Annotated in this window: 59 protein-coding genes and 1 pseudogene (1 of these 60 running past the window's edge); 27 read left to right on the forward strand and 33 right to left on the reverse strand. The window is 61.2% G+C overall.

Annotated features, from left to right (window positions below; genetic code table 11):
• Positions 1 to 191: 191 nt before the first annotated feature.
• The 12 genes and pseudogenes from GGD53_RS32430 to GGD53_RS27580 all read right to left on the reverse strand — a co-directional run.
• Positions 192 to 486 (reverse strand): annotated as a pseudogene (locus GGD53_RS32430) (type II toxin-antitoxin system RelE/ParE family toxin); the annotation flags it as partial.
• Positions 486 to 713 carry a ribbon-helix-helix domain-containing protein gene (locus tag GGD53_RS27530; protein ID WP_184459889.1) on the reverse strand — a complete coding sequence of 76 codons (228 nt, stop codon included), beginning with the start codon at positions 711 to 713 and terminating at the stop codon, positions 486 to 488. The gene GGD53_RS27530 and the pseudogene GGD53_RS32430, both read right to left, overlap by 1 nt.
• A gap of 92 nt (positions 714 to 805) precedes the next feature.
• Positions 806 to 1,789: a sugar kinase gene (locus GGD53_RS27535; RefSeq protein WP_184459890.1), complete on the reverse strand. Its 984-nt coding sequence runs from the start codon at positions 1,787 to 1,789 to the stop codon at positions 806 to 808.
• A gap of 19 nt (positions 1,790 to 1,808) precedes the next feature.
• Positions 1,809 to 2,624, reverse strand: coding sequence for a carbohydrate ABC transporter permease (locus tag GGD53_RS27540; RefSeq protein WP_184459891.1), 816 nt, complete (start codon positions 2,622 to 2,624; stop codon positions 1,809 to 1,811).
• The gene (locus GGD53_RS27545) at positions 2,624 to 3,562 is read right to left on the reverse strand and encodes a carbohydrate ABC transporter permease (RefSeq protein WP_184459892.1); all 939 of its coding nucleotides are present in this window, start codon (positions 3,560 to 3,562) and stop codon (positions 2,624 to 2,626) included. Before GGD53_RS27545 ends, GGD53_RS27540 begins: the two co-directional genes overlap by 1 nt.
• Positions 3,562 to 4,890, reverse strand: coding sequence for an ABC transporter substrate-binding protein (locus GGD53_RS27550; RefSeq protein WP_184459893.1), 1,329 nt, complete (start codon positions 4,888 to 4,890; stop codon positions 3,562 to 3,564). The genes GGD53_RS27545 and GGD53_RS27550 overlap by 1 nt, the downstream gene beginning before the upstream one ends.
• A 54-nt stretch (positions 4,891 to 4,944) precedes the next feature.
• Positions 4,945 to 5,622 carry a GntR family transcriptional regulator gene (locus GGD53_RS27555; protein ID WP_184459894.1) on the reverse strand — a complete coding sequence of 226 codons (678 nt, stop codon included), beginning with the start codon at positions 5,620 to 5,622 and terminating at the stop codon, positions 4,945 to 4,947.
• 7 nt (positions 5,623 to 5,629) lie between these two features.
• A complete protein-coding gene (locus GGD53_RS27560; protein ID WP_184459895.1) occupies positions 5,630 to 6,514 on the reverse strand; it encodes a dihydrodipicolinate synthase family protein in 885 nt (294 codons plus the stop codon).
• Between the two features lie 355 nt (positions 6,515 to 6,869).
• Entirely contained in the window at positions 6,870 to 7,715 is an 846-nt protein-coding gene (locus GGD53_RS27565; protein WP_184459896.1) for a metal ABC transporter permease, read from the reverse strand.
• Entirely contained in the window at positions 7,712 to 8,572 is an 861-nt protein-coding gene (locus GGD53_RS27570; protein WP_184459897.1) for a metal ABC transporter permease, read from the reverse strand. Before GGD53_RS27570 ends, GGD53_RS27565 begins: the two co-directional genes overlap by 4 nt.
• Entirely contained in the window at positions 8,569 to 9,474 is a 906-nt protein-coding gene (locus GGD53_RS27575; RefSeq protein ID WP_184459898.1) for a manganese/iron ABC transporter ATP-binding protein, read from the reverse strand. Before GGD53_RS27575 ends, GGD53_RS27570 begins: the two co-directional genes overlap by 4 nt.
• Before the next feature lie 62 nt (positions 9,475 to 9,536).
• On the reverse strand, positions 9,537 to 10,451 hold the full coding sequence (locus tag GGD53_RS27580; protein WP_184459899.1) for a metal ABC transporter substrate-binding protein: 915 nt from the start codon (positions 10,449 to 10,451) through the stop codon (positions 9,537 to 9,539).
• 345 nt (positions 10,452 to 10,796) lie between these two features.
• On the opposite strand from GGD53_RS27580, the gene GGD53_RS27585 reads away from it, so the two are divergent.
• Together GGD53_RS27585 and GGD53_RS27590 are read left to right on the forward strand one after the other, a co-directional pair.
• A complete protein-coding gene (locus GGD53_RS27585; protein WP_184459900.1) occupies positions 10,797 to 11,501 on the forward strand; it encodes an SDR family NAD(P)-dependent oxidoreductase in 705 nt (234 codons plus the stop codon).
• Positions 11,502 to 11,516: 15 nt separating this feature from the next.
• Positions 11,517 to 12,005: a 2,4'-dihydroxyacetophenone dioxygenase family protein gene (locus tag GGD53_RS27590; RefSeq protein WP_184459901.1), complete on the forward strand. Its 489-nt coding sequence runs from the start codon at positions 11,517 to 11,519 to the stop codon at positions 12,003 to 12,005.
• Positions 12,006 to 12,082: 77 nt separating this feature from the next.
• On the opposite strand, the gene GGD53_RS27595 is transcribed toward GGD53_RS27590, so the two are convergent.
• A complete protein-coding gene (locus GGD53_RS27595) occupies positions 12,083 to 13,108 on the reverse strand; it encodes a LacI family DNA-binding transcriptional regulator (protein ID WP_184459902.1) in 1,026 nt (341 codons plus the stop codon).
• Between the two features lie 426 nt (positions 13,109 to 13,534).
• On the opposite strand from GGD53_RS27595, the gene GGD53_RS27600 reads away from it, so the two are divergent.
• The 7 genes from GGD53_RS27600 (at position 13,535) to GGD53_RS27630 (ending at position 19,806) form a co-directional block, all read left to right on the forward strand.
• Positions 13,535 to 14,680, forward strand: a complete 1,146-nt coding sequence (locus tag GGD53_RS27600; protein ID WP_184459903.1) for a fatty acid desaturase family protein — start codon at positions 13,535 to 13,537, stop codon at positions 14,678 to 14,680.
• Between the two features lie 46 nt (positions 14,681 to 14,726).
• A complete protein-coding gene (locus GGD53_RS27605) occupies positions 14,727 to 15,038 on the forward strand; it encodes a MocE family 2Fe-2S type ferredoxin (protein WP_184459904.1) in 312 nt (103 codons plus the stop codon).
• Positions 15,035 to 15,871, forward strand: coding sequence for a 3-methyl-2-oxobutanoate hydroxymethyltransferase (locus GGD53_RS27610; protein WP_184459905.1), 837 nt, complete (start codon positions 15,035 to 15,037; stop codon positions 15,869 to 15,871). The genes GGD53_RS27605 and GGD53_RS27610 overlap by 4 nt, the downstream gene beginning before the upstream one ends.
• A gap of 95 nt (positions 15,872 to 15,966) precedes the next feature.
• Positions 15,967 to 16,908, forward strand: coding sequence for a substrate-binding domain-containing protein (locus GGD53_RS27615; RefSeq protein WP_184459906.1), 942 nt, complete (start codon positions 15,967 to 15,969; stop codon positions 16,906 to 16,908).
• A 69-nt stretch (positions 16,909 to 16,977) separates the two neighbouring features.
• Positions 16,978 to 18,000 carry an ABC transporter permease gene (locus tag GGD53_RS27620; RefSeq protein WP_184459907.1) on the forward strand — a complete coding sequence of 341 codons (1,023 nt, stop codon included), beginning with the start codon at positions 16,978 to 16,980 and terminating at the stop codon, positions 17,998 to 18,000.
• 1 nt (position 18,001) lies between these two features.
• Positions 18,002 to 18,763: an ATP-binding cassette domain-containing protein gene (locus GGD53_RS27625; RefSeq protein WP_184459908.1), complete on the forward strand. Its 762-nt coding sequence runs from the start codon at positions 18,002 to 18,004 to the stop codon at positions 18,761 to 18,763.
• Complete coding sequence (locus tag GGD53_RS27630; RefSeq protein ID WP_184459909.1) at positions 18,760 to 19,806, forward strand: hypothetical protein; 1,047 nt, start codon at positions 18,760 to 18,762, stop codon at positions 19,804 to 19,806. The genes GGD53_RS27625 and GGD53_RS27630 overlap by 4 nt, the downstream gene beginning before the upstream one ends.
• 170 nt (positions 19,807 to 19,976) lie before the next feature.
• Here the strand turns inward: GGD53_RS27630 and GGD53_RS27635 are convergent, their stop codons facing one another.
• From GGD53_RS27635 to denD, 6 genes are all read right to left on the reverse strand, one after another.
• Entirely contained in the window at positions 19,977 to 20,876 is a 900-nt protein-coding gene (locus GGD53_RS27635; protein ID WP_064812401.1) for a carbohydrate ABC transporter permease, read from the reverse strand.
• A 10-nt stretch (positions 20,877 to 20,886) separates the two neighbouring features.
• On the reverse strand, positions 20,887 to 21,813 hold the full coding sequence (locus GGD53_RS27640) for a carbohydrate ABC transporter permease (protein ID WP_184459910.1): 927 nt from the start codon (positions 21,811 to 21,813) through the stop codon (positions 20,887 to 20,889).
• Between the two features lie 184 nt (positions 21,814 to 21,997).
• Positions 21,998 to 23,302, reverse strand: a complete 1,305-nt coding sequence (locus GGD53_RS27645; protein WP_184459911.1) for an ABC transporter substrate-binding protein — start codon at positions 23,300 to 23,302, stop codon at positions 21,998 to 22,000.
• A gap of 192 nt (positions 23,303 to 23,494) precedes the next feature.
• Positions 23,495 to 24,562 (reverse strand): ABC transporter ATP-binding protein, encoded by a 1,068-nt coding sequence (locus GGD53_RS27650; protein WP_184459912.1) that lies wholly within the window; start codon positions 24,560 to 24,562, stop codon positions 23,495 to 23,497.
• Between the two features lie 65 nt (positions 24,563 to 24,627).
• Entirely contained in the window at positions 24,628 to 25,401 is a 774-nt protein-coding gene (locus GGD53_RS27655; RefSeq protein ID WP_184459913.1) for an SDR family NAD(P)-dependent oxidoreductase, read from the reverse strand.
• Entirely contained in the window at positions 25,398 to 26,384 is a 987-nt protein-coding gene (gene denD, locus GGD53_RS27660; RefSeq protein WP_184459914.1) for a D-erythronate dehydrogenase, read from the reverse strand. Before denD ends, GGD53_RS27655 begins: the two co-directional genes overlap by 4 nt.
• 445 nt (positions 26,385 to 26,829) lie before the next feature.
• Between denD and GGD53_RS27665 the strand changes: the two genes are divergently transcribed.
• Positions 26,830 to 27,828: a LacI family DNA-binding transcriptional regulator gene (locus GGD53_RS27665; protein ID WP_184459915.1), complete on the forward strand. Its 999-nt coding sequence runs from the start codon at positions 26,830 to 26,832 to the stop codon at positions 27,826 to 27,828.
• 103 nt (positions 27,829 to 27,931) lie between these two features.
• Here GGD53_RS27665 and GGD53_RS27670 read toward each other — a convergent pair whose 3' ends face one another.
• Positions 27,932 to 28,405: an NUDIX domain-containing protein gene (locus tag GGD53_RS27670; protein WP_184459916.1), complete on the reverse strand. Its 474-nt coding sequence runs from the start codon at positions 28,403 to 28,405 to the stop codon at positions 27,932 to 27,934.
• Positions 28,406 to 28,502: 97 nt separating this feature from the next.
• Between GGD53_RS27670 and GGD53_RS27675 the strand changes: the two genes are divergently transcribed.
• The 4 genes from GGD53_RS27675 (at position 28,503) to GGD53_RS27690 (ending at position 31,004) form a co-directional block, all read left to right on the forward strand.
• Positions 28,503 to 29,324, forward strand: a complete 822-nt coding sequence (locus tag GGD53_RS27675) for a DUF1206 domain-containing protein (RefSeq protein ID WP_184459917.1) — start codon at positions 28,503 to 28,505, stop codon at positions 29,322 to 29,324.
• Positions 29,325 to 29,371: 47 nt separating this feature from the next.
• Entirely contained in the window at positions 29,372 to 29,869 is a 498-nt protein-coding gene (locus GGD53_RS27680) for a metallophosphoesterase family protein (protein ID WP_184459918.1), read from the forward strand.
• Positions 29,869 to 30,411 carry a GXWXG domain-containing protein gene (locus GGD53_RS27685; RefSeq protein ID WP_184459946.1) on the forward strand — a complete coding sequence of 181 codons (543 nt, stop codon included), beginning with the start codon at positions 29,869 to 29,871 and terminating at the stop codon, positions 30,409 to 30,411. Before GGD53_RS27680 ends, GGD53_RS27685 begins: the two co-directional genes overlap by 1 nt.
• Before the next feature lie 74 nt (positions 30,412 to 30,485).
• The gene (locus GGD53_RS27690; protein WP_184459919.1) at positions 30,486 to 31,004 is read left to right on the forward strand and encodes a hypothetical protein; all 519 of its coding nucleotides are present in this window, start codon (positions 30,486 to 30,488) and stop codon (positions 31,002 to 31,004) included.
• A 40-nt stretch (positions 31,005 to 31,044) separates the two neighbouring features.
• On the opposite strand, the gene GGD53_RS27695 is transcribed toward GGD53_RS27690, so the two are convergent.
• The 3 genes from GGD53_RS27695 to GGD53_RS27705 form a co-directional block, all read right to left on the reverse strand.
• Positions 31,045 to 31,230: a hypothetical protein gene (locus GGD53_RS27695; protein ID WP_184459920.1), complete on the reverse strand. Its 186-nt coding sequence runs from the start codon at positions 31,228 to 31,230 to the stop codon at positions 31,045 to 31,047.
• A 102-nt stretch (positions 31,231 to 31,332) separates the two neighbouring features.
• Positions 31,333 to 31,689, reverse strand: a complete 357-nt coding sequence (locus tag GGD53_RS27700) for a response regulator (RefSeq protein WP_184459921.1) — start codon at positions 31,687 to 31,689, stop codon at positions 31,333 to 31,335.
• Positions 31,690 to 31,691: 2 nt separating this feature from the next.
• On the reverse strand, positions 31,692 to 33,377 hold the full coding sequence (locus GGD53_RS27705) for a sensor histidine kinase (RefSeq protein WP_184459922.1): 1,686 nt from the start codon (positions 33,375 to 33,377) through the stop codon (positions 31,692 to 31,694).
• A gap of 152 nt (positions 33,378 to 33,529) precedes the next feature.
• On the opposite strand from GGD53_RS27705, the gene GGD53_RS27710 reads away from it, so the two are divergent.
• On the forward strand, positions 33,530 to 34,831 hold the full coding sequence (locus tag GGD53_RS27710; RefSeq protein WP_184459923.1) for a GGDEF domain-containing protein: 1,302 nt from the start codon (positions 33,530 to 33,532) through the stop codon (positions 34,829 to 34,831).
• 108 nt (positions 34,832 to 34,939) lie between these two features.
• Here GGD53_RS27710 and GGD53_RS27715 read toward each other — a convergent pair whose 3' ends face one another.
• The gene (locus GGD53_RS27715; RefSeq protein ID WP_184459924.1) at positions 34,940 to 35,140 is read right to left on the reverse strand and encodes a hypothetical protein; all 201 of its coding nucleotides are present in this window, start codon (positions 35,138 to 35,140) and stop codon (positions 34,940 to 34,942) included.
• Between the two features lie 218 nt (positions 35,141 to 35,358).
• Between GGD53_RS27715 and GGD53_RS27720 the strand changes: the two genes are divergently transcribed.
• From GGD53_RS27720 to GGD53_RS27735, 4 genes are all read left to right on the forward strand, one after another.
• Positions 35,359 to 36,054, forward strand: coding sequence for a GntR family transcriptional regulator (locus GGD53_RS27720; RefSeq protein WP_184459925.1), 696 nt, complete (start codon positions 35,359 to 35,361; stop codon positions 36,052 to 36,054).
• Between the two features lie 56 nt (positions 36,055 to 36,110).
• Positions 36,111 to 36,998: a dihydrodipicolinate synthase family protein gene (locus GGD53_RS27725; RefSeq protein ID WP_184459926.1), complete on the forward strand. Its 888-nt coding sequence runs from the start codon at positions 36,111 to 36,113 to the stop codon at positions 36,996 to 36,998.
• Between the two features lie 2 nt (positions 36,999 to 37,000).
• Complete coding sequence (locus GGD53_RS27730) at positions 37,001 to 38,347, forward strand: FAD-dependent oxidoreductase (RefSeq protein WP_184459927.1); 1,347 nt, start codon at positions 37,001 to 37,003, stop codon at positions 38,345 to 38,347.
• 144 nt (positions 38,348 to 38,491) lie between these two features.
• Entirely contained in the window at positions 38,492 to 39,391 is a 900-nt protein-coding gene (locus GGD53_RS27735) for a LysR family transcriptional regulator (RefSeq protein ID WP_184459928.1), read from the forward strand.
• Between the two features lie 26 nt (positions 39,392 to 39,417).
• Here GGD53_RS27735 and GGD53_RS27740 read toward each other — a convergent pair whose 3' ends face one another.
• A complete protein-coding gene (locus GGD53_RS27740) occupies positions 39,418 to 40,167 on the reverse strand; it encodes a gamma-glutamylcyclotransferase (protein ID WP_184459929.1) in 750 nt (249 codons plus the stop codon).
• A gap of 117 nt (positions 40,168 to 40,284) precedes the next feature.
• Positions 40,285 to 41,121, reverse strand: a complete 837-nt coding sequence (locus GGD53_RS27745) for an alpha/beta fold hydrolase (RefSeq protein ID WP_432443164.1) — start codon at positions 41,119 to 41,121, stop codon at positions 40,285 to 40,287.
• 338 nt (positions 41,122 to 41,459) lie between these two features.
• Here GGD53_RS27745 and GGD53_RS27750 point away from each other — a divergent pair, with 338 nt between their 5' ends.
• Entirely contained in the window at positions 41,460 to 41,765 is a 306-nt protein-coding gene (locus GGD53_RS27750) for a hypothetical protein (RefSeq protein WP_184459948.1), read from the forward strand.
• Between the two features lie 54 nt (positions 41,766 to 41,819).
• Here GGD53_RS27750 and GGD53_RS27755 read toward each other — a convergent pair whose 3' ends face one another.
• Positions 41,820 to 42,224 carry a hypothetical protein gene (locus GGD53_RS27755; RefSeq protein ID WP_184459931.1) on the reverse strand — a complete coding sequence of 135 codons (405 nt, stop codon included), beginning with the start codon at positions 42,222 to 42,224 and terminating at the stop codon, positions 41,820 to 41,822.
• A gap of 299 nt (positions 42,225 to 42,523) precedes the next feature.
• Between GGD53_RS27755 and GGD53_RS27760 the strand changes: the two genes are divergently transcribed.
• The 4 genes from GGD53_RS27760 to GGD53_RS27775 all read left to right on the forward strand — a co-directional run bounded on the left by GGD53_RS27760 (position 42,524) and on the right by GGD53_RS27775 (position 45,114).
• Positions 42,524 to 43,417, forward strand: a complete 894-nt coding sequence (locus tag GGD53_RS27760; RefSeq protein ID WP_184459932.1) for an alpha/beta fold hydrolase — start codon at positions 42,524 to 42,526, stop codon at positions 43,415 to 43,417.
• Between the two features lie 213 nt (positions 43,418 to 43,630).
• Positions 43,631 to 44,068 carry a curlin gene (locus GGD53_RS27765; protein WP_184459933.1) on the forward strand — a complete coding sequence of 146 codons (438 nt, stop codon included), beginning with the start codon at positions 43,631 to 43,633 and terminating at the stop codon, positions 44,066 to 44,068.
• A gap of 63 nt (positions 44,069 to 44,131) precedes the next feature.
• On the forward strand, positions 44,132 to 44,530 hold the full coding sequence (csgH, locus tag GGD53_RS27770) for a curli-like amyloid fiber formation chaperone CsgH (protein WP_184459934.1): 399 nt from the start codon (positions 44,132 to 44,134) through the stop codon (positions 44,528 to 44,530).
• Positions 44,531 to 44,700: 170 nt separating this feature from the next.
• Positions 44,701 to 45,114 (forward strand): curlin, encoded by a 414-nt coding sequence (locus tag GGD53_RS27775; protein WP_184459935.1) that lies wholly within the window; start codon positions 44,701 to 44,703, stop codon positions 45,112 to 45,114.
• Between the two features lie 66 nt (positions 45,115 to 45,180).
• Here the strand turns inward: GGD53_RS27775 and GGD53_RS27780 are convergent, their stop codons facing one another.
• The 5 genes from GGD53_RS27780 to GGD53_RS27800 all read right to left on the reverse strand — a co-directional run bounded on the left by GGD53_RS27780 (position 45,181) and on the right by GGD53_RS27800 (position 50,218).
• Positions 45,181 to 46,215 carry an L-idonate 5-dehydrogenase gene (locus GGD53_RS27780; protein WP_184459936.1) on the reverse strand — a complete coding sequence of 345 codons (1,035 nt, stop codon included), beginning with the start codon at positions 46,213 to 46,215 and terminating at the stop codon, positions 45,181 to 45,183.
• A 9-nt stretch (positions 46,216 to 46,224) separates the two neighbouring features.
• Entirely contained in the window at positions 46,225 to 47,631 is a 1,407-nt protein-coding gene (locus tag GGD53_RS27785; RefSeq protein ID WP_184459937.1) for a TRAP transporter large permease, read from the reverse strand.
• Positions 47,632 to 47,635: 4 nt separating this feature from the next.
• Positions 47,636 to 48,208, reverse strand: coding sequence for a TRAP transporter small permease (locus tag GGD53_RS27790; protein WP_184459938.1), 573 nt, complete (start codon positions 48,206 to 48,208; stop codon positions 47,636 to 47,638).
• A 253-nt stretch (positions 48,209 to 48,461) separates the two neighbouring features.
• Positions 48,462 to 49,436 (reverse strand): sialic acid TRAP transporter substrate-binding protein SiaP, encoded by a 975-nt coding sequence (locus tag GGD53_RS27795; protein ID WP_085861817.1) that lies wholly within the window; start codon positions 49,434 to 49,436, stop codon positions 48,462 to 48,464.
• A complete protein-coding gene (locus tag GGD53_RS27800; RefSeq protein ID WP_184459939.1) occupies positions 49,433 to 50,218 on the reverse strand; it encodes a FadR/GntR family transcriptional regulator in 786 nt (261 codons plus the stop codon). Before GGD53_RS27800 ends, GGD53_RS27795 begins: the two co-directional genes overlap by 4 nt.
• Positions 50,219 to 50,409: 191 nt before the next feature.
• On the opposite strand from GGD53_RS27800, the gene GGD53_RS27805 reads away from it, so the two are divergent.
• The gene (locus GGD53_RS27805) at positions 50,410 to 50,670 is read left to right on the forward strand and encodes a hypothetical protein (RefSeq protein WP_184459947.1); all 261 of its coding nucleotides are present in this window, start codon (positions 50,410 to 50,412) and stop codon (positions 50,668 to 50,670) included.
• A gap of 36 nt (positions 50,671 to 50,706) precedes the next feature.
• On the opposite strand, the gene GGD53_RS27810 is transcribed toward GGD53_RS27805, so the two are convergent.
• Positions 50,707 to 51,435: a Crp/Fnr family transcriptional regulator gene (locus GGD53_RS27810; protein WP_184459940.1), complete on the reverse strand. Its 729-nt coding sequence runs from the start codon at positions 51,433 to 51,435 to the stop codon at positions 50,707 to 50,709.
• A 234-nt stretch (positions 51,436 to 51,669) separates the two neighbouring features.
• Here GGD53_RS27810 and GGD53_RS27815 point away from each other — a divergent pair, with 234 nt between their 5' ends.
• The gene (locus tag GGD53_RS27815) at positions 51,670 to 53,043 is read left to right on the forward strand and encodes a sensor histidine kinase (RefSeq protein WP_184459941.1); all 1,374 of its coding nucleotides are present in this window, start codon (positions 51,670 to 51,672) and stop codon (positions 53,041 to 53,043) included.
• A 384-nt stretch (positions 53,044 to 53,427) separates the two neighbouring features.
• On the forward strand, positions 53,428 to 53,915 hold the 5' portion of the coding sequence (locus GGD53_RS27820) for a Crp/Fnr family transcriptional regulator (RefSeq protein WP_184459942.1). 253 nt of this gene lie beyond the right edge of the window; only the first 488 of its 741 coding nucleotides appear in the window; its start codon is at positions 53,428 to 53,430; the stop codon falls past the right edge of the window.

Genomic DNA, 53,915 nt, shown 5'->3' on the forward strand with positions numbered 1-53,915 from the left:
GCCATCCTTGCTCCCAACGTTGGTATTGACCAGCACGTCGAGAGGCGAGACTGTCGCATCTCTAACTGGCCCAACTGTCGCATTACTAAATAGCCCTTACAAACAAAAATCGCATAAGATAGCTTATGGAACTTTCGAAGAGGCCTGTCATAAATACGCCGAGCTAATCCGATGCTTCCAAATCCTGCATGCCACGCCGGAGTAACCTGCTCGGCGTGCAGCACCCGCCACACATCGACGTGGTCGGCTCGTTCAAGATAGAAGATCACATAAGGAAAACCCTTCACGTCGTACAGCGCAGATCGGGCGGACCGAGTTCATATGAGTAGCGCAGTGAACCCGATGCAGGATGCTCTGCGATCAAAGTTCAGGTCGATTGCAGTGCATCGATGAAGCCTACCGCTATCTGCGCCCGCCGTGCGAGCATAATAAATTCAAGGCATTTTCCCCGCGAGCCGTCTGGCGGGGGACGACAGGTTTCGCGATCACTTGGAGCTTTGTTTCGTTGCCTGCTCGCGCAAGCTATCGAAATAGCTGGTACCAATGGGTTCGGTCGTCTCGGACGACGCGCCCTCAAGCAGAAGATTGCGCAACTGCTGCCGATCCTTGTCGCGACGGATCAGTTCGCGCACGTGCTCGCTGCTCGTGCCATATCCTCGACTGGCGACCTGCTGGTCGAGATTGTCCGGTAGCGAGATATTCAAAGTGCTCATGGCATCAAGATAAGCATGGCAAAAATTCGCAAGGACCGGCCTTCGTACAGCGGAGGCGCATCTCGCGGTTGGCGAGGACACGACGTCCGGCCTCACCTATTGAACTCGACATCGCTCGCCTTCGAAACGCGGACGTTCCAATTCCGTAGAGCATCGCATGCCTCGGCTCGCGAGGGTGCGCCGATGCGTCCGCCGAACACCTGGCATTTAAGCGCCGCGGCCATGGACGACAATCGCATCGTCTCTTCGATCGGCAGGCCTTCTGCGATTGCCAGCGCGAAGGCGCCGTGGAAGATGTCGCCCGCCGCAAGTGTATCGATTGCTCTCACCTTCGGCGCGGCAAGGTGACGGATGTCGCCGCTTGCATCGTCGAACCACAGGGAGCCGGTTTCGCCAGCCGTAACGCTGATGAAGGCATGTTCGAATTTCCGCTTCAGCAGGCCAACGGTCTCAATGAGATCTGCCGTCCCGGCAAGCCGCTCGGCCGCCGGCTGTGAGAACACGATGTGGCTCGCCGCCGGCGCCAGCACCTCGATGACGCCCTCGCCGGCAACGTCGCCGTCGAGTATGGCCGGTTTGCCGGCCTTGCCGGCTTCGATCAGCGCCTGCAGCGCAAGCTTCGGCCATCGGACATCGACAAGCACCGCATCGAAAGCAGACATCTCCTGCTCGGTGACCAGCCTCACTGTATTGTGGAGCCGATCGTCGTAGAAAGGTACGATCAGGCGTTCGCCCTCATCATCGATGAGGATCGTCGAGACGGCCGAGCGGGCGCCCTGCACAACCGTCATGCCGCTCGTGTCTATGCCGCTATCGCCGAGGTCGGAAAGGATGCGTTCGCCCGTCGCATCGTCGCCGACCGCACCCCAGAGGCTGGCATGGCCGCCAAGCCGGGCGACGGCGAATGCCGCGCTCGACGCCATGCCTTCGGCGACCTGCAGCATCTCATAGGGCAGGATCTTGCCCTGGCCTGTGGGCAATGAGCGCACCCGGAACAGGGTGTCGAGCACTGCCGCGCCGATGCAGAGCACGCGGCGTGGCGGACCGGGCGGCGGGGCGAAGGCAGAGGGGGTCATCGGCGGTTGTCTCACCTGCTCACTTGACGGCGCCGGCCGTCAACCCGGCGACGATCTGCCGTTGCGCAAACACCGTCAAGATCAGGACCGGCAAGGTGACGATCAATGCGGCGGCCGCCAGCGGTCCCCAGCTGACCTGTTCGAAAGACAGCATATTATAGACGGCGACCGGCAGCGTGCGCGTTTCGCGACTGGCGAGCACGATGCCGAAGACGAAATTGTTCCAGGAGAAGATCACCGACAGGATGAAGGCGACGACGATACCGGGCCTCGCGATCGGCAGGGCGACCAGGCGGAAAACCTGCCAGGGCGTGGCGCCATCGATGCTTGCAGCCTCCTCCAACTCCATCGGCGTCGTTTCGAAATAGCCGATCAGGATCCATACGACGATCGGAACGGTGACAACGAGATGGATGATGATCTGCGGCATCAGCGTGCCGAGCAGGTTCAGCCATTGGAACAGCAGAAACAGCGGAATGAGGAAGGACAGCCCCGGCGTCATGCGCGCGATCATGATGACCATCGCCGATTTTTCGGCCTTCAGACGCGCGATGCCGTATCCGGCCGGCACGCCGATCAAGAGCGCCAGAAGCGTGGCGCTGCCCGTCACCAGCAGCGAATTCCAGAGATAGAGGAAGAAATTGTTCTCCTCGAAGACCTTCACGTAGTTCGACCAGGCGAAGCGCTCCGGGATGAAGATCGGCGGATAGGCGCCGTTGTCGATCTCATATTTCAGCGACAGCGAGATCATCCAGAGGAAGAACAGGACGACCGGCGAGATCATCACCAGCGCAACGAACAGCAGTCCGATGCGATCGAGCGTCTTGCGCTTCATCAGCGTGCCTCCCCGTCGGACCAGTTCACCCGCTGCCGGATCATCATCAGGACGAAGGAGAGCAGCACGATGAGGATGAAGAAGACGACCGCCATGGCCGAGCCATAGCCGATGTCGTAATAGGCGAAGGCGGTGTTGTAGAGATAGATGTTGATCGTTTCCGATGCTGTGCCGGGACCGCCCTGGGTCATCGCATAGATGATGTCGAAGCTCTTCACCGCATCGATGCTGCGGATGATCACCGCGATCATCAGGAACGGCGCGATCATCGGCAGCGTCAGATAGCGGAATTTCTGCCAGACATTGGCGCCGTCGATCTCCGCGCTTTCATAGGGCTCGCGCGGAACCGCCGCCAGGCCGCCGAGCACGATCAGCATGACGAGCGGCGTCCACTGCCAGCTTTCGACCAGCACCAGCGAGGGAATGACGCTGCGCTGATTGTAGATCCACTCCTGCGGGCCGATGCCGACGAAGGAGAGGAGATAGTTGAGCACGCCGAGCTGCGGATGGTACATCATCGTCCAGACGAGCGCAATGGCGACGGGGGTCGCCATCATCGGCATCACGAATATGCCTCGTATGAGGCCGCGCAGCGGGAACTGGGCATCGAAGATCAGCGCGGCGAGCGTCCCCAGAAAAAGGGGAACCACCACGGAAAGCGTCGTATAGAGCACCGTATGCCACAGCGACTCCCAGAAGCGCATGTCGGTGGCGAGTCTGATATAATTGTCCAGCCCCGCAAAGACCTGTGACTGGCCGAGCGTCCAGCTGTTGACGCTCATCCACACCGTAAACACCCATGGAAAGACGATGACGGCTGAGATGACGATAAGCGCCGGGATGACGAAGGGCCAGTAGTTGGGAGCAAACCGATCCGGTTTGCTCCTTCCTTTCGACGCCTTGGCCATGGCGGCCGTTTCGATGCCTGCCGAAGCCATTACCCCTCGCTTTTCGCCAGGACGGGTTCGAACTGTGCCGTTGCCGCCTTCAGTTCGGTTTCAGGATCGGCGCCGCCGATCATGTTGGTGAGGCCGACGCCATAGATGTCGCGGAACTCGGTGACCGGAATGATGACCGGCAGGGCGAGCTGCGAAATCTTGCCGGAGCCGGCAACGGCATCCAGCCATGTACCGGGCATCTTGACGCCTTCCCGGACCTTCGCATCCTCGAGCACGGACTGGCGGAAAGGAACGCCCGCACCGGCCTGCAGCAGGCGTGCGCCCATGTCGTGCGAAATCGCCCATTGGCAGAACAGGTAGGCGGCTTCCTTTTTCTGGCTTGCCGCGACGACACCGAGACCGTCGCCGAAGGTTCCGGCGGCCTGCGCCTTCGGTCCTTTCGGCATGACGCCGTAACCGACCTGGCCGACGACGCGCGACTTTTCCGGATTCTCGATCGGCGGAGCAAAACCGACGCCATCAAGCCACATGCCGATCTTGCCTTGCAGGAAGGCCGACTGCGCCTCGGCCCAGTTGAAGCCGGAGACGCCGGGAGGGGCGGTCTTGGTCATCAGTTTCTGGTAAAGCTTGGCCGCGTCGATCGCTTCCTGCGATGTGGTGCGTAGCTTGCCGTCCGGGCCGAGCGGGCTCGAACCGTAGCCGAGCAGTAGCGTCGTCCAGACAGGCGTGTTGGCGTTCTTCAGACCGCGGGCAACGAATCCGTAGGTGTTTGTCGAGGGGTCGGTGAGGGCCTCTGCGGCACTTGCCAATTCGTCGAAGCTGGTGGGGTAGGCAAGCCCCTTCTTCTCAAACAGCGCCTTGTTCCAGTAGATGATCCAGTAATCAACCGAGAATGGCAGCGAACGCAGGACGCCGTCCGCGTCCTTGGCGAAAGCGAGGCCTGCTTCGGCGAAATCACTTTCCACCAGAGACGGGTCGGTCAGAGAGGCGTCCTTGAGGAAGCCGCTGATATCGGCAAGCCAGCCGCCTTTCTCGAACTGCCGCTTCTGGACGTGGTAGCTCAGGTGCACGACGTCGAAGCTCGGTTTACCGGAGCTCAGCTCGATGGTCGTCTTCTGGCGCTGCTGCTGTTCGGGGGTTGCTTCGGCATTGACCTTGATGCCGGTGAGCTCTTCGAACTCGGACAGGTACTTGGTCAGGATTTCGCTGCGCGGGCTCTTGACCAGATTGACCTCAAGCGTGGTGCCGGCAAAGCGCTTCCAGTCGACCGCGGCGGCGGCCGGCCGCATGCCGAGCATGCTGCTGGCCCCAAGAGCAGCCGAGCCGGCCAGAAATCCGCGCCTCGTCGGGTTGAAGAATGATGACATGTAATCCTCCTCCTTTTGCCGGCGATCTCCTCATCCCCGGCTGTTCATTCTCGATTATATCCCGAGCGCACGATCCCTTGCATGATTGATGTGTGCGACAAGGCTGTTGACGGCGTCCTCCGCCGAACGGCGTTCGATCGCCTCGAGCACCTTCAGGTGCTCGCCCATGACGGGTCCGACGTGACCGTCGATGCGAAAGCGGTCCTGGCTGATCAGGCGCATCTTGATCGAGTTCACGCGGTAGGCGTTCGAAATGATAGTATTGCCAAGGGCGTCGATAAAGGCATCGTGCATGCCCCAGTCGACAGCCTGGGCGCGCAGCTCCAATTCGTGCGAGCCGTCGCCGCTGCGGATGGCGTCGGCGATATCGCGGTGCTGCTTCAAGAGCTTTGCGATCGTCTCATCCGACGCGGACCGGGTGAAGAGGGCCACGGCTTCCTTCTCCAGGAACACGCGCAGCTGGAAGGCTTCGCGAATGAGGTTGAGATCGATATGCGCAATCTGCAAACCCCGCTGTGGCACCGTCTTGATCAGCCCTTCGGCTTCGAGCCTGGGGATGAGTTCGCGGATGGCGCCGAGCGGCAGCCCCGTCAGGTCCACGAGGCGGCGCTGGGACACGAACTGGCCGGGACGCATGTCACGAGCAAGGAGGTGGCGCGTGAAGCTCGCATACGCCTTTTCCCGCAGTGTCGGCTGCTCCTCCGTTCCGTCCATCGCCTCCTCCAGAAACATGCCCGACCTATGCGGCTTTCGAGCGGAAAAGATTATCGAATGCCAGAGCGAGCTGCGCCCGCGCTTCGCCGGATATCGAAGTAAGCGGCGGACGGACCGCGATCCATGTCTCCTCCGACGTCGTGCGCGCGACCATCGCCTTCACGGCCGGAACGACAGGGTGTTTCAGCAATTCAAGGACGAAATCGGCAACGCGGTTATCATCCCTGCCCTCCTCGGCCATCGGCTTGAGTTCGCGGGGCACGAAATTCGCCATGCCCGAGATCGCGCCCTGGCCGCCGAGCCGCACGGCCCTTGCGAGGTGCCGCTCGTCGCCGACCAGGATGATGAGATCACTATGCGCTTCGAGAAGCGCTTCCGTATAAGGCCAGTCGCCGGAGGAATCCTTGACGCCCGTGACGATATGGGGAAAGGCGGTCCGCAGCCGACCGATCAGCGACACACTCAGCGGCACCATGGTGAGCGAGGGAAGATTGTAGAGTATGATATCCCGCGCCGCGTCACCCAGCAGGGCGAATACGGCGGAAAACCACTGGAAGACGCCGTCGTCGCTGACGTTCTTGAAATAGGACGGCGGGGCAAGAAGGATATTGCGGGCGCCCAGGGAAAGAGCCTGACCGGCCTGCGTCGCCGCATCCTCCGCGGCATCGACGAGCACGCCGACGATGATGTTGTCGGGCGCGATGCCGGCATCGAGAAAGGCGGCCAGCACGCGTTCCCGTTCGCCGTGCCCGATGGAGGAACCCTCGCCCGTCGTCCCGAACAGCGTCACGCTGGAGCATCCGGCGGCAAGGCAGCGCCGCGCCTGCGCGATCATCGCCTCGATCGCAATATTGCCATCGCTGTCGAACGGCGTGGCGAGAGCGACGGAAAGCCCGAATCTTGATGTCAACTTTGATCCTCCCAGCTAATGGGTCAGGTGTAGCAGACTGACATGTTAGTTGTAAAGGACTGATCATCGGTGTCTTGGCGGCTTTCACTTCACTCAGATAGAATCACGTTGCCCGCCGGCAAGGTCGTGCGTCTGCAATTTACCTCGGCAGATGTCTTTACGACTTGAGGACTAGGTAACATCGAGAAGGTGGATCTTGCCTGGTCGCATGAATGAGCACCGGATCGGGACGCCCGCCGAAGCCGGACAGGCCGACGGCGTGCTTCAAACGGGCGCGGATGGTCCGAAGAAGGTTCGTGGCGGTGCAATTCCATTCAGGTCAGAGCGCCTTCGACGGCCGGATGCTTTGCGCCGGCTAGACCGGCTCCGCGGCGTCGCTCCGGGCCGCCTGGCGCATGGCATGGACGAAGGCGAGTACGAAAATGATTGAGAGCACGAGCACGATGGTCGGTGCGGGTGCGCTGTCGATGAAGAAGGACAGGTAGACGCCCGTGAAGGAGCCGGTGACGGCGATGGCGATCGACAGGACGAGCATGGTGCTGAACTTTCGGGTCAGCAGGAAGGCGATGGCGCCCGGCGCGATTAGCATGGCGATCGAAAGAATGATGCCGACCGCCTGCAGGGCGCCCACGATGGTCAGCGAGATGAGCGCGAGCAGGCCGTAATGCAGGAGACCGATTCTCAGCCCCACCGCCTTTGCCTGCGTCGGGTCGAAAGCGTGCAGCAGGAAGTCCTTCCACTTGATGCCGAGAATGCCCGCCGTGACCGCGGCGACCACGGTCGCCTGCGCAATATCGCCCCACGAGACGCCGAGCATGTCGCCGAACAGGATATGGTCGAGATGCACGTCGGTTTGGATTTTGACGTAGAGCACAAGGCCGAGCCCGAACATGCCGGAGAAGACGATGCCCATCACCGTGTCTTCCTTGATGCGGCTGTTTTCTTCGAGGAAGCCGGTGGCGATGGCGCAGAACATGCCGGCGGCGAAGGCGCCGACTGCATAGGGAAAGCCGACGATATAGGCAATGACGACGCCGGGAAAGATTGCGTGGCTGATCGCGTCGCCCATCAGCGACCAGCCCTTCAGCACCACGAAGCTGGACAGAAGCGCCATCGGCACGGCGACGAGCACCGAAATGACAAGCGCATGGACCATGAATACGAACTGGAAAGGCGAAAGCAGCGTATCGAGGAAGTTCATCGCGCCGCCTCCAGTGCCTGCGCGGCCCTCCTGCGTGCGGCGAGTATTCCGTGCTTGGGGGCAAAGAGGAAGGCAAGCAGGAAGATTGCCGTCTGGAGCACAACGATGATGCCGCCGGTCGCGCCGTCGAGAAAGTAGCTCGCATAGGCGCCTGAGAAGCTGGTGATCGAGCCGATCGCGATCGCGATGAGCAGGAGACGCGCGAAACGATCGGTCAGCAGATAGGCGGTCGCGCCAGGGGTCACCACCATGCAGATGACCAGGAATGCGCCGACCGTCTGCAGTGCCGCGACGGTGGAGGCGGAAAGCAGCGTGAAGAACATGATCTTGAGCACGGTCGGATTAAGGCCGATCGAGCGGGCATGACTCTCGTCGAAGAAAGTGACCATTAGGTCCTTCCACTTGACGAGCAGGATGGCCAGCGACACGAAGCCGATGATGGCGAGTTGCAGCGTATCCTCGGGTGTGATGGCGAGAATATTGCCGAGCACGATCGTCTGGATGTTCACCGCCGTCGGTTTCAGCGACACCATGAATAGGCCAAGCCCGAAGAAGGAGGAAAAGATCAGGCCGATGATGGCGTCTTCCTTCAGCTTGGTGCGCTGGTTGAGGAAAAGCATGGCGGCTGCGGCAAGACCGCCGGAGAAGAAAGCGCCGATCGAGAAGGGAAGCCCGAGCATATAGGCGCCGGCTACACCGGGGACGATCGCATGGGAGAGCGCATCGCCGATCAGCGACCAGCCCTTCAGTATCAGGTAACAGGAAAGAAAGGCACAGACGCCGCCGACGAGGGCCGATACCCACATGGCGTTCAGCATGTAGTTGTAGGTGAAGGGCTCGGTGAGAACGGCCGTCATTCCCAGTCTCCGCCTTCGCCATCCGATGCGCCTGCCGTCGCCTTGCCTTCGCGAAACACGAGGGGCCGTTCGTCGTCGCTGATCAGGCCGATGGATGTCGGTCTGGCGCTTGGGGCTTCGTTCAGCACGAAATGGCGCAGCACACCGCCGAAGGCCTTCTCCAGGTTTTCCTGGGTGAAGGTCTCGAAAGTCGGCCCGTAGGCGAGCACAGTGCCCTTGATCAGGATCGTCCGGTCGCAGAATTCCGGCACGGAGCCAAGATTATGCGTCGAAACAAGCATAACCCGGCCCTCATCTCGAAGTTCGCGAAGCAGCTTAATGATCTGTTCCTCGGTCTTGACGTCCACGCCGGTAAATGGCTCGTCGAGCAGGATGACTTTTCCGTCCTGCGCCAGCGCGCGGGCGAGGAAGACCCGCTTCTTCTGGCCGCCGGAAAGCTCGCCGATCTGCCGCTTGCGGAATTCGCTCATGTTGACGCGGGCAAGTGCCGCCGACACCGCCTGATAGTCGGCGGCCCTGGGAATACGCATCATGCCCATATGTCCGTAACGGCCCATCATCACGACGTCCTCGACCAGAACGGGGAAGTTCCAGTCGACCTCTTCCGACTGCGGCACATAGGCAACGAGGTTCTTGCGCAGCGCGTCCTTGACCGGCATGCCGAGCACCCGGATATCGCCCTTGGCAAGGCGGATGAAGCCCATGATCGACTTGAAGAGGGTCGATTTTCCCGAGCCGTTGACGCCGACCAATGCGGTGATCGTGCCGGTGGGGGTGACGAAACTCGCGTCCCGCAGTGCCGTATGACCGTTGCGGTAGGTGACGGTCGCGCCGTCCACCAGAATCCCGCTCCCCTCGAAGCCGGAGGCGGCCTGCTTCTGCCGGCCGAGTTGAACACTCATCGAAACACCCCCATGAACACATGAATTAGACCCCGCCCGCGGGCGAGGTCCCTGTCGCCTGATCAGGACGAGGACGCCAGGCCCTTGGCGATGGCTTCCGACGTGACCTTGAGGAGATCGAGATAGGTCGGAACCGGACCATCGGCCTCGCTCAGCGAATCGACGTAGAGAACGCCGCCATATTTGGCGCCTGTCTCACGCGCCACCTGTTCGGCGGGCTTGGACGAGATCGTGCTCTCGGAGAAGACGACGGTGATGCCGTTTTTCCGGACGGCGTCAATCACCTTGCGCACCTGCTGCGGCGTTCCCTGCTGATCGGCATTGATGGGCCAAAGGTAGAGCTCCTTCAAACCGAAGTCGCGGGCAAGATAGGAGAAGGCGCCTTCGCTCGATACCAGCCAGCGCTTGGCCTCGGGTACGGCAGCAAGCCGTGCCTTGATGGGCTCGACGGTCGCCTTGATCTTCTCCTTGTAAGCCTCGGCATTCGCCTTGTAGATTGCGGCATTGGCAGGATCGTACTTCACGAAGGCATCGCGGATATTGTTGACATAGATCAGTGCCGCCGCCGGCGACATCCAGGCGTGCGGGTTCGGCTTGCCCTGATAAGGTCCTTCGGCAATGCCCATCGGCTCGACGCCTGTCGAGACCACCACTTCAGGCACGTCCTTCAGATTCTGGAAGAACTTCTCGAACCAGCGCTCCAGATTGAGGCCGTTCCACAGGACGAGCTGCGCACCCTGGGCGCGCTGGATATCGCCCGGCGTCGGCTGGTAATTGTGGATCTCGGCGCCGGGCTTGGTAATGGATTCGACGACGGCCGCGTCACCCGCAACGTTCTTGGCAATGTCGGCGATGACGGTGAATGTCGTCACCGCCTTGAATTTTTCCTGCGCCGATGCCGGAACGACTGTCAGCACGGCCGCAAACGCCGCTCCTATCATCCCCGTCAGGATCGACTGTCTTACCTTATCGAGCATGAATATCTCCGGTGCTATTAAGAGTTAATTGCAGTTGGCGGTTCGAGCCTTCCCCGTGACGCTGCAAAGAGATGACTCCAGTCTCTCCATATTCTGCAATTGCGAATGAATTGCAATAAAGATTTCGCAGTCGGATGCAAATGATTGCGACGCCGCCTATAGAATGGTTTTAAATTGGCAGTGACGCGGCTCGATCCTCATGCGCGCGGACTTTTTGCGGATCGAGATGCGAGCCCCATGATATGCCAATGCAGCCGCGGCACTTTCGATGCGGGGCTATGACGCGGTAGCGCCTATTCCCGTGAGAAAAGAGGTTCGGGCATGTCTGAGCAAAGAGGTTGGCGTATGAAACATGCACTAGTGACGGGTGGCGGTCGCGGCATCGGTCTTGCGGCCGCCTTGGCGCTTCGGGACGCAGGCTATTGTGTGACGGCGACCGGGATCGATGCCGCCGAAATCGATGCCATGCCGAAGAGGGAAGGACTTGCCGGCGTCGTGCTCGACGTGCGCGAGCAGGCCGCCGTCGAGAGGCTGATCGCTTCCTTCGGCAGGCTCGATGCGCTCGTCAACTGCGCCGGCCTCATCCGGCGCGGAGGCGCGGAATTCGATCCCGCCACCTTCGCGGAGGTCATCGACGTCAATCTCTCGGGCACGATGCGGGTTTGCGTCGCGGCCAAGCCGCTGCTGGCGCGAGAGGGCGGCGCGATCGTCAATACCGCTTCCATGCTGTCCTTCTTCGGCGGACCTGCCGTGCCTGCCTACACCGCCAGCAAGGGCGGCATCGCACAGCTCACCAAATCGCTGGCCGTCGCCTGGGCGGCGGACAAGATCAGGGTTAACGCGGTGGCGCCCGGCTGGATCGCCACCGAGCTGACCCGTCCCCTCTACGAAGACGCGAGCCGAGCAGAGCCCATCCTGCAGCGCACGCCGATGCGCCGCTGGGGCAAGCCAGAAGACGTCGCCGGCCCCATCGTCTTCCTGTGCTCGGAAGCGGCCGGCTTCATGACCGGCGTCATCCTGCCTGTCGACGGCGGCTATGCCGCAGCTTGAAAAGAGAGAGGATCCATGGCCTATCAATCTGTCCACCCTATGTCGCCGCCCGAGATCGTCGTCGCGGCGGTTCCCGAAGATGAACGGCTCTGGGTTCCCCAGGCCCCCGACGTCTGGTTCCGCCCGCTGATGCTGAACACGCTGCAGGGCGGGTGGTGCAATCTCCTGCGGGTGCGGCGCGCCGGCATTCTCAGCCGTCATCGGCACCCCGGACCAGTCCACGGTTATGTCATCAAGGGCCGCTGGCGCTACCTCGAACATGATTGGATCGCCACCGAAGGATCCTACGTCTTCGAACCGCCGGGCGAGACCCATACGCTGACCGTGCCTGACGATGTCGAGGAGATGATCACCTTCTTCAACATTTCAGGCTGTATGTACTATGTCGACGAAAACGGCGATCACACCGGCTTCGAGGATGTCTTCACCAAGATCGACATGTGCGCCGCCCATTATCAGAAGGTCGGCCTCGGCGCCGATTTCGTGAAGCAGTTCGTCCGATAGGGCGAGGGTGAAATCCTCACCACTCGCGCCGCCGAAAACGGCGCGAAGGGATGCCGCTTATGCAAGCACTTTCCGCGCTACACGAGCGGGATATTCTCGCGAAAGATGATCCGTGGCTCGATGTTCTTCAAAGATAAGGTCGGCGTGCTTGCTGCGATCGAACCGAGAAGCCTTATGACCACCTGCTCGCCGATCAGGCGCGCATTCTGGTCGATCACGACGTCGATCAGATCTTCGGCCAGCCATGTCCGCGTGGCGTCGGTGAGGTCATGCATGATCACGAAGGGACGTCTTGTTCCTGTCGCCGCTTGCAGGACTTCGGCGATGCCGGCCCTGCCTGCGCCGACACAATAGATGCCGACGAGATCAGCGGTGTCGCGTAGTATCCGTTCCATCGCCGGCCGGGACAGCTTGTTCTCGTCACGGGTTTCGATTGCAGGAAGGATCGTCAGATGCTTGAACTGCTCCTCCAGCAGGGTCCGGAATCCATATTCCCGCTGTTGGTGCCCATGGAGCGTTCGCGATCCGAGAAAGAGGCCTATCGATCCCGTCGCCCTCCGTGACATGAGCCCCATAATCAGCGCCGCGGTTCGGCCGGCCACCAGGTTATCGACGCCGACGAAAGCGGAGCGTGGGGTCGAGAGAACGTCCGTCACGATGGTGACGACGCGGACGCCGGATTCGCACAGGCGCCGGATTGCGTGCCGCGTTTTGGGATGGTCTACGGTAATTATCCCGACGCCATTGGTTTGGAGCGGAAGATCTTCGAGCGCCGTCACGAGCGCGTCGGGATCAATGCCGTCGAGCGCCGTGACATTGCACGACGCCACGAGCGGCAGGGACGATGCGAAGGCTGTGATCTTCCTGGCGACATCCTGCATGAACGAGTTGTGCCCGAACGGAATGAAGAACTCCAGATGCGCCGGGCGGGAAGGCAAGGCGAGCATTCCCTCGCTCGGGAGATAGCCCAGTTCCTTTGCGGCGCGAAGCACCCTCTGGCGATTGGCTGCACTGACGCCTCCGCGGTCGTTCAGTGCCCGATCGACCGTTGCAGTCGAGAGACCGGACTTTCGAGCGATATCCGTAATCGTCGCTTTCTTCATGATCTCCCTCAGGCTTCCACCGAAGATGCCGCATACTGCAAAATCCATCATCACATCAGCAGACACGACTAAATTACATCATCGGAGGTTCTCCCGATACGAATTCAAAACCTGCGTAAAAATCTTACTTTTTTTGGAAACCTGCTGCCACCGGTATCATAAGAACCAAGAATCTTCTGATGTAATTTGATGTGATATCGAGTTGCGGACGTCCAACCCACGCGCCAGGCTCGGTATCAGCAGCTGCATCACGGCTTGAAGGTAATCGCCGCGGGTTCGCTGCTCGACATGATGGGCAAATAACGTCTGGAGGAACAAAGGGGTGACGGGTTCGGAGCGAGGCAGCACACATGAAACCTGCGCGCGTGACACCGGTCGAGCCGTCTTCCGCACCTGCCATTTGTCCTCAAAGCCAGAGGCGATCGCATGAGCGTTCATTCCACCGATGTCGAAAGGGTTGGGCCGGATCCAGTACCCCCTCGCGATTACAGCTTGACCGGGCCTTCCTCTCTGCGAGCCGTTGAGGCCGGCCTTGCTGCGGCCGAATGGTACCATACCGAAGTGCCGCGCAAGCTGATGAAAGAATTAATGCAGCGCAGCGACCAGCCGGCGATCCGCGACACGATCCTATGGGCCATTCTCCACGTGGCTTTTGCCGCTGGCGGCATCTGGTTCTGGGGTAGCTGGTGGGCGGTGCCGTTCTGGTTTGCCTATGGGGTGATGTATGGCTCGGCCTGCGATGCGCGCTGGCACGAATGCGGCCACGGCACCGCCTTCCGCACCCGCTGGATGAACGACGTGCTTTACCACATCTCTTCGTTCCAGGTGGCGCGCAATCCGGTGAATTGGCGCTGGAGCCACGCCCGCCACCATACCGATACGATCATCGTCGGTCGCGATCCCGAGATCGCCTGGATGCATCCGATTGCGCTGACGCTGAAAGCGCTTGCCTATACCGGCGTGGTCGAGGTCTGGCAAAACCTCAGGACCCTCGCTCGTAATGCGGCCGGGACCCTTTCGCCAGACGAGAAGGACTATGTGCCCAAAAGCGAATGGCCGAAAGCAGTGTTCTGGGCGCGGGTGCATATGGCAATCTACGCCGCCACTGTGCTGAGTTCGATCGGCATGCTTATGGTCGGCGCAGGCTGGAAGGCCACGATCCCACTTATGCTGATCGGCGGTCCGCGCATCTATGGCTGCTGGCATATGGTGATGACCGGGCTCCTGCAGCACGGTGGGCTTGCGCAGGATGTGCTCGACCATCGGCTTAACTCGCGCACCGTCTATATGAACCCGATCAGTCGCTTCATTTATTGGAACATGGGCTATCACGTCGAGCACCACATGTTCCCGATGGTGCCTTACCATGCGTTGGCAAGGCTGCACGAGGCGATCAAGCACGACCTGCCGCCCGCCAACACCTCGATCTGGGACGGTTATCGCGAGATGTTTCAGGCGATCATGCGGCAGAGGCGAGAGCCCGGCTATTACCTCAAGCGTACCTTGCCGCAAGGGGCCAAACCTTATCGCGAAGAGCTGCATGCGGCGGTGCCGGAAAGATCCCCAGCATGATCGCGCGCCATCAGAGATTTCCAATCAACATCGAGACGAGGATGATATGCCCTGGGTAGCTGCCTGCGCCGAAGACGAGATCGACAAGGAAGACGTTTTGGGCTGGGTCCATGGCGGACGGAGCTTTGCTATCTTTCGGAGCCCTGACGACGAATTCTTTTGCACCGATGGGCTCTGTACTCACGAACAGGTGGAGCTCTCAGACGGACTGGTGCTCGACTATGTGATCGAGTGTCCGAAACACAATGGCCAATTCGACTATCGCACAGGAGAGGCCAAGCGCTCGCCTGCCTGCGAGAACCTGCGAACCTATTCTGTCCGTCGCGAGCACGGGCAAGTCCTGGTGTTGGTTGAATGACAGAGGTTACGAGACATGTGAACCGGGGTGTCACATCACGCCGTTTGCCTACGGTGGCGGACCTGCGCGCCTGGAAAGGTCGGCGCCAGTTGACCATGCTGCGCTATTTCAGCCTCGATGAGGCGGCAGCCGCCGAAGCAGCGGGGATCGACATCGCTTCCGTGCCGGCCGAGATCGTCCTTGATCCGCGCTACCGCGCGGTTGCCCCGACGGTCTTTTCGATGACTGGGCAGACCCATCTCGAGATGGGTACCTCGGACGATTATCTCCGCTGGTGCGGCAATGCGCTGAACCGGGGCGCCGACGCAGTCTACTGTTCGGGCTCGCGGAGGACGGTCGAAAAGCTCTCCCGTGAATATTTCCCCGTCGTTGGTCACGTCGGGCTGGTTCCTACCCGCGCCACGTGGAGCGGTGGCTTCAAAGCGGTCGGAAAGACTGCCGAGGCGGCGCTGCGGCTCTTCGAGGAAGTCAAGGCCTATGAGAGCGCCGGTGCCTTCGCGGTCGAAATCGAGGTCGTGCCTGCGGAGGTTGCGGCCGAGATCAGCAAGCGAGTCGGAATCCTGCTATGGTCGATGGGCGCCGGGCCGGGTTGCGACGCGCAATATCTCTTCGCCAACGACATACTGGGCTACACCGAAGGTCATGTTCCGCGCCACGCCCGGGCCTATCGCGATTTCGGTGCGGAATATGCGCGGCTGCAACGCGAGCGGGCCGCGGCTTTCAGCGAATATGCCGCGGATGTCGCAGACGGCACTTTCCCGCAGGACCGCCATCTGATCCGCATGGATCCGCGCGAACTGGAGAAATTCATCGACGGGGTCGATCGGCAATGAGGAGGCCGACCGAGCCAACACGTCGCTCGTAACACCACAGATTTCACCGGCCGGAAGGAGTATAGAGACCGGCCACCAACGGGAGGAGACAGGACATGCTGAGACGAACTTTTCTGGGCGCGGTGGCCGCATTGGCGCTGATGCCAGCAGTTGCAGTGGCGCAGGGTGCCCCGAACAAAACCTTTTACTGGATTTCGCACGGCTCGCCGACCGATCCGGTCTGGACCTACTTTCTTCAGGGAGCCGAGAAATTCGCTGCCGATACCGGTGTGAAGGTGAACACCTCGTTCCATTCGAATGACGTACCGAGCCATCAGGAAGCCATCCGCGCCGCCATTGCCGCCGGCGCTAACGGTATCTGCACGACGAGCCCGGGGCCTGGCACTTTGGTGGACGTTGTCAACGAGGCCAACCGGGCGAACATTCCGGTCATCAACTTCAACACCAAGGACCCGGCGCCGGCCTGGAGAGCCTATGTCGGCGTCGATCTCAAGGTCGTCGGCCGCACCTGGGCGCAGTATCTGGTCGACCATAAGCTGGTGAAGAAGGGCGATTTCGTCTGGATGCCGCTCGAAGTTCCGGGCGCAGGCTACGGCGAAGAGGAATCGGCGGGCGCCGACGAAGTCTTCAAGCCGCTCGGGATTACCTGGGAAATCCAGGACGCCTCCTACGACCAGGCGGAGGCCATCAACCGGATGACCGACTACGTCACCGCCAACCGCAAAAAGATCAATGCCGTCATCGGTCTCGGCGATCTCGTAACCGGTTCGATCAAACGCGTCTGGGATCAGGCCGGCATTGCCAAGGGCGAGATTCCGGTGGTGGGATGGGGCAACTCATTAGATACGACCTCAGAGGTCAGCGAAGGTTATGTGAATGCCGGCATGTGGCAGGATCCATTGGCGACGTCCTACATGTGCCTTTCGGCGCTGATGTCTGAAGCGAGCGGTATTCCCATCAACTTCGACATCATCACCGGTGCACTCTACGAAGCCGACAAGGCGCCTTTCTACGCCAAGATCATGGGCGGCAAATAAGCATGCCATCTCGGCATCCGCGGTACTTTACCGCGGATGCCCGTTCCAGCCCCAAAGCGAGTGCGCACCATGATCGAGCAAAGCAGCGATGCTCTCACCCCGTCACCTGAAAGACCGAGCCTTGTCAGGGCCTTTATCGCCTATCCGGAATTCGGGCCTTTCGTCCTTCTGATCGCGATGCTGGTTGTCTTCACGGCGATCAACCCCGCCTTTCTGTCGCTGATCAACATCGGCAATGCCCTCACTTTCACCGTCGAACTCGGCCTCATCGCCCTGGCGATGACGCTTCTGATGACCGCTGGGGAATTTGACCTTTCGGTCGGCTCCGTCTTCGGCTTTGCCCCCGTGGTGATGTGGACATTGTTCAACGCGGACCTGCTTCCCCTGCCGCTCGCGTTCCTTGCGGGAATGGCTGTCGCTCTGGCGATCGGCCTTTTCAACGGCCTCTTTGTCACCCGTCTCGCTATCCCTTCATTCCTGGTGACGCTGGGAACGCTGCTGGTCATCCGCGGCACGGCCTTGTGGCTGACGGCAGGCTTTCCGCAGCGCACCTGGAACGCCGGCGAACAATGGTTGGCGCAATTGCTGGTCGGCGACTTCTATATCGGAAACCTGCGTGTCTTCATGAGCCTGATCTGGTTCGTGGCGCTGGCATTGGCGCTCCACTACGTCTTGACCCGCACACGGTTCGGTAACTGGATTCAGGCGACAGGCGGGAATCCCAATGCCGCTCGAAACCGCGGCGTGCCGACTGCCAGGGTCAAGGTGATCCTGTTCATGCTGTCGGCGGCGATGGCGGCCTTTGCCGGCATCGTCTCGTCGATCCGGGTCTCGGCCGCCAACCCGAATGCCGGAACGGGCTATGAGCTCGAGGTCATCGCGATGGTTGTGATCGGCGGCACAGTGTTGACCGGCGGCCGCGGGACGATCCTCGGGACCATGATCGGCGTGCTGATCCTGCGACTTATGCGCAACGGGATCGTGCTGATCGGGGTGCCCGGTCTCGCCTACAACATCTTCATCGGTGCGATCATCCTGGCGATGATGGCGCTCCATGCCGGCCTCGAACGCCGGCATAATACGGGGATCTGAGATGAGCGGTACCGAAACTCTGGTCGAAATGCGGCATATCGAGAAATTTTATGGCCGGGTCCACGCTTTGCGCGACGTGAACCTCACGATAAGGAGGGGCGAGATCGTCGGGCTTCTCGGAGATAACGGCGCGGGCAAGTCCACCCTGATCAAGGTTCTGTCGGGCGCGGTTCCCTACACCTCCGGCCAGATATTCATCAAGGGCCGCGAAGTGCGGTTGCGTAGTACCAATGATGCGATCGTTAGTGGCATCGAGACCATCTATCAGGACTCCGCGCTGGTCCCGCAGCTTTCCATCGCTCGGAACCTCTTTCTCGGACGGGAGCTCAGAACAGGCCCCCGCTTCCTCGACCGGCTGGACCAGGAGCGGATGAACGCGGTTGCCGCCGATCTGCTGAAGCGCGTCGGCATATCCAAGAACATTCCGCCCACCACGCCGATCGGATCGCTTTCCGGGGGGGAACGGCAGGCCGTGGCCATCGCGCGCGCCATGTATTTCGACAGCGACCTGATCGTGCTTGACGAACCAACCAATAATCTCGGCGTGGCTGAAACCCAAGGGGTACTGCGCTTCGTGCGCGAGGCGCGCGACACCGGCCACTCCTGCATTTTCATCGCGCATAACATCCATCATGTCTTCCAGGTGGTGGACCGCATGGTGGTGATGCGGCGCGGCAGCGTCGTCGCCGACGATCTAAGCCCTGCTACCTCATCGATCCAGGAGGTAGAAAACATCATCACCGGCGAACATATGGCGGCATGATCGAGATCGGCGCCAGGGGAATCCGCTTCGGCTTCGATGCACGAACCGGTCTCCTCGACGGCTTCACGGTGGAGGATGAGGGGCACGAGATTGCTCCATTGCACCGCGCGCCCTGGGTCGGCACCGGGGAGGTAATGCCGCCTGGCACACCGCCGCATCTTGCGACGCTCGGCGGCGATTTCTTCTGCGCCCCGTTCGCGGGCAGCGAAGTGGGGTCGCCGCTTCATGGCTGGACGGCCAATTCGCCCTGGAACGCTGTCGAACAGGGGGGCTCGTGGCTCCGGGCGAGGCTACTACGCACCGTCTACGGCGCCATCGTCAGCAAGGAACTAGAGGTCGAAGACGGGCACCCGTTCGTCTACCAGCGCCATGTCTTCACAGGCGGCAGTGGCCGCATTGCCATTTCGAACCATGCCAATGTGTCGCTACCCCGGGGCGGATTGATCAGTTGCTCGCCCAAATTGGCCTGGGAGACGCCACCGGCACCGCCCGAACCCGATCCCGCGCGCGGGCGTTCCGGCCTGCGCTACCCGGAGCGATCAACGATGCCCGACCGTTTTCCCGGAACCGACGGGTGGGTCGATCTCACCCGGTTTCCGTGGAACCCGCGACATGAAGACGTCGTCACCGGCATCGAAGCCCGAGAGCACAGCTTGGGCTGGACGGCGGTGACGCGGCCGGTTGAGGGCGATCTGTTCCTGTCTCTCCGGAATGCCCGACGCTTGCCAATGACGGTCCTTTGGCATTCCAACGGCGGCCGCGATTATCCTCCCTGGTCGGGCCGCCACTTTGGCTGTTTGGGTGTCGAGGAGAGTGCAGCGGCAGTCTTGCTCAGCCACTCCAGCGAAGACGACCTTTCGGGTCCGGGTGCCCTCACCCTGGTTCAGGATCGGGAAACCGAAGTCAGGCATGCCATAGGCGCCATCCGCTGGCCTTCGGACGAGCGGGTCAAGGATGTTCGCATAGTGGACCATGCCATCGAAGTGTGCGGCGATCGTGGAGGGTTCCGGCACCTTGCCTTTCGCAAGCACTTTCTCGACTGAGGCGAACGTGCAAGATCGGTGGGCTGGTCCCTCCCTGAAAACACGTGCGGCTCGGTCAGCGCATTGGACTGCGCCGGTCCCACGTATTTGCCGCCTCGTTATTGGATCGTCCGGCGGCAGCGTCCGCCGGAGAGAAATGACTTGCCTTGCTGATAAGCCCGGTCCGCGTGCTACTCCTTCACCGCGCCCGTCATCGAGGAGACGTAGTAGTCGACGAAGAAGGAATAGAGGATGACGACCGGCAGGGAGCCGAACAACGCACCCGCCATCAGCGATCCCCATTCGAAGACGTCGCCGCGCACCAGTTCGGTCAGAACGCCGACCGGAATGGTCTTGTTCTCCGAGGACTGGATGAATGTCAGCGCGTAGATGAACTCGTTCCAAGAGAGCGTGAAAGCGAAAATGCCCGCCGAGATCAGGCCCGGGACCGCAAGCGGCAGGATGATCTTGACCAGGATCTGCCAGCGGTTGGCGCCGTCCACCAGCGCGCTCTCCTCCAGTTCGAACGGGATCGAGCGGAAATAACCCATTAGCAGCCAGGTGCAGAAGGGAATGAGGAAGGTCGGATAGGTGAAGATCAGCGCCAGGCGCGAGTCGTAGATCCCAAGCTTGAAGACGATGAAGGCGAGCGGGATGAAGAGGATAGACGGCGGAATGAGATAGGCGAGAAAGATGACGAGGCCGATCTGTCGGGAGCCGGTGAAGCGGATGCGCTCGATCGCATAAGCGCCGAACACCGAGGCCACCAGCGACAGCGCCGTCGATCCCACAGCCACCAGCATCGTGTTCCACAGCCAGCCGGGATAGGATGTCTCGAGGAACAGGTATTTGATGTGGTCGAGCGTCGGGCCGACCACCCAGAAGGGACTGTAGTTGTTGTAATCCGTCAGCTGCTCGTTCGGTTTTACGGCGGTGATCGCCATCCAGTAGAAGGGAAAGAGCAGCACGAAAACGAAGACGGCCATCGGCAGATAGAGCATCACCACGCGCCGCGGCAGACGGTTCAGATAGCTCATGCCCTCGGCATTGTCGGTCAGGACCTCATCGGCCGTTTTGAGATTGGTCGACATAGTTTCCTCCTTAATCCTGTCCGCCCTGCTGCCATTTGCGGCGCTGCAGACCGAAGAAGCTGAACATGATGGCGCCGAGCAGGAAGGGTATCATGGCGACCGCGATGGCCGCCCCCTCGCCGAGCTGGCCACCCGGAATGCCGCGCTGGAAGGAGAGTGTCGCCATCAGATGCGTGGCGTTGACCGGCCCGCCCTTTGTCAGCACATAGATCAGCTGGAAATCCGTGAAGGTGAAGAGCACCGAGAAGGTCATGACGACGGCGATGATCGGCGTCAGCATCGGCAGTGTGACATAGCGGAAGCGCTGCCAGCTCGTCGCGCCGTCGAGCGAGGCAGCTTCTTGCAGCGAGGCCGGAATGGTCTGCAGGCCGGCAAGCAGCGAGATCGCCACGAAGGGGATGCCGCGCCAGACATTGGCGACGATGACCGATATGCGTGCATTTGTGGGATCACCGAGGAAGTTGATCGGCGCGCTGATCAGCCCGAGCTTCATCAGCGACCATGAGATGATCGAGAACTGGGAATCGTAGATCCACCAGAAGGCCAGTGCCGAAAGCACCGTCGGCACCACCCAGGGCAACAGCACGATCGCGCGGAAGAAGGATTTGAACGGAAGGTGCTGGTTCAGAAGCAGCGCCAGCCAGAGACCGAGTGCGAATTTCAACGCCGAGGCGATGACCGTGTAAAGGATGGTGTTGAAGACCGACAGCCAGAAAACCGAATCATCGGCCAGGAACTGGTAGTTCTCCAGGCCGATGAAGATGCCGTCCCGGCCGATCCGCGTGTCGGTAAAACCAAGCCAGACGCCGAGCCCCAAGGGATAGGTGAGGAAGCAGACGAGGAACACGGCAGCCGGCAGCATGAAGAGGAAGCCGAGCACGTTGTTGTTCTGCATCAGCGAGGGGCTGCGCTCATCCCCTGAGTTCAAGGTCGACATTGGTTGTCTCCAGATTGCATTCAGTCCTGATGCATGTCGCCCGGAAGTGTGCAGGGGTTCCGGGACAACGACATGCATAAAAACAAGGAACTAAAGCGCGGCGCATGGATCAAATCTGATGTGACGCGCTTTAGAGGCTTGCGGCATGCCGGATATCGGGCATGCCGCAGGTTCCGGCTCCGGATCAGACGCGGTAGTAGCGGTTCGCCCGGCGTTCGGCTTCCTTCATCGCATCCTCGGGCGATTTCTGGCCCGTGACGGCGGCGGCATACATGTCGACCAGCACATAGTCGGCCATGGTTGCCGCCGAGGCGTAGCCGAGCGGACCGGCATAGCCGTTGGGGCGCAGCTTTTCCGAGGCGCGCGCATAGGGCGCGTGAACCGGATCGGCGGTCCAGACCGGGTTCTTGGCGAAGGCCTCGAGCGGCTGGCAGCAATAGGCGCTGGAGCCCTGGATCCAGGCATTCATCTGATCAGCTTCCATCATGAACTTGATGTAGGCCTTGGCCGCTTCCGGATATTTGCTGTGCTTGAAGAGCAGCAGCGAGCTCGTCTGGAAAAGCTCGACGCTCTTGCCGACCGGTCCGATCGGGAAGTTCGTCGTGCGGATGTCCTTGGCGATCTCGGCGAGCTTCGGATCGTTCTTGGCCGTGTAATAGACCGAGACGCCGTTGGCGATCAGCGATACCTGGCCGGCGAGGAAGGCGCGGTTGTTGTTGACATCCAGCCAGCTTTCCGTGCCCGGAATGAAGGTCGCGTAGAGTTCCTTGGCATAGTTGATCGAGGCGAGCGTTTCCGGGCTGTTGATCGTCACCGTGCCGCTTTCGTCGACCATTTTGCCGCCATGGCTCCAGAGCAGCCAATGGGCATAGTTGTTGCCGTCGCCAACGGCCTTGCCGTGCGGGAAGCCGGCGGGCGTGCCCTTTGCCTTCATCGCCTTGCAAAGCTCGAGGAAGCCTGCGGTATCGTTCGGGAATTCGTTGAAGCCGGCAGCCTTCACATGGCTGTCGCGATAGACGACGGCATTGCCGATCGTCGTCAGCGGCATGGCGATGAACTTGTCGTCACGGGTGGCATAACCCTTCAGGCCGTCGTACCAGCCTTCATACTTGTTGCCGAGATAGTTGCCGAGTTCCGTGAGATCGACCAGCTTGTCCGGATATTGGTGCGCGTCGTCGAACCAGCACATGATGAGATCCGGACCGGAGCCGACATTGGCCGCAACGGCGGCTTTCGGACGGATGTCCTCCCAGCTCTCCTTGTCGATGCGCACTTCCACGCCGGTGGCTTCAGTGAACTTCTTGGTATTGGCGAGCCAGGCCTCCTCATCGCCCTTCACGAAAGGCGTCCAGCGCAACAGACGCAGGCTGGCGCCGCTTTCCGGCGTGTAGGTCGGTTCGGCCTGCGCAAAGGACGGCTTGATGCCGAGGCCGGCGACACCGGCAACGGCTGCCGATGCAGCAAGAAATTCACGTCTCTTGATCGTCATGAGATTCCTCCTCATTGAAACAGCGGGAGCAATTCTCCGGCATTCACCTCCCGCTTGGTGAACGGCGGCCTGGCATCCCGGGGGCGCAAGCTCCCCAAGGAGGTTTGCGCTCCCATGGGGGCTCACCCCTCGAATGCTTGCGCCCCGGCGGAACGGGAGACTCCTCCTCTCCCCTTATCCCGCCGGATGGCGTCAGTCGGTCAATCTTATGCCGCCTTCGGCGTCGAAGAGATGCACATGCTTGGCGTCGATCGCCACCCGGATGGCTTCGCCCGGGCGGGCATCGACACGCTCGCGGAAGACGCAGCTGACATCGCTGCCGCCGAGGCGGACGGTCAGATGGGTCTCGTAGCCGGTCGGCTCGATCACCACGATCTCGGCCGGCAGTCCGTTGGGATCGAGCGAGATATATTCGGGGCGCAGCCCGTAGACGAGATCGCGGCCGATGGCGCTTGCCGGCGGATTGGCGACGGGCAGCCGCGTACCGTTGGCGGCGACGAACTGACTGGGATTATCCGCATCGAGCCTGCCGTGGATCATGTTCATCGCCGGGGAGCCGATGAAGCCGCCGACGAAGAGATTGGCAGGGCGGTCGTAAAGCTCGAGCGGTGTGCCGATCTGCTCGACGATGCCGTCATGCATGACGACGATCTTGTCGGCCATCGTCATCGCCTCGATCTGGTCGTGGGTGACGTAGACGGTCGTCGTCTTCAGGCGCTGGTGCAGTTCCTTGATCTCGGCGCGCATGGCGACGCGCAGTTTCGCATCGAGGTTGGAGAGCGGCTCGTCGAACAGGAAGACTTCCGGATTGCGCACGATCGCCCGTCCCATGGCGACGCGCTGGCGCTGACCACCGGAAAGCTGGCGCGGATAACGGTCGAGAAGCTTGTCGAGGCCAAGGATGCCGGCGGCATATTTCACCCGCTTTTCGGCTTCTGCCTTCGGCGATTTGTTGAGCATGAGCGAGAAGCCCATGTTCTGCTCCACCGTCATATGCGGGTAGAGGGCATAATTCTGGAACACCATGGCAATGTCGCGGTCCTTCGGCGGCAGCGTGTTGACGACGCGCCCGCCGATCTTGATCTCGCCGCCGGAAATATTCTCGAGGCCTGCCAGCATCCGCAGAAGCGTGGACTTGCCGCAGCCGGAGGGGCCGACGAGGATGACGAATTCGCCGTCGGCGATATCGATGTCCACCCCCTTGATGACGGGATGCGCGCCGAATGATTTCCGGACATCCGCGAATTGAACGTTTGCCATACTCCCTCCTCCCAGATCATGAGCACTGCATATATGTCGTTTTCAGCCGGCGGCAGCCCGCCCCCTCACCCACGCCCGACGAAGGGCATTTTCGTCGCCATGACAGTCATGGTCAGCACGTTGGCACTGAGCGGTAGGCCGGCCATGTAGACGACCGCGTCGGCAATATGGGCCGGGTCGATCGTCGCCTCCGCGGCAATGCTGCCGTTGGCCTGCAGCACGCCGGCCGCAATTCTCGTCGTCATGTCGCTCGCGGCATTGCCGATATCGATCTGGCCGCAGGCGATGTCGAATTCGCGCCCGTCAAGCGCGGTGGATTTGGTCAGGCCGGTAATGGCGTGCTTGGTCGCCGTATAGGGCGCGGAATTCGGGCGCGGCGTCGTGGCCGAGACGGAGCCGTTGTTGATGATACGCCCGCCGCGCGGGTTCTGGCTTTTCATCAGCCGGAAGGCCTGCTGCGTGCAGAGGAAAGCGCCGGTGAGATTGGCGGCGACGATGGCGTTCCATTGCTCGAAGGAAACCTCTTCGAGGGCCACGCCGGGCACGGTGACGCCGGCATTGTTGACCAGGAGGTCGAGCCGTCCGTATCTCTCCGAGATCGCATCAAAGAGGCCTCGCACCGAAGCGGGGTTGCCGACATCGGCGGGAACCGCGAAAAACTCCGCGCCCGTCTCGCCCCCGAGTTCGGCCGCCGCCTTCTCAAGCACATCGGCCCGCCGCCCTGAAATCACGACCCTGTAGCCTGCGGCGCCGAGTCCCCTCGATATGGCACGCCCGACGCCGGTGCCACCGCCGGTGACAAGCGCGATCCTTGCTTCTCCGCTCGCCGATATGCTCACGCAATCCTCCCGCCGAGTTCATCCTCGATATGCACCTGCAGAATTTCGTCGAAGCTCGTTTCTGCCGTGAAGCCGAGCGAAGAGGCTCTCGTCGCATCGAACTGAGTCGGCCAACCGGCAACGATGCGTTCGATCACAGGATCAGGCACGCGTTTGATGAGGGCGACCGCCTTGTCGCCGGCCACCCGGCGCAGAGCGTCGATCTCTTCGGAGACCAGCGCGGAAAGGCCCGGCATGGTCAGGTTGCGCCGCGCGCCGATCCTCGCCGTATCGATCGTCGCGGCATGGACGAAGAAGCCGACGGCCGCGCGCGGACTGGCAAACCAGTGCCGGACGTTGTCGCTGACCGGCAATATGGCTTCCTTACCGACCAGCGGCTCGCGCAGGATATTGGAGAAGAAACCGGAGGCCGCCTTGTTCGGCGCACCGGGGCGCACGCAGATGGTCGGCAACCGGATGCCGATGCCATCGAAGATGCCGCGGCGGGAATAATCGGCAAGCAGCAGTTCGGCAATTGCCTTCTGGGTGCCGTAGCTCGTCAGCGGCGTGGTAAAGAATTCATCCGGAATGACCTCCGGGAACGGCGTGCCGAAGACGGCGATCGAGGATGCAAAGACGACGCGCGGCACATAGCTGCTCTTGAGGCCGAGCTGGCGGATCGCATCGAAGAGAGCGCGCGTGCCATCGAGGTTGACGGCGTAACCCTTGTCGAAATCTGCCTCCGCCTCACCCGACACGATGGCGGCCAGGTGAAAGATCAGATCCGGCCGGCTTTCGATCAGCCTGTCAGCTACGCCGGCGGCGGCAAGGTCGACTGTCTGCGTCGTGGAGACGGACTGGAGCGTCTCCGGCACCGGCGGCTGAAAAGCATCTGCCAGCGTCAGACGGGTGATGGGTCGGCCGAAAGCGAGCGGCTCGCGCGCAATCTTCTCGACCAGCTTACGGCCGACCATGCCCGCTGCTCCCAAGATCATCACATGCATATCGGCTCTTCCTCCCGTCGGCCGGTCTCTTCGGTCAAGATCGCGCTACTCGTGTTGTCCTTGTGGTCACTCCCTGGCCGGCTCGCGACGCGATCTAGAACCAGCCCGATCGGCATATGCCCGATCGAATTCAGATAGGTTTGCAACCTGCGGGTCAAGTCACCTTTCCTGATCCGCAGATGATCGGTATCGAACGTTAATCAGATGTCGGACCCTCCGAAGCGCTGCCTGTGCGCCCATCGACTCCAATTCGATGGCCATGGCCTTCCCTGTCTCCTGCACGGCTTTTCTCCCGTTTCCGATGACTGGTATCGATACCGGTATCGGTAACAACGCCTATTTTTACCGTGCGTGTCAAGTAGCGAGTGTTTTCCTTTTTTTGGAAAAGAGCCTATGAGTCTGACGTTGCCCGCTGGCGAGGCAGTTCGACGATGGGGTCGGTGCGATGCGTAAATCCACACTGGAAGAGGTTGCCGCTGCGGCAGGCGTCAGCAAGATGACGGCATCGCGCGCCCTTCGCGGCGCCGCCGACGTCTCCAAGGAGACCCGCGAAAAAGTGCTTCAGCAGGCCGAGCGGCTAAACTACGTCGGCAACCGGCTGGCGCTCTCACTGTCGTCGCAGCGCACCAACCTCGTCGCCGTCGTCGTTCCCAGCATGTCCAACATCGTCTTTCCCGAAATGCTGGCGGGCATTTCCGCCGGGCTGCGGGGATCAGGCATGCAGGCGGTGTTCGGCATCTCCGATTACGATATGGCGAAGGAACGCGAGATCATCCGCGACATGCTCTCCTGGCGCCCTGCCGCCATCATCGTGACGGGTCTCGATCAGCCGGCAGAAACGGTGAGAATGTTGCAGAATGCCGCGATCCCCGTCATCCAGCTGATGGACCTCGACGGCACGCCCATCGACTTCAACGTCGGTCTTTCGCATGGCAAGGCCGGAGAAGAGATGGCAAAAGCGCTGTTGGCCGCTGGCCGGCGGCGATTCGGCTATATCGGCAGCGCGATCGACAGGGATCTGCGCGCCGGCAAGCGGAAAGCCGGCTTCGAGAAAGTGCTGCGCGAAAACGGCCTTTCTTTCGTGGACGAGCGGTTCAACGCCGCCTATTCCTCGGTGGCGCACGGCAAGCGGTTGTCGATGTCGATGCTTGCGGAAACCAGGGATCTCGACTGTATCTATTATTCCAATGATGACATGGCAACGGGCGGCGTCTTCGCGTGCCTGGAACTCGGCATTTCCAGCCCTGCGGAAATCCTGATCGCCGGATTCAATGGGCTGGATGTCGCCAGCGCCCTTCCCGTCAGGATCGCAACCTCGATCTCGCCACGGCGTCAGATGGGCGAAGTGGCCGCCGCGCTTCTGCTCGCTGCGAGCAGCGGCGACGGAAGTCAGGTATCCGAAAAGATTATCGCCTTCACTCCGGAGATCACCGGAGTCGATTGAGGCTCAAATTCCGTCGGCGTCCCTCGAGCACGCTGGCCCGTGCATCCATTTGCAGTTTTGCAGCCTCGGCTTGTCGAAGCAGAATGATGGCCAAGACTGCGGTTCACTGGTCTCGACCGACCTGCGTAACGAGATCGGCAAGCATTGCGGCCTGGCCCTTGAGGATCTTGATCTCAGCCTCTGCGATCGCAAACCACCGAGCGCGATCGACCTCGGGAAAACTTTGGATCCGACCCGATCGCGGCGGCCATTCGATCTGAAACTCCGAACTCCGTACCTTCTCGACATCAAGAGCGGCGTCCGCCTCCACCGACCAGACGACCACTACTTTTCCGCCGGGTTGGCGATATTCTCCGAGCCGGGCGAAGCTTCCCTTAATTTCGACGCCGAGCTCCTCCTGCGCCTCCCGGATCGCTGCCGACAGTTCGTCTTCGCCGGCTTCGATCAATCCCTTCGGGATAGACCAGGCGCCCTCGTCCTTCTTCGCCCAGAAGGGACCGCCGGGATGGACGAGCAGGACCTCCGGCCTCGTCTCGCAAAGGCGGTAGATGAGAAGCCCGGCGCTACGCACCGGCATCGGCAACTCCCTCAATGATCATGGTCTTTCCTCGATGACAACTTTCCTCGCGGTGGCGCGTTAGAGCTGACAGCCACACAGTCACACGGAGAATATCATGCCCAAAGGGTTTCGTTTCGACCTGCTTGCCAAGAGCGGCTATGTGGCGCGCGGTGTCGTGTTCCTCCTCGTGGCGGGCCTCGCCCTTTTTTCTGGCGTCGCCGGGGGAAAGCCGGAGACGAAGTCGGCGCTTTCGACGCTTCTCGGACAGCCCTTCGGCCGCGTCTGGGTTGGGCTCATCGGCATCGGACTTCTCGGTTTCGTCGCCTGGCGACTGGCGCAGTCGCTCGCCGACAGCGACGGCCATGGCCGCGACGCCAAGGCCGTCGCCATCCGGACGGTCTTCTTCGGCAGCGCCGTCATCTATCTCGGCCTTGCCGGTTACGCACTGGGTCATGCACTCTTCAGCGGCGGCGGGAGCCAGCAATCGGGTGAGAAAGGGTTGGCAGAATGGATCATGTCGCAGCCGTTCGGAGCCTATCTTGCCGTAGCCGTCGGACTCGGTTTCATCATCGGCGGGGTCGTGACGGCAGCCAAGGGCATCACCAGGAAATTCGAGCGCTATCTCAGGCTCTCCGACGCCAGCGGCGTGGTGACCTCGGTCTGCGTATACGGCCTCGTCGCCCGCGGCGTCGTCTTTGTGATCACCGGAATATTCTTTGCCTATGCAGGTTTTCGTGTTGACCCTGAGCAGGCAGGCAGCATGGCGGACGCGCTCGAATGGGTGAGACGGCTTCCTTTCGGCGCGATCCTCTATATCGCCGTGGCGATCGGCCTGGCGGCCTTTGGGATCTATAACCTCGTCGAAGCGCGCTATCGCATCGTGCACAGCCCGTCCCTTGACGACGTGAAACATTCGATCCCCACACCTGGCCATTAGCAAAAACGGCGGCTTCCCAAGCAGGCGGGCTGCGCCATCTCTGTCAGATGATCTATTTTACCGGCGATACCCATTTTGCAGATCCCCGCGTCCTTCGCATCGACCGACGCCCCTTTCCCGACATGACGTCCCACGACGTGACCCTGATCCAGAACTGGAACGAGATCATTAGCCCGCAGGACGATATCTGGCATCTCGGCGACTTCATGTCGTTCCGCGGTGGGGACTGCGACCAGCTCCTTTCGATGCTGAACGGGCGGAAGCACCTCATCATCGGGAATAATGATCCTCCGACGACGACAGAGGCGACGGGATGGGCAAGCGTTCAGCACTACAGCGAGATGACGCTGGACGATCATCTGCTGATCCTGTGCCATTACCCCTTCCGCACCTGGAACAAGATGGGCAAGAAGTCGATCAATCTGCACGGACATTCCCACGGCCGCCTCAAGCCCCTGCCCCGCCAGTACGATGTCGGCGTCGATGCGCAGGGCCTCAGGCCGGTGTCGCTGCAAGCCCTGTTGTCGACGAAGCCGGGGTCATGATGCCGCTGAAAAGTGCTAAGCGACAGAGTGAAATGTGGGCCTGGTTCTCTTCGCTGGCGCCGGTCCAGCCGACCGAGATGCTCGGCCTGTGGCAAGGTGCGGGCATACCATCGGATCACCCGCTCGACGGCGTTCTCGAGAACCTCGGCTGGTTCGGCAAGCGGTTCCACGCTGACATGCGCGCGGACGCCCTCCTCTTTCAGTGGCGGTCGGATCGGCTGGTGGCGATCGACCCCGGCATTCTTCCGATCAGCCTGGCCATCAAGGCGGCGCCGTTCGGCCGCACTCGGATCGCCCGGAACTGGTTCTCCTATCTGCAGAGGGCGCTCAGGGCGCGGGGTACGACCGCGTCGCTGAAGCTTCAGACCGTCGATGACCTCACCACAGCCGCTATGATCTACGACAGGCAGCCAATCGCCGACTATTTCCGCAGGACGGGAGACGACGAGCTCGCTGGTATGATGTGCGTCGACGGCGATGCCCGCCGTTATTTCTTCAAGCTCCGGAGGATCGAGGTCGCATCGCGGCGACGGAGTGAATGAGGCGAGGGCAATGATTGCACGCGGGGAACAATGTGCTCCGCTCGAGTGTTATGGCATGCAACCCGGGGGATCTCATGCGTGCTGCTCTGATTGCGACTTTGCTCTCGCTCTCCTGCTTGCCGGCCAAGGCAACAGCGTCGGAAGCTGGCTTTCTACAGTCTTTGGGCGGGGACTGGAGCGGAACCGGAATGGTGCTCACCAAGATAGGCGGCCCGAATCTCAAAGTCTCCTGCACGCTTCGATCTGACGCAGGTACATCGGCCGTCTCAATGAGCGGGACGTGTCGCGGTCTTGCGGTTTTCACCAGAACCTTCTCCGCGACTGTAAAGGCCGCCGGAGAGCGATATACCGGCAATTACGTGGGACCATCAGGACTGCCGTCGAAGCTTGCAGGGAACAGGAAAGGCGCCGCCCTCAACCTGCGGGTGACTTGGGCGCGGCTGGTCAACGGAGACCGAGATGCAATTTTAACGATTGAGAAGGTCGGGCAGAACAAGCTTCGACTGCAGACCGTCGATCAGGATCCTGCTTCCGGCCAGCCGGTCGTAACCAGCCGCATCGATTTGCAGCGGCCTTCCATGGCAGAAAGATAGCCGGTCGGGCCGCTGCGCTCAGCGGAGCGACGGCTCGAATTCAGTGCCTTTTGGCGTGATGGTCGCCGCGGTCGCCTTCTCCGGGCTTCGCATCATTTTTTGCCCGACGCCGCTTGTCTGCCGAGAGCGAGCGGCCGACGTCTGCTGACTCGGTGAAACGACCCTGATCGTCGCGGCGGACGTAGCGCCTGTCGGTGCCTGTATCGATGAGTTCGCGTTTGGACATGGTGGTCTCCTGCTGTTGAAGCAGGGAAAACGCACGAGATTCCAAAAGGATGCATCATCCCGCGTCATTTCCCGTCGCGCAGCCTATGCCGCGGCCGAAGCCCTACGCGGCCATGCGGAGGAGGGCATTGGTAAGCTGCCTGGTATCATAGGGTTTGGAGAAGAAGACGCCGCGCTCGGGTAAAGCGCCCGCGTCCGGCTGCTTCATGCCGGAGACGATGATGATTTCCACGGGCGGCCAGCGATCGCGGACGGCCCTTGCGAGCATCAAACCATCCATGCTGCCCGGCATGTCGATATCTGTAAACAGGATCCGGATGCCGGGCACTCTTTCGAAGAGCATGAGCGCCTCGTCGGCATTGCGTGCCTCGAGCGCTTCAAAGCCTGCCTCCTCGACGATGGCAACCGCCATCATCAGCAGCAGAGCCTCGTCCTCGACCACGACCACCTTGGTTTTCATCTCTAGCTCGTATGCGTTACGTCCCGGCTCAGAGGGTCAACTTCGCCTCTGGCAACCGGTTCCCCGATCGAAAATATTACTTCGAAGATGAGGCCTTCGGTCTGGTAGTCCACGCGGGATCGCGCCTGCGCCTTCGACGGGAAGGCACGTTCTATGAGCACCGAGCCGAAGCCCTTTTTTGTCGGCGTCGAGACCGGCGGTCCGCCGGCTTCCGTCCACAGAAGGAGGACACGTCCATCCCCATGCTTCCATTCGATGGTGACTGTTCCATTTTCGCTGCCGAGGCTTCCATACTTGGTTGCGTTGGTCGCCAGCTCATGAATCACCAGCGAGAGCGGCAGGGCGGTGTCCGCCGGAAGAACCACGTCCGGTCCATCGAGACGAATGCGCTCGGCTTGCGAGGCGACATGCGCCCGCAGGGCGGCCGAGAGGATATCCCGAATGGGCGAAGCCGACCCCTCCCGCGACAGGATGAGGTCATAGGTACCGGCGAGGGCTGCCAGCCTCTCGGCGAAGGAATTGTATCTCTCCGGATCGGACCGCGAGAAGGTTTGTCTGGCAATCGCCTGCACGAGCGTGAAGCCATTCTTGACGCGATGCGCAAGCTCGCGGACGAGCAGGCTCCGCTCCTCCTCCGCCTGCTGATTTTGGCGCCTGCGGTCTTCGAGTTCATCGAGCAGGCGATCGAAGGTTGCGCCGACGAGCCCCAGCTCGTCCGGTCCCTTCATCCCGGTCCGCGCCGTCGTCTGACCGCTGCGCCAACTTTCCATCACATCCGCGATCCTGGAGATCGGCATCAGGATGAAGCGGTTACCGATAAAGATCGCGGCGACGAAGGCGAAAAGTGCACCGCCGATGATGGCGAGCGTATTCATCAGCGTGGCCCGGTCGATCGGCGCGAAGACCTCCGTTTTCGAGAATCCGGCGCTGACATAGAGCGGGCTGGAAGGCAAGGCTATCGGGCGATAACCGAGGATGCGCGCTGTTCCGTCCTGGGTGGTCTCGATGACATCAGGCTGTTCGGCGTGGATCAGCTGCTGGTATTCCTCGGGCAAGATCGTGCCGACGAACTGATCGGGAGAGGGAACATGCGCGACGATGGTTCCCTTGCCGTCGGCGATGGTCACCGCATTGCCGGGAGCAACGCCGCGCTCGGTGATGCGGTTCTGCAGCCAGTCGAGCCGGATTCCGCTGACGATGATGGCCTTGATGATATCGCCGTCCATCAGGGGTATCGCGAGCGGCAGCACCGGGCGGTCGGAAAGGCGGCTCTGCGTATAGGTGCCGACGGAAAAGTCCTTGGTCTCCAAAGTCTGCCGGAAATAATCGCGGTCGGAAAAGACCACGCCCGCGGGAAAAGCCATGCTTCCGCAGATCGGCCGCCCATCGAGCCCGGCGACGAAGATGGTGCGGATGTTGGGAATGTTTTCGGCAACTGATTTCAGGGCGTCGTTGCAAGCCTGGACGTCGAGGTGCCGGACGGAAGGCATTGATGACACGGAGACGAGAAGGGCGTGCAGGCCCTCAATAATCCGTTCGACCTCTGACGAGGCTTGCCTCGCCGCCTGTGCCGCGGAGGTGCGCACTTCCTCGTTGCGCTGGTGGCGGAGCGCGATCTCGTTGTAGAAGAGCATCGCAACCACCGGCGCCAGCGCCGCGACCGCAACTGCAACCAGTTTGAGTCTCATACTGTCCCCTCTCGGAAAAGGGTTGGAAGCATGATCGAGACGATCCGGCCCAGACCGCGCGCGCAATCTTGTTTACAAAATATCAACATACGAATCCCGATGCGAATGCGTAAGCCTTGCCGAGCTTTGCATCGCGGCTAGTTAAATCAAAGATGAGTGATGCCAAAAGCACTTCCTCTGAAACCTCGCCAGCCGGGTCTTTGCCGCCACGGCCGTTGACCGGCGCAATGGCGGATGAGGTCGAACGTCTTTTATCGGGCCGAACCCGCGATATCCGCCTGACAGGCGAGCTGCGCCGCCGTTTTGACGAAAGGCTGTGGCGGCAGACGGCGAAGGTCATCCGCTCCTGGATGATTTGGGTCGCATTTGTCGATGTTCTGACGCTGGCGCTGAACGCGCTCCTGCTTCCCGGGCAGATCGTTCTGTCGATGATTGCTCCCGCCTGCCTTTTGCCGCCGGCGGCAATTTTGACCGCAGTCGTTTGGAACAAGCCGCGCCCGGCGGCCGTTCAGCGGGCGTCGCTGCTTGTGGGAATGTTCCTTATTCTCCTCTCGGTCGGGCTCGTCGGCGTTTTTACCGGCGGCGAATTTTACGAGCGGCATCTAAGCATCATGTTGTTCGTCGCGACGAGCGCAATCACCATCTTCAGCGTGCCGCTGGCCTGGACGACCGCAATCGCCTGTTATGCTCTATGTCTGTACTTCATCCTTCAATGGCACAACCCGCTTTTGGAAGCGGGCAGTGTCGTCGCCGCGACCCTGTTCTTTTCCTGTGGGATCATCGCGACGGTGGTCGCCAGGCGAACGATGAATATCCTGGCGCAGAAGACATTTCTCCTGGACTGCAGGGATCAGCGCCGTGTCGCGGAGCTTGCCGACGCGAACGCCCGATTGGAGCGGCTGGCCAGAACCGACCCGCTGACCGGAATCGCCAACCGCCGTTGGATGATGGAAACGCTCGAGGGCCTCTGGCGCAACGGCCGCGAAACCGGCGTCGTCGCAGCCATGCTGATGTGCGACATCGATCACTTCAAGGCGCTGAACGATCGGCTTGGCCATAGCGAAGGCGATCGCTGCCTCGTCAAGGTTGCCGGCATCATCCAGAGCTGCGTGCGCGCCGATCGCGATCTCGTCTCGCGACATGGCGGCGAGGAGTTTCTCATCGTGCTTCCGGATGTCGATGAAGAAGAGGCCGTCGCGGTTGCCAGGCGAATACGCGAGAGCGTGGAAGCGGCCGCTCTGCCAAACCCGGCCTCCAGGGTCGGGCCCTCGGTGACGCTGAGCGTCGGCGTGGCGTTTAAGTCGGCTGTCGATACGGACGTTTCGTTGGCCAATCTCCAGCACGAAGCCGATATGGCGCTTTATCGCGCCAAGGAAGCCGGACGCAACCAGGTCTCGATCTTTCGTCGTCCGCCTGCCGCTGCCGGGCAGGCCGCCGCGCGACGACAGGGGTAGCGGATAGGCAGATCGATCAGAGCTCCTTTTCCCGAACGATCATCCAGCTCGCAGCCAAGATCGACGATTGGGAGAAGGTTGGATCTATGGGCACTCGGGTGATCGATGTCATCGGATCACCAGGATCAATACCATCGCGACGGCGGAGATGAAGCCGGTGACGCTCAGACCGAATGTCAGATATTCGGCTGTCTTTTGCCCATGATGGCCAAGCTCCACGTTTCCAAGCACCGCCGCGAAGCCTCCGGCTAACCAGCTCGCCAAGGTCAATATGCCGAGGAGAAGCGCCCAATGTGTTGCTGTGTCCATCGTCTTGCTCCCGTTACGGCTACTTTCCTTCGCAAGGCAAACGCTCCTGCGCGTTCCTATCAGTAACAACACAGCCGCCGTTTTGTTTCCGCGCAGCATCGCGCTCCCACTTTGCGAACCTCATCGCGCAGCTTCGGGACATCCCTTCCAATCGCCGTCCCTTGACGTTTTGGATTTGTCTACTTAACGTCTACGTTAAGAATTATGGAGGCGTCGACATGAACACAGAGACCGCAGGTCCGGATCGCAAGGGCAGCCTTGAGCTCGCTTTGCGCAGACGCATTCTGACGATGGAGCTGCCTCCGGGAGCCGTGCTTGATGAAGTAGCCTTGAGCGAAGAGTTCGGGCTTTCCCGCCCGCCGGTGCGCGAGCTGATGCGACAGATGGCTGGCGAGGGTTATATCGAGCTCGAGACAAACCGCGCCGCCCGCGTCAGTTCCATGAGCTACCAGTCGCTGCGCGATTTCTTCCTGCTTGCGCCGATGATCTACATCACCGCAAACAAGCTCGCAGCCGAGAACGGAACGAAAGCGGAGCTCGAAGCTCTGAAGGAAATCCAGCGCGCCTTCCGCAAAGCGGTGGATGATTGCGACGTCGAAGACCGGGTGTTCCAGAACGACCGGTTCCACCGGCAGGTGGGCGAGATGGCCCATAACGTCTATGTGGTCCCGAGCCTGCGTCGCCTGCAGATCGACCATGCCCGTATCGGCAAGATCTTCTACAAACATCCGAACACACCGCGCATGCAGGAAGAGCTCGAACTGGCGGCGCAGCAGCATGACGAGATGATCGAGGTGATCGAGCGGCGCGATGCCGAAGCCTCTGGTGAGCTGGCGCGGCTCCATCTCGAACTATCCCGGCGCAACATGGCCATGTACGCGGCCCCCGAGGGAATGGAAGCGCCGAGCCTCTAGGGCCGGCCAGGACAAGACACGCAGCTCAAGACAGCCAGTGCAAGGGATCTCATCCAATGACCGCATTTCCGTTTCCGGGACTGAACCTCGCAATCACCACGCCGTTCGACGATGCCGGCCGCATCGACTACAGCAGGCTTGAAGACAATGTCGAGCGCTATCTTGCCGCCGGGGTCAGAAGCTTCCTGTTCAGCTCCGGCACCGGCATGCATGTCTATCTCTCCAAGGCGGAATCCGAGGAACTGATCCGCCGCGGCGCCCGGATCGTCAACGGCCGCGCCAAGGTGATCGCCCAGACCTCGGCGCTCCTCGTCGAAGACGTCGTAGAGCGGACGGCACGCGCCCGCGATGCCGGCGCCGAAGGCGTCATGGTGCTTCCGCCTTTCTTCGAAGGCCCGACCGACGATCAGGGTATTCTCGATTTCTACACCGAGGTCGCCAGATCAGGCCTTCCCGTCATCGGCTACAACGTGCCCCAGGCGGTGGGCGTCGCCATCACGCCGGAGCTCCTCGACAGGCTGAACGAGATTCCCGGCTTCTGCGCCGTCAAGGACAGCGGCGGCGACCTCAGCAAGCAAGCGGCGCTCATTCGCACCGGCCGTTTCGTGATGAACGGCGCCGATCCGCTCGTGCCCTACGCGCTTTATGCCGGATGCGACGGCCTGATCTGGGGCGGCGCGAATTTCGCTCCGAAAACCTGCGTCGCTCTCGTGGCGGCGGCGGCCGAGCGCAAATGGGATGAGGTGCGCGCGCTCTGGAAGATCCTGGAACCGGCAATGGGGCTGATCTGGGAAGGTGATTACGTGCAGTCCGTCTACGCTGCCGCCGATCTCATCGGCTATGGCGCGGGCGGTCCGCGCAAGCCGTTGCGCGCGCTGGCTCCCGAGAAGCTTCCCGCGCTGCGCCGCTCCCTTGAAGCGCTCATGGAGCGGGAGGCGATTTGACCGTGAGCCGGACCGCTAAGAACGTCTTCGTCGCATCCAGGCTTCCCAAACGTGCGCGCATATCGGGATGGGTGGCCACACTTGCCCCGCGCACATCGCGGCCGGTCTTGAGCGAAGCGATCAGCGTCGATGTCGCGATCATCGGCGGCGGTTTTGCCGGTCTCTCCGCAGGCCACCGCCTCTCGCGGCTCGATCCGACCCTCCGGGTGACGATTCTCGAAGCCGGCATCGTCGGCGAAGGTCCGGCCGGCGCCAATTCCGGCTTCATCATCGACCTGCCGCATGAGGTCTCCTCGGACGATTTCAGCGGCGAGTCGGAAGGCAGGTTCCGCGATTCCGTGCTCCTGCAGCGTTCGGCCATCACTCTTGCCACCGAACTGGCTGCCGAGAACGGCTGGGGAAAGGATCTGTTCGATCCGTGCGGCCGCTACAGCATTGCGATGAGCGCGAAAGGCGACAAACATCTGCACGCTTACTCGCAGCAGCTTTCGAAGATGGGCGAGCCCCATCGACTGCTCAAACGCGATGAAATCGAGGCCGTGACCGGATCGAAGGCCTTTACCTCCGGCCTGTTCTCGCCGGGGACGGTCATCATCCAGCCGGCCGCCTATATAAGCGGAATGGCGGACTGTCTGAAGGAGACGGTGCGGCTGTTCGAGCAGACGCCTGCTCTCTCCTTCGAACGCTCCGGCGACGGCTGGCTGGTGAAGACGCCGAAGGGATCGGTGCGGGCGGCGAAGATCATCATGGCCAATAACGGCCACGTCGAAAGCTTCGGCTTCTTCCGCAGACGCCTCCTCCATGTCTTCACCTACGCGTCCATGACGCGGGAATTCGATCCGGCAAGGCTCGGCGGCCAAAGGAAATGGGCGGCCACCCCTGCCCTGCCGATGGGAACGACGGTGCGGCGCATCAACACTGCGGGCGGCGACCGCATCCTGGTGCGGTCGCGCTACAGCTACAATCCCGGCATCGCAATCAGCGATGCCGCCATCCGCAGCGCCGGCCGCCTTCATGACGGCAAATTCGCCCATCGCTTTCCTGATCTTGCCGGTATCGGCATGCAATACCGCTGGGGCGGCGCGATGGCGCTGACGCACAATCATGTGCCGGCCTTCGGAGAAGTCGAGTGCGGTGTTTTCGCCGCCTGCGGCTGCAACGGCCTCGGCGCATCCAACTCCACCGCCGCCGGCATCGCCGCGGCCGAACGCGTGCTGGGGCACGACTCCGAACTCGGCCGCGTCTACAGTCGCCTCGCGGCGCCGGTATCACTGCCGCCGCAGCCGCTGACAACGATCGGCGCGAAGATCCATCTCGCCTATCGCGAATGGCGTGCGGGGGCGGAATGAGTGGTGGCCTAGTCACTTGATGGCGGCGCGGGTTCATGACTGGTCCCCAATAAAGGCAGCGATCGTCTCAAAACTTCACCCGTTGATCGCCATCCGGTATTGCAATATTCCTCTCGATTGAATTGCAAATCCTGAAACAATGGCATGAACGATTACAAAGCCCTCAGAACCTTCCTGCTCGCGGCCGAGAAGCGAAATTTCGCCCAGGTCGCCCGCGAGTTGGACATGACGCCGGCGGCCGTCACACGCGCGATCGCAGCACTCGAGGCGGAACTTGGCGTGCAGCTTTTCGTGCGCACGACGAGGCAGGTCTCGCTGACGACAGACGGCGCGATCTTCGCCGCGCAGATCCAGCCAGCGGTGAAGACGCTGGAAGAAGCGCGACGGGATGTGATGAATGCGCACAAGGCGGACGAAGGGCGGCTGCGGATCAGTGCGCCGACATGGTTCGGCAAGACCGTGCTGCCGCCGATCCTGTCAGGTTTCAAGGAACGCTATCCGAAGATGAGCTTTGAGATCTCCTTGTCCGACGGTCTGGTGAACATCGTCGATGACGACTACGATCTGGCGATCCGCATCTCATCACAGCCTTCGGACAAGTACACGATCTGGAGAAAAATCAGGGTAGTGCCGCGTATCCTGGTCGCGGCCCCGGGGAGCCGTTTCGCCGATATGCAACATCCCAGCGAGCTAAAGCCAGACGACTGCCTCGCCTATAGTGGCGAGAGCCGGCGCGAGAGCTGGGTATTGTCCGACGGCGGCTCAAGCATCACGATCTCGGCAGGTCGGGCCTTCAGCGCCAACAGTGGCGAGGTCCTGGCCGACATGGCCGCCAACGGTGCAGGTGTCGCGCTGCTCCCGGGATTCAACATCGCCGATCACATCAGGAGCGGTCGTCTCGTCCACGTCTTCAAGGGATGGGCGCCGCCGGACCTGTGGCTGACGCTGTTTTACCCGCCGTACCAAGCGCTTCCACCTCGCATCGCTTCATTCTCGAAATTCTTCGAAGAGCAAGTCGCGGCGCAGATGGTCATGCTGGATTGACGTACACGGCCGCGCATCACCACGGATCAGGAGACGTGCACCTTCTCGCAGATCGAACCGTCCTGTGAAAGTGCCCGTAGTCTTGCGGCGACCATTTGCTGCAGCTGCCACAGATTTCGATCGAAGATGTTCCGGTTCGCCAGATCCAAGACCGTCCGATGCAGGTATTCCGCGCAGGATCCCGCCGGTCCGCATGCCTGAGCGATCAACACTGCGGCGTCATCGAGCGGTATCTTCTCCGTGAGCCCTGATCGCTTCGTGCTCGCCCAAAATGTGAGCGCGCGGCGTGTACCCGTCGGCGTCTTGACCGAAACCCATCGCACCATGTCGCACACCTCGGCATATCGGATTTCGCGCGCCAGAAGCGTACGCAGATCCTGTTTTTTCGTCGCGCAGGGGAGCTTCAGGACGAGGCCAGAGCAACTTCCTCCCGGCCGAAGCGCCAGCATCAGACCCGGCACATCGGAGGTGGCCCGCAGCCGTTCTATCCTCAATGAGAACGCACGATGCCACCCGTATGCAACGGCATCTTCACTTGCTGCCACTTGAAAGCCCGGGTTCCACATCAAGGATCCATAAGCGAACACCCATATCTCCTCGTCCGCGGCCTCCTGCTCGACTCTGCTGACGAGTTCATCGAGTTGCTGACCCGAGATTTGGGTCCAGTTAGGCTCTGGGCCCTCGTCCTCGACTAGCTTGAAGGTTTTGGCTACGAGGTCAGGGGTCAGGTGCATGGCAACCGGTACCCGTGTCTTGGCGATGGGTGTTTTTCGCATGTTGGGAGATCGTTTCAACGAGGTAGCAGCCGGGAGACCACCGCGCCGAGCGCTTGTGGATCTTGTGGTTTGTGAGGCGACGGGTGCGTGGGAGGCCGCACTCGTCGCCAGGGCCGCTCAGGCCTTCACGAAGGCGAGAAGGTCGGCGTTCAGCACGTCGGCATTGACGGTCAGCATGCCATGCGAGAAGCCGGGGTAGGTCTTCAGCGAACCGTTCTTCAGAAGCTTCACCGACTTCAGCGCCGAGTCCGCAATCGGAACGATTTGGTCGTCTTCACCATGCAAGACGAGAGTGGGAACGCTGATCGCCTTCAGGTCCTCCGTCTGGTCGGTTTCGGAGAAAGCCTTGATGCCGTCGTAGTGGGCCTTGGCGCCGCCCATCATGCCCTGACGCCACCAGTTCTGGATCACGCCTTCCTGCACCTTGGCGCCATCCCGATTGAAACCGTAGAATGGACCGGCCGGAACGTCGCGGAAGAACTGCGCGCGGTTGGCGGCAAGTGCGGAGCGGAAACCGTCGAACACTTCCATCGGAAGGCCTTCGGGATTGGCCGCGGTCTTGAGCATCAGCGGCGGCACGGCCGAGACGAGAACGGCCTTGGCGACGCGGCCGCCAGGCTCGCCATGCTTGGCCACATAACGGGCGACCTCACCGCCACCGGTGGAGTGACCGATATGGACGACATTCTTCAGGCCGAGCGCGTCGACGACGGCAAAGGCATCGGCTGCGTAATGGTCCATATCGTGACCGTCTGCTACCTGGGCGGATCGGCCATGGCCACGCCGGTCATGGGCGACGACGCGAAAACCTTTCGACAGGAAAAACAGCATCTGCGCGTCCCAGTCGTCGGACGACAGCGGCCATCCGTGGTGGAACATGATCGGCTGGGCATCCTTAGGGCCCCAGTCCTTGTAGAAGATTTCAACGCCGTCTTTGGTGGTTACATATGCCATCGTCTTGGTTCCTTCGATTAGGTTGGCGGTGGGAGCAGCGTTGGCTGCGAAGCTGAGAGAGGGTGAAATGGCCATGGCCCCTGCTGTGACGCCTATGGACAACAGCGCGTCTCGGCGGGTTAGGGAATAACGAGGCTGTGTCATCTCTGTCCTGTGATTTCGTTATTGAAAAAGGTCAGGCGACGCAGTGTTCGTCTGACAGGGGTGATATTGCCGTCGGACCCGCACATCCACAATTGCGAGAATAATTTCGAATTTATTGCCTCTCATGAAATAATGGGTCCGGGCCTGATGTGCTCCAGTCAAGTTAGGCTATCTGGAACTGGAATTTCCCACTTATGACCCTGCTGAAGCCGCAGCGGACGGCATACAAGATGCGCCCGGTGCCAAAAGCGTCGCCGTGGCTGATTAGCGAGGGCGTGAAGACGCCCGCCGCCGCGAACGCGTTCATCATCCTGCCGATTGGATTGCTGAACAGGCCCAAAAGCATTCTAGCAAATCTCCGCTCTCGCGGAGCCGATGTGACAGCGATCGGCTGCATCCAAGACTTCGCAACCTGGCACGATCCGCATTTGACCGCGTCGATCAACGGTTGCCAAGCCAGGCCCGAATCGTTCTCAGTGCAAAAGCACGAGATGCGCTAAGAAAATTCGGACATGCAACTTGGCAACAGAGATCGTCGCTCTTTCCCGATTGGATCAGTGCGCCCGGGAGACGCCGGCCGGACTCGAAGCCTCGCTGCCCGAGAAGATGATGACGGCGAACATCAGCACGCCGGCGAAGGCGATGAGCGAGGAAATGGCGACAATCGGTTCCATCGCCGTGTTTCCGGAAAGCAGCAGATAAAGGGACGGGATCAGCACCGCGACGCCGAAGGTGTAGACGACGTACTGGATTATCGCCAGGCGCTTCTCGGCCTTGTGTGGATTGAGCGCGTGGTAAACGCCGAAGAGCGCCATGGTGACCCAGCCGAGCAGGTTGGCGTGGGCATGGGCCCCGGTCGGTGCGTGATTCCCTGAGATCGACATGTGAAGGCCGACCGAGATGCCGGCGATCAGGAAGATGATGGCGGTCTTGAAGTAAAGATTAGCGATGCGTGGCATTGGTTTTCCCCTCTGTTGCCGACGAAACTTAGCATGTTTTCAAGCTTCTGAGAACGAGCACATCAGAAGATCTTTGGGGCGTCCAGCACTGCTATCGATGTTACAATAGAAATATTTCCGGGAGGCGTGGCGACACTAGACAACATTGCCGACGGGCGAAGCAGGTTAACCCGGATGGCACGTGTCAGTGGAACCTGTTACGGCGGCTTGCCGCAGGCACGCTCCGGGCAGAACAGGTTGGTTGAACTAAGCTACAAGCGTCGCGGAACCGAGAACCAACCGCGGGCGTTTGTTGGATCATGTTGAAGCAGCAGGCATTTCGCCCCCGGATCGGCACGATTTACCAGATCGACAAGCACCAGGTGCATGTTCTGGAGAGCGGCGACTTGAACGCGACACCGGTCCTCGTCCTCCATGGCTGTGGGAGCCTGGCTGAAGAGGTTCTGCTTCCGTTTGCTCAGAGCCCGTTCCGAATGGTGGCCCCCGATCGCCCGGGCTACGGTTTCAGCAGCCCTCTTCCTCTCGCTGAACGAGGACCGATAGGCCAATCCTTTTGGCTCGAGCGCCTGATCGATGCAATGGACCTGCATTGCGTCTCGATCGTAGCCCACTCCATCGGCAGCGCGCCGGCACTTCATCTGGCAGCGCGCCGGCCGGAGCTGGTGAACGGATTGCTTCTGATTTCGCCGTGCTGCAGGCCCGTCCCACCGAAACCGCTGCCCATCCTCCGGGCGTCCGTTGCCCCGGTGGTGGGATCCTTGATCCGCCAGCATGTAATCAGCCGATGGGCAGCGTTTTTTCTCGACCGTGGTCTGCGGTCATCATCCTTTCCAAACACGTTGCCTCCCCAGCTGTCGGTGTTGCCGGCCGCTCATATGGTCAATCCGGGCGCAATCGAAACAATGGCTAACGAGCTGCGGGCCTTCAACAAAGACATGGAACTGCTGCCGAAGCTGCCCGGCAATCTTCCATTACACGTCCTGTTCGGTTCGGAGGATCGCATAGTTCAGCCGGCCTGGCATATCGATGGCCTTCGGCAGAAACATCCGAGGCCGATGATCAGGTTGATCGAGGGCGTCGGCCACCTGCCACATCATGTTATGCCAGCCGTAGCCCGACAGATGCTGAGCGACCTTGCGAGGGAGCGAGTACAGCAATCTTCTAAGCGGCAGCATTTGGCTGGTGTCGCATAAGTGGGCGCTCCTATCCCTCGCCTCAACTCTCGAGCGGGATGCGGCGCACAATCTCTCTGAAAGATGCTGCGGCCGTACCTCACCCATGGCGGACACCGCGCCGATCTCCGCCAATGAACCCCGACTGAATGGTGCCTTCAGCTTCCGTTCCGAAGGGAGCGTCTAGAAGAAAGACGTTCAACCGCGGTCTTATCCGCCTGAGGAGACATATTCATGATCCGCACGTCTATCATTGCAACCGCACTCGTCGCTCTCGTCGGCATTGCCGCCGCAGCCCCCGCCATGGCCAATGATGTTCGTATCGAACAATATGGCTGGTCGAACTCTGCCGGTGGGGCACAGGAAGGATACGGAAACCGGATCAGAACCTACCAGAACGGTGGCTACAACCGAATTCTCGGCCGTCAATATGGTCGCCATAATCTTTCAGCTGTCGGTCAGGAAGGCAACGACAACTATGGCGCCACCTATCAGCGCGGCAATGGCAACGTAGCGGGCATTGGCCAATTCGGCTCCAGCCATACGACCATCCTTACCCAGGATGGTAATGGCAACATCGCGGCCGGCGTCCAGGTCGGCCACGGCTGCAGCGCCAATGTCAGCCAGGGCGGCAACGGCAATGTCGCCGCTTTCGTTCAGGCCTGCCCGTAAGCGGCTGCAGGATGCCGTGAAACAGGTCAGGATCGCAACAGCAGACCACCAGGGGAATTGACCATGCCAAATAGCATCAAACATCCGCGCCGCGCGATGACGATTCTCGCGCTGGTCCTGCTTCCCGTCGGCGCGGTTTCCGCCATGACGACAGCCAACCAACCTGACCGGGTGCAGCTTTGCGAAATCAAAGCAACCCCGGGGGCAGGTATGGTGAGACTGGACGCGCTCGTCCACGCCGACAAGCATGTCGGCGGGACTTATACCTTCCATGTCGAAAAAGTGGGAGACGGCGGAAGCTCCACGATCAACCAGAGTGGCGATTTTGAGGCCGTCGAGGGACATGCGGCAATCCTTGGTTCGGTCTCGCTCGACTCGAAGGGAGCCAAATACAAAGCCACGCTGGACGTCGTCGTCGGGGATGAGAGTTTCAGCTGCGCGAAGCAGATTGGCGGCAACTGATCGGTCACCACATTCTAGAGTTTTCCTGAAAGGGCGCCGTTTCCGGCGCCCTTTCGCATTCAATCAGGCCGAAACGACTGAACGACAACTGAACGAGCAATTCCGGCTGGGTTCAGCTGCAAGATGCGAAAGTTGATCATCGGCTGAGGCAGCCGGAAATGGAGATCAGAATGACCCGCAACGTGTTTAAGATCCTTGCCGTCACCCTTCTTGCCGGGAGCCTGAGCCAAGTAGCCTTGACTGCGCCAGCCTATGCCGGCGGCCGGATCTCGTTCAACCTCGCACCGGACAATGCCCAGGACGCCGGACTTTTTTCAACCGGGCTGCGCGCCTATTCGCTCTACCGCGGTCTGAAAGACGCTGACATCCGGCAGATGGGTCGGGGTAACGCGGCTGGTATCGCTCAGGCTGGCCGCGGCAACCTCGGCTTCGTCCGGCAACGGGGCAATGGTCATTCCGCGACCTTGCGGCAGAACGGCAACAACAATGCCTATGGCATTTTCCAGTATGGGCGAAATACTGAAACGGACGTCGTGCAAGATGGGGATAACGGCAGTGGTGCTACCTTCAGCTATGGCTGGTAAGGCAGTTCACAAGCCGGGCGCGACCAGTCAGCACCCATACGAATCTCTACGGCGAGTATTAAGCCGCTAAAATGTGAGCTGTACCTTACAGGCGGCTGTACGGTCGCCGGCAAGAGTGAAGGCGGCGGCGGCTTCTTCCAAGGGTAAGCTGTGGCTGATGATCGGCCGCACATCGATCTTGCGGCTTGCGATCAGCCTCGCGGCAGGGGCGAATTCCTCGTGGAACCGCTGCGTGCCGTGGATATGGAGCTCCTTGCCGACGATGGCGTTGAGCGGGACCGGGATCTCGCCCGTGACGCCGACCTGCACGATCGTGCCGCGCGGCCGAATGGCGGCGATCGCGCTGCGGATCGCGGGTGCGGCGGCCGAGCATTCGAAAACGAGATCGAAATAGCCTTTTCCCGCCTCGAATTCGGCAAGCGATGCCGCATCCCGGGAAACATTGATCGTGCGGCTGGCGCCCATCGCTTTGGCCCTTGCGAGCGCGGCATCGGCCAGATCGGTCACGACGATCTCGGCCGCACCGTGATACCGCGCGGCGGCAACCATCAGGCAGCCGATGGGGCCGGCGCCGGTGACGAGGACGCGTTTGCCCGATATCTCGCCGGCGCGCGATGCGGCATGCAGGCAGACCGCGAGCGGCTCGCTGCAGGCCGCTTCCGCGGCGGTCGTCTCGGCTGCCATTTCGAAACATTGTCGGGCCGGCACCACCAGCCACTCCCGGAACATGCCCTGCTCGTGCGGCAGGCGCATCGCGCTGCCCATGAAGCGCATATCGAGGCAATGGATCGGCAGTCCCTTCAAGCAATATTCGCAATGGCCGCAGGGCTGGCTCGGATTGACTGCGACCAGCGTGCCGGCTTTGAGATCGACCCCCTCGCCCGCTTGGCTCACCCTCCCCGAGGCCTCGTGGCCGGGAATGATCGGCTCGCGCACCCTGACCGGCCCGAAGCCGCCGTCCTGATAATAATGCAGGTCGGAGCCGCAGATGCCGGCGGCCGCCATCTTGAGAAGCACCTCGCCTGGACCGGGAGCCGGAACCGTGTCCATTTCGACCCTGAGATCGCCTTTTTGATAAAGCCGCGCCAGACGCGTCTGCATCCTGACCTCCTATCTCAACAGTCCGAGCTGCTGCGGCAGCCAGAGCGATACGGCGGGAATGAAGGTGATCAGGATCAGCGCCAGGAACAGCGGCACCAGCCAGGGCACGATCGCCATCGTCGTGCGTTCAACCGAAAGCTTCGCCACCCGTGAGAGCACGAACAACACCATGCCGAGCGGCGGATGAAGCAAGCCGATCATCAGGTTCAGCGTCATGATCAGCCCGAACTGAACGGGATCGATGCCGAACTTGGCGACAATCGGCAGAAGGATCGGCACGAGGATGGTGATTGCGGCGATCGTATCGAGGAAGCAGCCGACGAAGAGCATCAGCAGGTTCACCAGGATCAGGAACACCCATTTATTGTCGGTGATCGACAGGATCGCATCCGAAAGCAGCTGCGCGGCCTGGCTGACCGTCAAGAGCCATGCGAAGACCGATGCGGCGGTGACGATGAAGAGCACCGACGCCGTCGTTTCGATCGTATCGAAGCTCGCCTTGGCGAGTGTCGAGAGCGTCATCGTGCGGTAGCGCACGAGGCCGAGGAAGAGCGACCAGAGCACGGCCGCGACCGCTGCCTCCGTCGGCGTGAACCAGCCCATTGTCATTCCGCCGATCAGGATGACGGGGGTCATCAGCGCCATGACGGCGGAGAAGCCGAAATACCAGTCGAGCGCCAGAAGCAGGAGAAGGGCAATACCCGCCGCAGCATTCATTGAGAGGCCGGCACGCATCATCAGATAGATCGCCACAGGCACCATGAGGACGACGAGGATTTCCATGCCGGCCGACAGGAGCTCGCGCACATTGAACGGTGCGTCGGAGCCCCAGCGTTTGCGATAGGCGAAGGCGGCGACGGTGATCATCATCAGCAGCGTCATGACGATGCCGGGCAGGATACCGGCCATGAAGAGTGCGCCGATCGAGACGTTTGCCATCATGCCGTAGATGACGAAGGGCAGCGACGGCGGGAAGATCGGCCCGAGCGTGGCGGAGGCGGCCGTCACACCGACCGCCGCTTCGACCGGATAGCCATGGTCCTTCATCGCCTTGATTTCGATCGTGCCGATGCCGGCCGCATCGGCGAGCGCGGTGCCCGACATGCCCGAGAAAATGACGGAGCCGATGATGTTGACCTGCGCCAGCCCGCCCTTCATCCAGCCGACCAGCGCGACCGCGAAGGAATAGATACGGCCGGTGACGCCGGCGGAATTCATCAGATTGCCGGCCAGGATGAAGAAGGGCACGGCGAGCAGCGGAAAACTTTCGACGCCGGCGATCATGCGCTGGGCGACGATGATGTCGGGCGCAACGCCATAAAGGACGATATAGAGGACCGAGGCGACGGCCATCGAGATGGCGACGGGCACGCCGACCAGCATCAGCAGCAGAAACGAGCCAAGAAGCAGCAGCATCGGATCACCCTTCGACGGATTGGAATTCTTCCGGGCGCTCCAGGACGGAGTAGCCGCGGCGCATATTGGCGATGAAGACGATGACCGCGCGGATCAGCATCAGCACGAAGGCGACAAGCACCGAGTAGAAGACGATGTTGCGCGGCAGGTCGATGGTGACCATCTGCTCGTCGGCGACGATGTCGACGTAACGCCACATCAAATAGCAGCCATAGGCGAAGAAACCGATGCGGACGATATCGACGAAGGTCGCGAGCACGCGCGCCAGGCCAGCAGGCATATAATGATAGAACACGTCCACCTGAATATGCCGCGAGGTGCGCACGCACATGACGGCGCCGAGAAAGACGACGCCGATCAGGCAGTTGATGGCGATCTCCTCGGTCCAGGCATAGCTGTCGTTCAGCACATACCGCGTGAAGAACTGCAGGAAGACGCAGCCGGCCATCAGCCAGAAGACGATCAGCGTGATCCAGTCCTCGACGGCATAGTCCGAGACGTTCGCGGTCGGCGCATGCCCTTCGAATTCGTGACCGATTTCCTCGGCCGTGATTGGCGTGTGAATTTCTTGCGACATGATCGGCCTTGTTGCGGTTGGAGAAGAAGGGAGCGGCGCTTGGGGTGCGCGACCTTTATGTGTCGACGGATCTCGTTCGTTGCTCGGCGGCACGGCCCCTCATCCGGCTGCCGCCACCTTCTCCCCGCTCGCGGGGAGAAGGGACATGCCTCGACCTCTCCGTTCCCCGCTTGCTCTCGCAGGGCACGTCCCCTCTCCCCGTGCGCGGGGAGAGGGTTAGGGTGAGGGGCACGAAGAAGGCAGTGAGCGATCTTTACTGAATCGCCCGGATCGCTTCCCAATCGGCCTTCTCGTAGCCGAAGTCTTCGAACTTCACCTTTTCCATCACATTCTTCTCGAAATCGCTTTTGTCGACCTCGGTGACGTTGAGGCCCTTTTCCTTGAAGGTCGCAACCAGGCTGTTTTCCTTGCCGGCGATCGTCTTGGTCGTGCGCTCGGCCGCCTGCTGCATCACTTCGCCGAAGATCTTCTTGTCCTCGTCGGAGAGCTTCGCCCACAGCTGCTTCGAGATCACGGTGTTCAGGTGATCGACGATGTGGCCGGTAAGGATGATGTTCTTCTGGACCTCGTAGAACTTCTTCGCCTCGATCGTCGTCAGCGGGTTTTCCTGCGCCTCGACCGTGCCGTTCTGCAGAGCGAGATAGACTTCGGCGAAGGCAATCGGCGTGGTGTTGGCGCCGCAGGCGCGCGGCATCGCGAGATAGGCGGGAACGTCGGGCACGCGGATCTTCAGGCCCTGCATGTCCGCGCATTTGGCGATCGGCTTGTTCGAGGTCGTATGACGCGTGCCGTAATAGCTGACAGCGGCGATGTGGTTGCCGGTCTTGTCCTCGTAACCTTTGGCGAGACGCTTGAAGACATCGCTCTTGGTATAGGCGATCAGATGGTCGGGATTGCGGAAGATATAGGGAAAATAGGTGACGCCGATCGGCTTGTAGTCGCGCGCGGCAAAGCTCGAGCCGGAAATGATGATGTCGACCGTGCCGAGCTTGAGGCCCTGGTTGATGTCGGCTTCCTTGCCGAGCTGCGAGGCCGGATAGACCTCGATCTTGTAGCGCCCGTCGGTGCGCTTGGCGATCTCTTCCGCGGCCCAGACGGAATCCGTATGGAAGGGCTCCGAGGTTTCATAGACATGCGCCCATTTCAATACCGTCTGCGCATGCGCGACCGCCGTCGTCGCCATGATCGCGGCCGCGGTGCACAGTATCGTTGCCAGTCTCATCTTCATTGCTCTCTCCTCCCGAGCTCGGGTTTAGTCTTGATGGCTCCTTTCGCGGGCGACTTGTCGCGGCCGCGCTCCTCCTCTCCCGAAAACTCCTCCCCGAAGCTCTCGGAAAATCTCTTCTGCGATAGGGTGAGATGGCTGCGCATCGCAGTCTTCGCGCCGGCCGCATCGCCGGTGGCGATCGCATCGCGGATGGCCCGGTGCTCGTCGACGGCTCTGCGCCATGTCGTCGGCCCCTCGAAATGGCTGGCGAGCCTGGCGAAATAAGGGGTCATGCGCATGTCGAACATCTCGCCGGTCACGCGGATCAGCGTCGCATTGCCGATGATGGCGGCAATGCCGGTGTGGAAGGCGCGGTCGGCGGCGAGCACGGTCGCCGCATCGTTGACGCCGCCGCTCATGCGCATCAGCGCCTCGTCGAGCACGGCGATGTCTTCAGCCCTGGCCCGGGTTGCCGCCTCTTCGGCGATGGCGCATTCGATGATGGCGCGCGCCTGCAGCAATTCGAAAGGCCCCTCCACCGGCTCGCTTTCGCTTGTCGCCATGCTGATGCCCTGCCGGCGCACCACATAGATGCCGGAACCCATGCGGATGTTGACGAGGCCCTCGACCTCCAGAACGATCAGCGCCTCGCGCACGGTCGGGCGTGAGACCGACAGTTGCTCCGCCAGCTCGCGCTCGGCCGGCAGCTTCTGGCCGACGACAAGCTCGCCGCCGGCGATCATCGAACGAATCTGATCCGCCACCTGCCTGTAGAGGCGGCGCGATTCAATGGGCGAAAACATTCTGGCCTCCCCGGCGGCTTCTCCTCAAGCGCGCAGCTGGTCAACTGGCCTGACCAATTCGATTGGTAACACCGTGGCAGTTGTGCGTCAATGCGTCGCATGAAATTCCAACGGACATCGTCGCCGCGTCAACGACCGTGGGAACCTTCACCATCTTCACGGGTTCGAGGCCCGACATTGGGAGCGTGATGATGAATTATCTCTGGCTTTTTGCAGTATCGGGAGGGGCCGCCCTTCTCGGAATTGCTCTTGCTTTCGGAATGATCAAGCAGGACGGGCGACGATCGGTTGCCGCCATCGCCGGTGCTTTTGTGGTGGCCATCGTCGCGCTCGGACTCGGCATCTATGTCCAGAAGGCGCCCACAGCTCCTTTGCGCGCGTCCGATAGAGAGGGCTCGCAGAACAACCTTCCGGCGGCTGCGACGACCGAAAAGGATCTGCCGGGAAAGTGACGCTTGAGAGATCGTCGATCCCGGTGCGCGACGGCTTCAGCGCCTCAGTGCCAGAGACGGGCGGTCGATCACCGGCCAGCCGCGTCCTGTGATGCCAGGGAGGTCGTAGGCGTCTGCTGCAAAGGCTTCGAGGGATGCGCGGTTGCGGATGATTACCAGGCCGCGGGTGGAATAAATGAGATGCTCGCCCTCCAGGATGTGTAAGGCATCCGTGACGCTGGAGCGGCGGACTCCCAGCATCGTGGCCATGTACTCATGGGTGATTTCAATTCCTTCCCCATCGAGGCGGTCATGGCACATCAGAAGCCATTTCGCCAGGCGAACGTCGATTTTGTGAACGGCGTTGGACAGCGCGGTGTTGGCGACCTGCGCGAAAAACGTATGGAGGAAATGCGAAAGCAGCTGGCGGATGGCGGGGCGGGCGGCGAGGAAGCATGCGAGCGCCCCGGCTTCCACACGGCGCCCGTGACCGCCAACCTGCATCATGACGTCGAATGAAAACCGCTCCGCGTCCGCCGTCAGGGCCGGCGGCGACATCCCGTCCCTGCCGAGCACGCCGATCTCGGCTTTCCTGCCCTCGGGGCTCGTCGCCACCATGGAAGCAATACCGGTTTCCAGGAAATAATAATGACTGACCGGCATGCCCAAATGGACGAGCTCGAAGTCGCGTGGAAGAAGAAGCGGTTCCAGTATGCGCTCCAGAGCCAGAAGCTCCGGATCCGCCAACTGCGACAGAATGAGATTTTCGCTTTCGAACGCTCGCATCACTCTGCCCTTTGTTTGGCAAGAGGACACTGTCTCTCGGCCGTCAGCACCACAGATGCGCTCGGCCGTACCCAAAATTATGAACTCCGGAATGGCCGATTGCAAGGCGGTCAGGCTTAACTCTCATGATCGGCAGAAGGTTCCTTGAGGGAGTTTTGTACGCAACCGCACGCGGTGGAGAAATTGCTGTAGCAAGTGCTAATGTAGTCGACGGCAATTGCGGGGCGCGCTGGCATGGATCAATATCCCCTCCCGAGTGACGAGACTGAGATCTATCGGCACATCGTCGAGAGCGCCCGGGATTATGCAATTTTTGCGATGAATCGCGACGGCACTGTCGTGACGTGGAGTGCCGGTGCGGAAAAACTCTTCGGCTATTCGCCGCCCGAAATCATCGGACAGAGCGGTGCCGCCATCTTTACGTTCGAGGATCAGCTTGCCGGGGCGATGCTCAAGGAGATCAGGCTCGCGTTGACCACCGGACGCGCCGACGACAATCGCTGGCATGTGAGAAAGGACGGCAGTTCGTTCTGGGCGTCGGGACTGATGATGCCGCTTCGTAACGATGCCGGCGAGACTTACGGCCTTCTGAAAATCGTCCGCGACCGGACGCAGATGCTTCATGAGGACGAAACTCGGCGCGCCGGCGAAGAGCGTCTCCAGCTTATTCTCAAAAGCGCGATCGACTATGCGATCTTCGCTTTCGACCGGGATGGGCGGATCATCAGCTGGAACACCGGCGCCTGTCGTATCTTCGGTTATGAGGAAGACGAGATCCTTGGTCGCGACGCCCGCATTCTCTTCGTTCCCGAGGACCGCAACGACGGCGCCCTGGAACGCGAGATGAAGGCGGCCGCCGAGCGCGGCCGCGCCGAGAACGAGCGGTTTCACTTACGCAAAGACGGCTCGACATTCTGGGGCAGCGGCTTGACCATGCCGCTTCGTGCCCAGCGTGCCGGCTACCTCAAAGTGCTCCGGGACGATACGGAGCGTCATTTTGCCGAAGAACACCAGCAGATCATGCTGCGGGAGATGAGCCATCGCGTCAAGAACAGCCTGGCCCTCGTCGCGGCCATGCTTGCCATGCAGGCCCGCTCGACCAAGCAGGAGGAGGTCGGACAGGCGCTTCGCGATGCGGAAGCCCGTGTCGGAACCATTGCCCAGGTGCACGATCAATTATGGCGTCAGCCGGATATCGAAACGGTAGATCTGGCGGATTTCCTGGCGAGCCTCTGCCAGCGCCTGCAGCAATCGACCTCCCGCCACGCGGTATCCGTCAACGCTGATCCATGCATGGTCGATGCGGACCGGGCGATCCAGATCGCTCTCCTCGTCAACGAGCTGGTGACCAATGCCTTCAAGCACGCCTATCCCGACGTCTCCGGCGCCGTCACGGTCAGCGCCCGCAGCATTGCCGATGAGATCCGCCTCGAGATCGCCGACGACGGACGGGGTCTGCCCGCGGAAGTGCTGTCCTTCGAGAACGATGGGAAAAGTCTGGGAATGAAGATCGTGCGCGCTCTCGTGCAGCAGCTGAAGGCGGAGATGCATATCGAAGACCGGGCGCCCGGTACGGGGTTCGTGATCCGTTTGCCGAGGGAAGGGTGAAGCGCTTTTTGAAGGGTGTGCCGTGCGGCCCCCTCATCCGGCTGCCGCCACCTTCTCCCCGAGGGGAGAAGAGACTCGGAGCAATGTCTCGGCCTTCTTTGTAGGTCTCTTCTGGAAACAAGGACAGGCGGCTTGCTCCGTCTTCTCCCCAGCGGGGAAAGGTGGCCCGCAGGGTCGGAAGAGGGGGCCGCATGGCACATCTTCGCCGTTTATCTTTCGTCCTTCTGTATTTTCACAACGATTATTCCCTCCACATTTTGTCAAAACCGCACAGAACCTTTCACAATATGGCCATGCGTGTCATTTTGACGCATAAACTGATCATTACCGCGATCACGACGGCTGCCGGTATGAGCCGCGGGCTGCTTCCCGCAGGAGACGGTAATGGCTGTTCCGGATCGGCGCGACATTCGTAACTTGTTGTTGAAAGCTCTTCCTGCCGCTGCCTTCGATGTGCTCGTCGCTGACGCCGAGGTGGCAGAGCTGCCGCTGAAACATGTGCTGGTCGAAGCAGGCGAGCCGAACGAACATGTCTGCTTCATCGAGAACGGCCTTGCATCGATGGTCGCGTCGAATGCCGAAGACGAGGCCGTCGAGGTCGGGCATATCGGATATGAGGGCATGTCGGGAGCCCATGTCGTACTGAAGACGGCGACGACGCCCAACCGGACCTTCATGCAGGTCGCGGGAACCGGCCTCAGGGTTTCCGTCAAAAATTTCAAAGGAATGCTGGCGGAATTTCCGGCCGCCAACGACCTGTTCCTGAATTATGTCCATTGTTGCGACATACAGCTTGCCCAGTCGGCGCTCGCCAATGGGCGCTACAACATGCATGAGCGGCTCGCCCGCTGGCTGTTGATGTGCCATGACCG

Source organism: Rhizobium aethiopicum (assembly GCF_014197535.1).
GTDB classification, from domain to species: domain Bacteria; phylum Pseudomonadota; class Alphaproteobacteria; order Rhizobiales; family Rhizobiaceae; genus Rhizobium; species Rhizobium aethiopicum_A.

What these genes read in the sequence shown, in the direction of transcription:
- GGD53_RS27675 (WP_184459917.1), top strand. Translation starts at nt 28,503, where the DNA reads ATGCCCAAAGGGTTTCGTTTCGACCTGCTTGCCAAGAGCGGCTATGTG.
- GGD53_RS27670 (WP_184459916.1), bottom strand. Translation starts at nt 28,405, where the DNA reads ATGCCGGTGCGTAGCGCCGGGCTTCTCATCTACCGCCTTTGCGAGACG.
- GGD53_RS27805 (WP_184459947.1), top strand. Translation starts at nt 50,410, where the DNA reads ATGAATTATCTCTGGCTTTTTGCAGTATCGGGAGGGGCCGCCCTTCTC.
- GGD53_RS27755 (WP_184459931.1), bottom strand. Translation starts at nt 42,224, where the DNA reads ATGCCACGCATCGCTAATCTTTACTTCAAGACCGCCATCATCTTCCTG.
- GGD53_RS27705 (WP_184459922.1), bottom strand. Translation starts at nt 33,377, where the DNA reads ATGAGACTCAAACTGGTTGCAGTTGCGGTCGCGGCGCTGGCGCCGGTG.
- GGD53_RS27580 (WP_184459899.1), bottom strand. Translation starts at nt 10,451, where the DNA reads ATGCTCGATAAGGTAAGACAGTCGATCCTGACGGGGATGATAGGAGCG.
- GGD53_RS27665 (WP_184459915.1), top strand. Translation starts at nt 26,830, where the DNA reads ATGCGTAAATCCACACTGGAAGAGGTTGCCGCTGCGGCAGGCGTCAGC.
- GGD53_RS27680 (WP_184459918.1), top strand. Translation starts at nt 29,372, where the DNA reads ATGATCTATTTTACCGGCGATACCCATTTTGCAGATCCCCGCGTCCTT.
- GGD53_RS27605 (WP_184459904.1), top strand. Translation starts at nt 14,727, where the DNA reads ATGCCCTGGGTAGCTGCCTGCGCCGAAGACGAGATCGACAAGGAAGAC.
- GGD53_RS27565 (WP_184459896.1), bottom strand. Translation starts at nt 7,715, where the DNA reads ATGAACTTCCTCGATACGCTGCTTTCGCCTTTCCAGTTCGTATTCATG.
- GGD53_RS27685 (WP_184459946.1), top strand. Translation starts at nt 29,869, where the DNA reads ATGCCGCTGAAAAGTGCTAAGCGACAGAGTGAAATGTGGGCCTGGTTC.
- GGD53_RS27745 (WP_432443164.1), bottom strand. Translation starts at nt 41,121, where the DNA reads ATGGCATATGTAACCACCAAAGACGGCGTTGAAATCTTCTACAAGGAC.
- GGD53_RS27695 (WP_184459920.1), bottom strand. Translation starts at nt 31,230, where the DNA reads ATGTCCAAACGCGAACTCATCGATACAGGCACCGACAGGCGCTACGTC.
- GGD53_RS27810 (WP_184459940.1), bottom strand. Translation starts at nt 51,435, where the DNA reads ATGCGAGCGTTCGAAAGCGAAAATCTCATTCTGTCGCAGTTGGCGGAT.
- GGD53_RS27650 (WP_184459912.1), bottom strand. Translation starts at nt 24,562, where the DNA reads ATGGCAAACGTTCAATTCGCGGATGTCCGGAAATCATTCGGCGCGCAT.
- GGD53_RS27585 (WP_184459900.1), top strand. Translation starts at nt 10,797, where the DNA reads ATGAAACATGCACTAGTGACGGGTGGCGGTCGCGGCATCGGTCTTGCG.
- GGD53_RS27600 (WP_184459903.1), top strand. Translation starts at nt 13,535, where the DNA reads ATGAGCGTTCATTCCACCGATGTCGAAAGGGTTGGGCCGGATCCAGTA.
- GGD53_RS27555 (WP_184459894.1), bottom strand. Translation starts at nt 5,622, where the DNA reads ATGTTTCTGGAGGAGGCGATGGACGGAACGGAGGAGCAGCCGACACTG.
- GGD53_RS27750 (WP_184459948.1), top strand. Translation starts at nt 41,460, where the DNA reads ATGACCCTGCTGAAGCCGCAGCGGACGGCATACAAGATGCGCCCGGTG.
- GGD53_RS27785 (WP_184459937.1), bottom strand. Translation starts at nt 47,631, where the DNA reads ATGCTGCTGCTTCTTGGCTCGTTTCTGCTGCTGATGCTGGTCGGCGTG.
- GGD53_RS27630 (WP_184459909.1), top strand. Translation starts at nt 18,760, where the DNA reads ATGATCGAGATCGGCGCCAGGGGAATCCGCTTCGGCTTCGATGCACGA.
- GGD53_RS27700 (WP_184459921.1), bottom strand. Translation starts at nt 31,689, where the DNA reads ATGAAAACCAAGGTGGTCGTGGTCGAGGACGAGGCTCTGCTGCTGATG.
- GGD53_RS27625 (WP_184459908.1), top strand. Translation starts at nt 18,002, where the DNA reads ATGAGCGGTACCGAAACTCTGGTCGAAATGCGGCATATCGAGAAATTT.
- GGD53_RS27735 (WP_184459928.1), top strand. Translation starts at nt 38,492, where the DNA reads ATGAACGATTACAAAGCCCTCAGAACCTTCCTGCTCGCGGCCGAGAAG.
- GGD53_RS27615 (WP_184459906.1), top strand. Translation starts at nt 15,967, where the DNA reads ATGCTGAGACGAACTTTTCTGGGCGCGGTGGCCGCATTGGCGCTGATG.
- GGD53_RS27765 (WP_184459933.1), top strand. Translation starts at nt 43,631, where the DNA reads ATGATCCGCACGTCTATCATTGCAACCGCACTCGTCGCTCTCGTCGGC.
- GGD53_RS27780 (WP_184459936.1), bottom strand. Translation starts at nt 46,215, where the DNA reads ATGCAGACGCGTCTGGCGCGGCTTTATCAAAAAGGCGATCTCAGGGTC.
- GGD53_RS27540 (WP_184459891.1), bottom strand. Translation starts at nt 2,624, where the DNA reads ATGAAGCGCAAGACGCTCGATCGCATCGGACTGCTGTTCGTTGCGCTG.
- denD (WP_184459914.1), bottom strand. Translation starts at nt 26,384, where the DNA reads ATGCATGTGATGATCTTGGGAGCAGCGGGCATGGTCGGCCGTAAGCTG.
- GGD53_RS27635 (WP_064812401.1), bottom strand. Translation starts at nt 20,876, where the DNA reads ATGTCGACCAATCTCAAAACGGCCGATGAGGTCCTGACCGACAATGCC.
- GGD53_RS27795 (WP_085861817.1), bottom strand. Translation starts at nt 49,436, where the DNA reads ATGAAGATGAGACTGGCAACGATACTGTGCACCGCGGCCGCGATCATG.
- GGD53_RS27690 (WP_184459919.1), top strand. Translation starts at nt 30,486, where the DNA reads ATGCGTGCTGCTCTGATTGCGACTTTGCTCTCGCTCTCCTGCTTGCCG.
- csgH (WP_184459934.1), top strand. Translation starts at nt 44,132, where the DNA reads ATGCCAAATAGCATCAAACATCCGCGCCGCGCGATGACGATTCTCGCG.
- GGD53_RS27725 (WP_184459926.1), top strand. Translation starts at nt 36,111, where the DNA reads ATGACCGCATTTCCGTTTCCGGGACTGAACCTCGCAATCACCACGCCG.
- GGD53_RS27610 (WP_184459905.1), top strand. Translation starts at nt 15,035, where the DNA reads ATGACAGAGGTTACGAGACATGTGAACCGGGGTGTCACATCACGCCGT.
- GGD53_RS27790 (WP_184459938.1), bottom strand. Translation starts at nt 48,208, where the DNA reads ATGTCGCAAGAAATTCACACGCCAATCACGGCCGAGGAAATCGGTCAC.
- GGD53_RS27575 (WP_184459898.1), bottom strand. Translation starts at nt 9,474, where the DNA reads ATGAGTGTTCAACTCGGCCGGCAGAAGCAGGCCGCCTCCGGCTTCGAG.
- GGD53_RS27545 (WP_184459892.1), bottom strand. Translation starts at nt 3,562, where the DNA reads ATGGCTTCGGCAGGCATCGAAACGGCCGCCATGGCCAAGGCGTCGAAA.
- GGD53_RS27710 (WP_184459923.1), top strand. Translation starts at nt 33,530, where the DNA reads ATGAGTGATGCCAAAAGCACTTCCTCTGAAACCTCGCCAGCCGGGTCT.
- GGD53_RS27740 (WP_184459929.1), bottom strand. Translation starts at nt 40,167, where the DNA reads ATGCGAAAAACACCCATCGCCAAGACACGGGTACCGGTTGCCATGCAC.
- GGD53_RS27590 (WP_184459901.1), top strand. Translation starts at nt 11,517, where the DNA reads ATGGCCTATCAATCTGTCCACCCTATGTCGCCGCCCGAGATCGTCGTC.
- GGD53_RS27640 (WP_184459910.1), bottom strand. Translation starts at nt 21,813, where the DNA reads ATGTCGACCTTGAACTCAGGGGATGAGCGCAGCCCCTCGCTGATGCAG.
- GGD53_RS27715 (WP_184459924.1), bottom strand. Translation starts at nt 35,140, where the DNA reads ATGGACACAGCAACACATTGGGCGCTTCTCCTCGGCATATTGACCTTG.
- GGD53_RS27645 (WP_184459911.1), bottom strand. Translation starts at nt 23,302, where the DNA reads ATGACGATCAAGAGACGTGAATTTCTTGCTGCATCGGCAGCCGTTGCC.
- GGD53_RS27800 (WP_184459939.1), bottom strand. Translation starts at nt 50,218, where the DNA reads ATGTTTTCGCCCATTGAATCGCGCCGCCTCTACAGGCAGGTGGCGGAT.
- GGD53_RS27570 (WP_184459897.1), bottom strand. Translation starts at nt 8,572, where the DNA reads ATGACGGCCGTTCTCACCGAGCCCTTCACCTACAACTACATGCTGAAC.
- GGD53_RS27535 (WP_184459890.1), bottom strand. Translation starts at nt 1,789, where the DNA reads ATGACCCCCTCTGCCTTCGCCCCGCCGCCCGGTCCGCCACGCCGCGTG.
- GGD53_RS27620 (WP_184459907.1), top strand. Translation starts at nt 16,978, where the DNA reads ATGATCGAGCAAAGCAGCGATGCTCTCACCCCGTCACCTGAAAGACCG.
- GGD53_RS27760 (WP_184459932.1), top strand. Translation starts at nt 42,524, where the DNA reads ATGTTGAAGCAGCAGGCATTTCGCCCCCGGATCGGCACGATTTACCAG.
- GGD53_RS27720 (WP_184459925.1), top strand. Translation starts at nt 35,359, where the DNA reads ATGAACACAGAGACCGCAGGTCCGGATCGCAAGGGCAGCCTTGAGCTC.
- GGD53_RS27530 (WP_184459889.1), bottom strand. Translation starts at nt 713, where the DNA reads ATGAGCACTTTGAATATCTCGCTACCGGACAATCTCGACCAGCAGGTC.
- GGD53_RS27775 (WP_184459935.1), top strand. Translation starts at nt 44,701, where the DNA reads ATGACCCGCAACGTGTTTAAGATCCTTGCCGTCACCCTTCTTGCCGGG.
- GGD53_RS27550 (WP_184459893.1), bottom strand. Translation starts at nt 4,890, where the DNA reads ATGTCATCATTCTTCAACCCGACGAGGCGCGGATTTCTGGCCGGCTCG.
- GGD53_RS27815 (WP_184459941.1), top strand. Translation starts at nt 51,670, where the DNA reads ATGGATCAATATCCCCTCCCGAGTGACGAGACTGAGATCTATCGGCAC.
- GGD53_RS27595 (WP_184459902.1), bottom strand. Translation starts at nt 13,108, where the DNA reads ATGAAGAAAGCGACGATTACGGATATCGCTCGAAAGTCCGGTCTCTCG.